The following is a 57,671-nucleotide window of genomic DNA, read 5'->3' on the forward strand; positions in this document are numbered from 1 at the left end:
CGGTACGAACGCGGGCACGAACGCGGGCACGCGCATCGTGATCGCCGAGGACGACGCCCTGCTGCGCGAGGGCCTGGCCCTCCTGCTGCGCGCCGAGGGCCTCGACGTCGTCGCCACCGCGGGCAACCCCGACGAGGCGCTCGCCGCGATCGACGAACACAAGCCGGACGTCGCGATCCTCGACGTACGGATGCCGCCGACGCACACCGACGAGGGCATCGTCGCGGCGGTCGAGGCCCGGCGCCGACGGCCCGACCTGGCCGTCCTCGTGCTCTCCGCCTACGTCGAACAGAGCTTCGCCACCGAGCTGTTGGGCGGCGGGGTGGGCGGGCTCGGCTATCTCCTCAAGGAACGCGTGGGCAGGGTCGAGGAGTTCCTCGACGCCCTGCACCGCGTGGCATCCGGCGGCACCGCCATCGACCCCGAGGTCGTGGCCCAACTCTTCACCCGTTCCCGCCAGGACAGCCGCCTGGAACGGCTCAGCCCGCGCGAACGGGACGTACTCGCCCTGATGGCCGAAGGCCTCGGCAACACGGCCATCGCGGAACGCCTCGTCGTCACCGAGGGCGCCGTCCACAAGCACATCCGCAGCATCTTCGCGAAGCTGGACCTCGCTCCGACGGACCGGGTGGACCGGCGGGTGGCGGCGGTTCTGCGGTATCTGGAGGATCTACGGCGGCTGGGGTAGGGGGAGTTGCATGCGTTGAGGTGCGTTGAGGTGAGCTGGGGTGGGGTGACGTGCGGTGGGGTGGGGTGGGGTGAATCGGGGGAGGTGAACTGGGGTGGGGCGCCGGGATCCGGCTTCCTGCGGGGGCAGTTGTCCTCACGGTCGGCCGCCCCCTCCCCCGCCGCCGAAGCCGCCGCCCTCGGGTGCGTCGCCCGCCGTGACCGTCGTGGCCTTCTCCGCTGAGCCCAGTTCGCCCGACTCGGCCAGGCCGCCGGTGTCGGTGCCCGAGACGGTGCCGCCGGTGTAGATCGTGTACTCCTCGCCGTCCTTGATGGCCTTGCCGGAGTAGACGATGTTCTGGGCCGCCTTCGAAGTCACGTACGACGCAACGACCTTGCCGTCGGAGTCGGCGATGTGGACGGTCGTGCCCGCCGCGAGCGTCGAGTCGAGGGTGGCCGAGAGCCAGCCCTGTCCGGACTCCTCGTCGGGGGCGACGACCATGCCCGCGCTGCCCGCCGCGAGCAGGGTGCCGCCGCTGACGGTGAAGCTGCCGTTGACGTCGAGCGCGCCGTTGCCGTTGCGCTCAGGTCCGTTGACGACGACCGTGCCGCCGGTGATCTCGGCGGTGCCGTTGGAGTCGAAGCCGTCGCCCTCGGAGTCGATGACCAGGGTGCCGCCGGTCACCTCGACGGTGTAGTCGCCGACGCCCTCGCCACCACCGCCCCCGCCGGGACCGCCGCCGAAGCCGCCCTGTTGCTGACCCTCGCTCGAACTGGCCTCGCTGCCCGACGCGTTGATGCCGTCGTCGGCGGACACGACGTCCGTCCTGCCGCCGCTGACGAGGATGCCCTTGCCCTCCAGGCCCTCGTTGGCCCGGGTGATCCGTACCGTGCCCGCGCTGATGACGAGGTCGCCCTCCGCGTGGACGCCGTCGTCGCCTGCGGCAAGGGTCGTGGTGGCGCCGCCGAGGTGGACGGCGCCGTCGCCGTGCAGGGCGTCGGCGGAGGCGGTGACGTCGACGGTGCCGGCCTCAAGGACCGTGATGACACCGGACTTCAGCCCGTGGGCGGAGGAACCGTCGGAGGAGCCGTCGGAGGACTCGCTCGTGACGGTCACCTTGCCGCCGGTGGCGACCAGGTCGGTGGCCGCGTCGACCCCGTCCCCCGCGCTGGTCACCTTGACCGTGCCGCCGTCGACGGCGATGTAACCCCGGTCGGTGTCCTCGGTGTTGTCGGCCTTGAGGCCGTCGCCCCCGGCGGTGACGGTGACCGTGCCGCCGGTCACCACCACATAGTCCTTGCCCCGGATGCCGTCGTCGGCGGCGTCCACGGTGATGGTGCCGCCCTGGATCACCAGCCCGTCAGTGCTGGTGATGCCGTCGTTGCCGTTGCCCTTGACGGTGAGCGAGCCGCCGCCCCCGATCGTCAGGTCGGCGGCACTGTGCAGGGCCGCGTTCGCGGTCGCGTCCTCGGCGTACGAGTCGGCGTCGCCGAGGGTGTTCGCGGTGCCGTCGGCGAGGACGACCACGACCTCGTCGGCCGCGGTGACATCGATCGCGGCGCCCTTGGAGTTGGCGACCTTCACCCCGTCGAGGATCAACGTCACTTTGGCGTCAGGGGCGTTGACGACGACCTGTCCGTCGTCGAGGGTGCCGCTGATCCGGTAGACGCCCGCCGCACTGACCGTGACGGTAGCCCCGTCGGCCTTGACGCCGTCCCCGTCGGAGGTGGCGGAGTCCCCCTTCAACTCGACGCCGACGACCTCCGAACCATCGGCGTCCACATCCGTGTCGCCGTCCTCCGCGTGCGCGTCCTGGTTGTCGGCGAGCACGGCGGCGGCCTTCTGGGATCCGTCGACAGCGGCGGCGGCCGAGGAGGCCGAGCCCGAACCGGCCTCGGCGGAACCGGAGTTGTCGCCGGAGGACGACGAACACCCGACGAGCGCGGCGGCGGCAAGTCCCACCGAGGCGAGCACACCCGCCAGTCTGTACGTCCTCGTCCTCGTCCTCGTCCTCATGCTGCGCTCCCGTGAAGTGCGTGCGGATCGTTCGGTGTGTGCGGATCGGTCGAGACGTGCGGACCGGTCGGTGTGAGCGGATCGGTCGGTACGTGGGGCGGGTTGGGAAAGTGGCGCCGCAGTACGGGCAGCCACCGGTGTGCGGGCAGTCCGGGCCGCAGCGCGGCGAGGCCGGTGCCGTACTTGGAGAGCGGGACGGGCCGGTGCTTCAGCGACCACAGCAGCCGGTCCGCCTCGGACCCGGCCCGCCCCGACTTGGTCTCGACGACGGCCCGGTCCGGAGTGCCGAGGCCGGTGCCGTCGGGCAGCGCCCAGGTCAGCCCGGTGTCGACGGTCACCCTGCTGTCGCTCGCGGGCAGGAACAGGGTCGTACGCCGGTACGAGGTGATCAGCGTCGGCACGAACCGGAACCCGGCGGAGTCGATCCCGGCCCCGGCGAGCACGTCGTCGGCGAACGCCCGCGCCTCGGGGGTCAGACGGCGCGAGTCACCGTCGTACGGGATGCGCTGCTTGACCGTCGTACCGCGCGGGCCGGGTGTCTTGACCTCGAAGTAGTGGTCGCCGGAGTCGAGATAGGTGCGGACGCGCAGCTTGAAGCGGCGTCGGCGGCGACGGGCGGTGCGCAGATAGCCGTCCAGCTCGGGGGTGTCGAAGTAGACGGACCGGTACCCGAAGTCCCGCTCGCCGCCCATCTCCAGAACCCGCGCCCCGACCCCCGCCCCCAACCCACCGACCACCAGGGGGAGTTCGCGAACCGGCAGCATGTATTTGCGGTCCAGCCGGGTCAACAGCGAGGCACGGTCGACGAGTTCGTCGAGCGAGATCGGCCGCAGGGCGCCGACGACCGGCCCGAGGGAGAGGGAGGCGGGTGCGGTCACGCGCCAACCCCCTGCCGTGCGGCGGAGGTTCCGGCCTCCCGGGGCACCTGAGTACCCCCGGTGACGACGTAACGGACGTCGACCTGGGTGGTGTCGTTGACGAGGTCGACGCCCTTGACGGACATGTTCACCACGCGCCCGCCGAGCAGCACCTCCAGGTGCGCCCGAAGGGCCTCGTCGTCGGTGTAGGCGGAGTCGAGCCGGAGGCTGAGCTGCCGGTGCCGGCCGAAGAGACGGGGGTGGTCGCCGACGTACATCGTGAGGACGATCAGGCCCATCAGGGCGGCCGTCAGCGCGTTGACGCTCGCGGGGAGGCCGGCGAGGAGGCCGAGGGCGAGAGCGGAGAAGTAGTACGCGATCTCGTGCTGGGCGATCTCGTACGACCGCAGACGGATGATCGACAGGACCCCGAACAGCCCCATGCCCAGGCCGATCCCGACCGATGCCGAGCTGAGCGTCATCGCGACGGAGAGAACCCCGACGTTCACACCGAGGAAGGCGGCGATCAGGTCCCTGCGGTGGTGACGGGGGAAGTACACCCCGAAGGCGAGGACGGCGATAGCGACGAGGTCGACGGCGACGAGCAGCGACTGGTTCACGACATATACCCAGTCTTTGCGGTTACTTGGCTCATTGTTCAACCATGGGCAACCGGTCTGTGAATCAACTGGGCCGTTTCTTAAGGAACTCTGAGAATCGCAGGGGACACGACAGGGCCCGGCAGTCCCGCCAACAGGCCCACCGCGGGGCCGCCGCAGGCCTGTTGGCGGGCGCACTGCATCTGCACACGGCGTACCTACGCTCCCGTGGCATCCATCGTCCACGCGCGCAGGGAGTCGTCCGTGTCACTGGTCATCGCCACCGCAACACCCTTCCACGGTCATGTGCAGCCCGTCCTCACCGTCGCCGCCGACCTGGTGCGGCGGGGGCACGAGGTCGTCGTACTGACGGGGAGCCGGTTCGCCGATCAGGTCAGGGCCGTAGGGGCCATTCATGTGTCGCTGCCGTCGGCCGCGGACTTCGACGACCGGAAACTGGAGCTGTACTTCCCCGAACGCGCCGCCCTCCCCGCCGGACCGGCGCAGCTCGACTACGACATGAAGTACATCTTCGGCGACCCGACCGCGGCCCAGTACGGCGCCCTGCGCAACCTCCTGGACCGCCGCTTCCCGGCGTCCGTCGTGATCAGCGACCCGCTGTTCCTCGGCACGACTGCGCTGACCCTCTCCGCGCCGCCGGGCCGCAGACCGGTCACCGTCAGTCTGGGCATCACGATGCCGACCCTGCTCAGCGACGACGCCCCACCGGTGGGCCTGGGCATGCCACCGTTCAGGGGCGAGGGCGCGACCGAACGCCACCGCCAGCTGAACGCGCAGGTGCAGCAGATCATGGCAAGCGCCCAATGCCACATGGAGGAGAACTTCGGCGAGAGCGGCACCGAACTCCCCGGCTTCATCCTCGACTGCCTGGTGACGGTCCCGGACCACTACCTCCAACTGACCGTCCCCGGCTTCGAGTACGCCCGCGGCGACGCCCCGCAGTCCTTCCGCTTCGTCGGCCCCCTGGCCGGCGGCCCGCGCGCCGACGCGGAGGAACGCCCGGAGGAACTCCCGGAGTGGTGGGCCGACGTACGCGACACGGACCGCCCGGTCGTCGTGGTCACGCAGGGCACGTTCGACAACCGCGACCTGGGCCGCCTCGTACGCCCCACCCTGGACGCCCTGGCCGACGAGGACGTCCTGGTGGTCGCGACGACAGGCCGCCCGGAGGGCCCCGCCGAGATAGAGGCAGCGGGCCCGGTCCCCGCCAACGCCCGCCTGGCGGGCTACGTCCCCTTCGAACTCCTCCTCCCCCACACCGCCGCGATGGTCACCAACGGCGGCTACGGCGGAGTCCACCAGGCCCTCCAGCACGGCGTCCCCCTCGTGGTGGGCGGCGACGGCGAGGACAAACCGGAGATCGCGGCAAGGGTGGAATGGAGCGGCGTGGGCATCGACCTGCACACCGGCGAACCGTCCCCGGCGGACATCCGCAAGGCGGTGCTCACGGTGCTGGGCGAGCCGGGGTATCTGAAGCGGGCGGGGGAGTTGCGGACGGAGTTCGAGGGGTATGACGCGTTGGGGGCGATTGCGGGGGTGGTGGAGGCGGCCGGCGCGGCCTGAGCTGATGTGGGCCGCAGGTGAGGCCTTCGGCCAGGAAGAGGTGGATCAATTCGGTGGCCAGGACGGCGACCGTGCCGTCCTGGCCGCGGGCCACGAGCGCTGAGGCGTCGCACGCGGCCTCCGGCCGGGATGTGCCGGTCACGGCCCGGGAGCGCAGCCGCCCGCTCCGACAGCCAGGCGACGAACGGGAGTCGGGAGTTACCGCCAGCCGTGCTCATCAAGGCGGTTGGTGCCGTTCAGGTAGCCGAGGAGGCCGACTTCGGGGTACTCGATGATGTCGTCGGGCAGTTCGTCCACGCGGAACCATTCGAGTGCGAGGCACTTCTCGGGTTCCTGATTGCGTGGCACTCCTTCCCACTCGGTGGCCTCGAAGAAGAAGCCGATCCGGTCGACCTCCTCGTCCTGCTGGTGGTGCACGACGTGTACGAGGCGGAGGTGGGCGGGGTCGACGGTGACGTCCGTCTCCTCCAGCAACTCCCGTGCCGCGCCGACACTCAAGGGTTCGCCCTTGTCGAGCTTGCCCGAGGGCATGTGCCATCGGTAGCGGCCGTAGGGGCCCGCGCGCTGCGACATGAGGATTCTGTCGCCGTCGCGGAGGATGACGTGGGTGTCGATGATGGGCTGTGCAAGTTGCTCGCTCATGGGTCCTGGGGGGGGCTGGATCGTCGGACGGTGCGACCGACGCCGACGCTAGCGGCAGAGGCGGGATGACACCGTCGATTCGGCGCGCTACGTCCGTTGGTGTGATTACGGAGACTTCGCAGCCCTTCTCAAGGAAGCGCTCGGCGCCCTCGCCATCGAGATCGCCCGTACCGCCGGCTGAAGCGCATCGGCAGCCCGGGCGTGGCTCGACCTCGCCGCGCAGGTCAGGAGCAATTGCAGGACGTCCACGCATAGGCGGCGAACAGCGCGGCCACCGTGAATGTCGCGGTCGCCGCGCGGGCCAGTCGTCCGGGTCGGCCCGGCTTCGCCGGACGGAGCAGCTCCCAGCCGCCGTAGGCGAGGAAGACCAGCACCGCACCGCCTACGCCCCCTGCGGCGAGCGGGCTGTACCCCCATCCCCAGACGAACGCCAGGGCCAGGACAAGGAGCAGGGACAGCGCGAGAAAGCAGACGAGCAGCGTCACTACCGCCTCGCCCAACAGCTCCTCCAGGAGTTCCTTCAAGAACGAGCCGATGCTCCGTATGAAGCGAGCAGCACGGCTCCGCGCCGCAGGAACAGTCACCTGTCCTCCTCCCTCAGCGTCTGTCCCGAATGATCGGACCTACGGAGGCGCAATTTGTCGGGGAAGAGCAGGCAACGCCGTGCAGTTGGGGCCTGCCGAACTCTCGAAGTATGACCACCGGACGGGGGCCCCGTGCGATGTACCGGCCGAGTGACAAAACCCCGCCGCGCCCTAAATGTCCCACCCCGTGAGTCCCCTCCCCGCCCGTACCTAGCATGAGGGCCCGGTCCGGGGTGGAGGTGGAGGGTGTCGGAAGAGGCCGTTCCTCTGCGGTTCAGGGTTCTGGGGTGAAGTGCGGGTCCGGCGGGGTGGGGTCGAGGTCGATCCCGGGCCCCTGGGCGGCGGACCCTTCTCGTGCTGTTGCTGGCGCGGGCCGGTTCGCCCGCCGCGCCCCCGACCACTCTCCCGACCGCTCTCCCGGTCACAAGCCAGGCACACTTCGTCCACTCCCCCCTGCCTACGCTCCCGCCATCATCGCCAACACCCGTACACGGGGAGCAAGTTCAATGACGTACAGCATGATCAACGGAAACCGGCTGTTCCACACCGACGAGGGGCCCGCCGCCGACAGCCGGGGCGAGACGCTGCTGCTGGTGCACGGCGCCACCTGCGACTCCCACGACTGGTCCGCGCAGATCGACGCGTTCGCCACGAAGCACCGGGTGATCGTGCCCGACCTGCGGGGGCACGGCCGTTCCTCCGGGCTCACCGGTGGTCAGCGTCCGCGGGACTTCGCCGGTGACCTCGCTGAGCTGCTCGACAGCATCGACTCCGGGCCGGTGGTCGTGGTCGGGCACTCGCTGGGTGCCGTCGTCGCCTCCGTCCTCGCGGTCGAACACCCTTCGCTGGTACGGGCCGTGGTAGCCGTCGACCCCGGCTACGGCTTCGAGGAGGGGTTCGCCCCGCAGGTCGCCGCCGCCTTCCGCGTCCCCGACCCGGTCGGCACCGCCGCCGCGGTCATCGGCGGCCTGGAGAACAACGCGACCTCCGGCCCCGAGGCCGAAGCGCTGCGATCCTGGCACCGTCGGCGGATACTCGGCATGGACCCGATGACCGTACGGGACGTCTTCCACGGGCTGTTCGACGAGGCGGCCACGCCGCTGACCTCGCGACCCGGCGTCGAGACGTTCCTGTCGCGCCGGGCCTGCCCGGTGCTGTCGGTGTCGGCCGCGGCCTCGCTCAAGGCCAAGGGCATCGACGGGGACTGGGAGGAGGGGCTGAGCGGACACCCGTACAGCGCCTCGCTGGTGCTGGAGGGGGTCGGCCACTGGCTCTTCCAGGAGCGGCCGGCCGAGTTCAACTCGCTGGTGCTGAACTGGCTGGAGGGACTGCCCGCCGTCTGACGGAGAGTACGGACGGCGGGGCAAATCGGGGGCGTACGTGCGGGGCTATAGCGGGAGTTACGACGGTGACGATGCGGTTCTCGGTACTGGGACCGGTACGGGTGTGGCGCGACAGCGGGGAGGTGCGGCTGGGGGCCGCGCAGCAACGGCTGTTGCTGGCACTGCTGATGGCGCACGCGGGTCAGCCCGTGACCATGGAGGAGACGGTGCGGGCGCTGTGGGGCGAGTCGCCCCCGGGCCGGCCCGCCAACGCCGTGTACCGGCACATCGGGGTGCTGCGCCGGTTGCTGGAACCGGAGTTGGCGATGCGTGCGACCGGCGGCTGGCTGGTGCGGGACATCGGCGGGTACCGGCTCAACGCCTCGCCCGACAGCCTGGACCTGCTGCGTTTCCGGGAGTTGGTGCGCCGGGCGCGCACCGCTCGTGGCTCCGGCGGCATGGGTGGCACGGGTGGCGACAGCGGTGGTTCGGCAACCGCCGCCGTACCGCTCTTTCTTGAGGCCCTCGCCCTGCGAACCGGCGCCGTCGCCACGGGAATTCCGGCCGAGGCCCGCTCGCATCCCGCCATCGAGGCGCTCGAACGCGAGTATCTGACGGTGGTGAAGGAGGCCGCCGACGTGCCGATGACCCCCGCCGCCGCCGGTCAGCTGCTTGCCGTCCTGCACCGCACCGCCGCCGACCACCCGCTCGACGAGCCCCTCCAGGCCCGGCTCGTCCGCACCCTCGCGGCCACCGGGCAGCGCGCGGAGGCCCTCGACACCTGGCATCGGGTACGGCTGCTGCTCGACGCCGAGCTGGGCGTGGCACCCGGCGCCGAACTGCGGGCCGCCCAGCGGGACGTACTCCGCCAGGACGAGCCCGTCGCCACCAGGCTCGCGGCCGGCCCCACCCGCACGAACAGTACGAGCAGTGCGAACGGCAATAGTCCCAACCGTACGAACGGCACGAGCGGCACGAACTCGACAGGGAGCAAGGGCTCGCCCGGTGTCGCCCGCCTCAACGGCACCACCCGCACCGGTGGTTCGGACGGCGCGAACGGCAAGTCCCGTTCCATACGCCCCTTGCGCACCGAGCGCCCGAAGACCGTGCCGGCCGGTCGACTCGCCGTCGTCCCCGCACTTGAGGACGCCCAGGCCCGGCACGGGCGGGACACGGCCGGGACGGGCGGCGCCGGGCCCTTCGTACGGGCCGTGCCCGATCCCTTCGTGCGGCCCGCCCAACTCCCGGCGGACCTGGTCACGTTCGCCGGGCGGCGGGCCGAACTCGCCCAGGTGACCGGGCTGTCGGCGGACCCGGCACCCGGGCTGCGGATCGCCGCCATCAGCGGCATGGGCGGCATCGGCAAGACCACACTCGCCGTCCGCTGGGCCCACCGCATCGCCCACCGCTTCCCGGACGGACAGCTGTACGTCAATCTGCGCGGCTTCGACCCGGGCGGCGCGGCCACCGACCCCGGGCAGGCGCTGCGCGGGTTCCTGGAGGCCCTCGGCGTGCCCGGGCAGCGCATACCGGCCGGGGCCAACGCCCAAACCGGCCTGTACCGCACCCTGTTGGCGCGGCGCCGGGTGCTGATCCTGCTGGACAACGCGCGCGACGCCGAACAGGTCCGCCCGCTGCTCCCCGGCAGCCCCGGCTGTCTGGTCGTCGTCACCAGCCGCGACCGGCTGCTCGGCCTGGTCACCGCCGAGGCCGCCCGCCCGCTGGCCCTGGACCGGCTGCCCGCCGCCGAGGCCCGCGAGTCCCTGGCCCGGCGGCTGGGCGCCGACCGGCTGCTGGCCGACCCCGCCGCCGTCGACGAGATCGTCGCCCGCTGCGCGGGACTCCCGCTGGCCCTCGCGGTGGTCGCCACCCGCGCCGCCGCCAACCCGGACTTCCCGCTCACCGCCGTCGCCGACGAACTCCGCACCGCCCACGGCAGTTTGGACGCCTTCACGGACACGGACCCGGCCGGGGACGTACGCGCGGTGTTCTCCTGGTCCTACCGCGCGCTCAGCCCCGGCGCCGCCCGGCTGCTGCGGCTGCTGTCCCTGCACCCGGGCCCGGACGTCACCGTGTCCGCCGCCGCGGCCGTCGCCGACGTCGAACCGGACGCCGCGCGCCTGCTGCTGGCCGAACTCACCCGCTCCCACCTGCTCACCGAGCACGCGCCCGGCCGCTACAACTGCCACGACCTGCTGCGCACCTACGCCATGGAACGCGCGGGCCGCGACGAGACGACGGAGGCCCGCGAGGCCGCCGTACACCGCCTCCTGGACCACTACCTGCACACCGCGCACGCCGCCGGACTCCTCTACTCCCCGCTGTGGCGGACCAGTCCGCTGACCGCCGCCACAGCGGGCGCCCGCCCCGAGGCCCTCGCCGACGACAAGCGGGCGCTGCGCTGGTACACGGCCGAACGCCAGGTGCTGCCCGCCGTCGCCGGGCTCGCCGCCGAGCAGGGGTACGACGGCCATGTCTGGTCCCTGGCCTGGACGTTGGAGCGGTTCATGGACCGGCAGGGGCACTGGCACGAATCCGTGGCCCTGCACCGGGCCGGCCTCGACGCGGCCGTCCGGGACGGCGACCGCGTCGCCCAGGCCCATCTGCTGCGCGGACTGGCCCGCGCCTCGGCCCGGCTGGAACGGTACGACGACGCCCGCACCCACATCGGCCGCTCCCTCGCCCTGTGCGCCGAACTCGGCGACCTGCCCGGCCTCGCCCACGCCCACCGCAGCCACGCCTGGCTCCTGGACCGGCTCGCCGACTACGACGGCGCCCTCGACGCGGCCGGCCGCGCGCTCGCCCTGTACCGGACCATCGGCGACCACGGCGCGGCCACCAGCGCGCAGCACGCCCTGGGCTGGACCCACGTACTGCGCGGCGACCACCGCCAGGCCACCGTGCACCTGGAGGAGGCCCTGGCCGGGCTCGACGGCCTCTACGGCACCCGCTACGGCAAGGCCGGCACCTGGGACAGCCTCGGCATCGCCCGCCACCACCTGGGCGAACACCAGCGGGCCATCGCCGCCTTCCAGTGCGCGCTGCGGCTGTACCGCGAGGTCGGCGACACCTACAGCGAGGCCGGTACGCTCCGCCACCTCGGCGACACCTACCTCGCCGTCGGCGACCCCGGCTCGGCCCGCACGGTCTGGGAACACGCCCTGCGCCTGCTCACCCCGGCCGACCCGACGGCGGCCTCGGAACTCCGTACGAGGCTCCAGGCTCTGGGCGACGCGGTCCCGGCGCCGAGGATCAGCGCGGTCACGGCGAGCCCCTGAGAGACGGTTCCGGGTGGGGTGCCGTGGGCGGCATCACCAGGAGAGGGCGTCGGCCATCTCCTGCTGCCAGTACGTGACGCGGATCGAGTCGTCGACGTACACGCCCTTCGCGGGCAGCGACGGGCGGGCCGGGCTCGTGGCGGCCGAGTTGAAGAAGACCTTCAGGGTCCTGGCCGTGTAGCCGTTGGACCCGCTGCCGTCGGCGGCCGAGACCAGGACACCCGCGTACCCCGACTCGCCCGGCGCCAGCGTGACCACGGCCTGCGGCTGGGAGTCCTCGATGACCGGCGGCACGGACTGCGCCTCCCCGAACCGCACGGCCGGGTAGTAGGCGAGGTCGCAGTTCCCGGAGCCGGTGTTGGTGACGGTGAGGAGTACGTGGTTCAGGGGGCGGGAGACGACCGTGGCGGTGGTCCTGGTGGTGGCGGGAGAGCAGGGGGCGAGGGCGGAGTCGAAGTCGGCGTCCGAGTCGGAGTCGGCGTCCGCCTCCGCGTCCGAGTTCGAGCCACTGGTGCCGGTCGAGCCCGTGGTGCCGGTCGAGCCCGTGGAGCCCGTGGTTCCCGTCGTGCCCGTCGTGCCGGTCGCTCCCGTAGTGCCGGTGCTCCCCGTCGTGCCCTTGTCGCTCGCCTGGCCCGCCCCCGTGGACGTACCTCCGCTCTTCGCGGGCGACGAGGCGGGCGACGAGGCCGACGCATCGGACGAGGCGCCCTCGTCGCGGGTGCCCTCCGCGTTGCCGCACGCCGTCATCGTCAGGGTGGCGACCGTGAGCGCGGCGGCGGCGAGGAGATGGGTACGGGCGGTGCGGGCCGTACGGGCCGTACGGGCCGTACGGGCAGCGCGGATGGTACGTGCGGACATGTGATTCCCCGATTTCGCTACAAGAAGGGTTCGTGCGCAGGCCGCCCGGCCGGGTGGCGGGAGCGGCGTGCTTGGATGACCAGAGCTTGTGCGGTGATCCGTCCCAGCCGCCACAGTTGACGGGGCATCCGGAACGCTGGAACGTTCGCACGGCTCTGACCTGGGGGAATGTCCGCCGCCTGGAACGGTGGTCCGGGACGCGGAGAGAGGGAGGAACGGTGACGGGGGATGAGTTCCCGGAGCTGCTCGGCCGGTTGAAGGAGCGGTCCGGGCTCAGCTACGGAAGCCTCGGGAAGCGGCTGCACATGAGTGCGTCCACGCTTCACCGGTACGTCAACGGGGACGCCGTACCGACGGACTACGCACCGGTGGAACGGTTCGCCCGGCTGTGCAGGGCGACTCCCGAGGAGCTGGTGGAGCTGCACCGCCGGTGGATCCTCGCGGACGCCATGCGGGGCCAGCCGAAGTCGACCCCGACGGCCCCAGCAGCCCCGACGGCCCCTGCCGTTCCGGCGACCCAGGCGGCTCCGGATGCTCCTGCCGTTCCGGCAACCCCGGCCGCTCCTGCCGCCCCGCCGGAGGAATCCGTTCCCCCGGCCCGGCGCCGCCGTACCGTCGTGCTCGCCGGGGCCGCCGTGGTCGCCGCCGCCGTCGCCGCCGCGCTGGTGGTGAACCTCGTACCCGGCGAGGGGGCCGACGACCGGAGCGGGCAGCGGCCCGTGGGAGCCGTCGCCTCCGGTTCCCCGGGCGCCGGGCCCGCCGCCTCCGCCGTACCGACCGCGTCGAAGAGCGGATCGGCGACGCCGTCCGCGTCTCCCAGCAGCAGTTCTACGGTGTCCTCCTCGCCCGGTGTCTCCGCCTCCCGGAGCGCTGCCGCCGGGGTCGCGCAGGGCGGCGCCGGGGTCGAGGACGGGGCGACCGCGCCGACCGTCACCGTCAATCCGTACAAGTGGGAAGACCCGTGCGGCCCGCACGTCCTGATCGACCGGGAGCCCGACCAGGTGCCCCCGCCGCCCAACGAGCCGGACGCGCGCGGCTGGCTCACCGCGCTCGGCGGGGTCACCGCCGGTCAGCAGCTGGTCGCGCTGACCGTGCAGGGCACCGGTCAGGCCACCGTCGTCCTGGAGGACCTGCACGTACGGGTGGTGGCGAGGAACGAGCCGCTGGCCTGGAACGACTACCAGATGCACGACGGCTGCGGCGGCGGCGTGGACACGAAGGCCTTCGACGTGGACCTCGACGACGGGCGGCCCCTGGTCGCGCCCAGGTCGGGGCAGCGCGGCTTCCCGTACAAGGTGAGCGAGTCGGATCCCGAGGTCTTCTACGTGTTCGCGGACGCGCGGGCGTACGACGTGGGCTGGTATCTGGAGCTGGAGTGGTCCAGCGGGAAGCGGCACGGAATCCTGCGTGTCGACGACAACGGCAGCCCCTTCCGCACGAGCGGCAACGGCGGCCGGCCCTCGTACATCCACCGGAACGGTTCCTCCGAGTGGACGCGCGACGAGTACGCGCCCAACATTCCCGGCTGACCGCACTGACCGCACTGACCGTACTGAGGACGGTGGAGTCACCTACACCGGCGGCCGGGGAGGGTGCTCCCTCGTGCCGTCCGCCCGTCCGCGGAATCGTGGGTTCCCGTGAACCCGAACCGTCCCGGCCCCGCCGACGTCGCCGTCGCCGGCGCCGTCTTCGCCTGTGCCTTCCCCGGCAGTGTCTTCACCCTCCCCGGTGGGCCCGAACTCCCCTGGGAGCCGGGCGCGTTGCTGACCGGCGTCTCCTGCGTGGCGCTGCTCTGGTACCGCTGCCTGCCCCGGACGACCGTGGTGGTGACCGCCCTGAGCGCCACCGCCATGGTCGGTATCGGCCATGTCCTGTCGGTGCTGCTGCTCGGGCCGCTCATGGTCGCGCTCTACTCGCTGGCCCTGCGCACCGACCGCAGGACCGCCAACTCCTTCACCCTCGGCGGTATCGCCCTGCTGGTCGGCACGGCGTTCCTGGTCGGCCCCGCCGGTGAACCCCTGGTCCTCAAGCTGGGCGGGCCCGCCGCCTGGCTGCTGCTCCCGACCTCCCTCGGTACGGCGAACCGGCTGCGTGGCGCCTATCTGGAGGCGGTGCGGGCGCGCGCCGAGCACGCGGAGCGCACCCGGGAGGAGGAGGCGCTGCGGCGGGTCGCCGAGGAGCGGATACGGATCGCGCGCGACCTGCACGACGTCGTGGCCCACCATCTGGTCCTGGCCAACCTCCAGGCGGGCGCGGTGGCCCGGCAGCTGCCCGAGCGGCCCGTCGAGGCGGCCCGGATCGTCGCCGAGCTGACCGGCACCACCGCCGCGGCCCTTCGTGAACTCAAGTCTACCGTCGGCCTGTTGAGGCACTCTGACGACCGGGACCGGCCTACGGAACCCACCCCCGGCCTGGCCCGGCTGCCGGAGCTGGCGGCCTCCTTCGAGCACGCGGGGCTCAAGGTCGCCGTCCGTGTCGAGGGCGAGCCCCGGCCGCTGTCGGCGGGCGCGGACGTCACGGCGTACCGGATAGCGCAGGAGGCGCTGACCAACGTCACCAAGCACGCCGACGCCCGCTCGGCGGAGGTGCGGCTCGTGTACTCCGCGGTGGCCCTCGTGCTGACGGTCAGGGACGACGGGCCGGGGCCGGGGACGCGGACGCGCGCCGCGCCGGGCGGGGGGTACGGGCTCATCGGGATGCGGGAACGGGCCCATTCGGTGGGTGGGCGGTTCCGGGCGGAGCGCCGGCGCGAGGGCGGGTTCGAGGTGGTCGCCGAGCTGCCGCTCCAGACCTGAGCCCCCTGCTGCCGCTCATTGTGATCCACGCCACCATCCCACCTCCTGAATTAACTTGCGTAAGTCAAGCAATCCTGATTATGGTTGCGTAAGTCAAGTAACTGACTGCCTCCCCTCGCTGATCCCCCTCCTGGAAGGCCCGAAGCCATGTCCGACGCCCTTACCCGTCCCGCCGGAGCGGGGACAACCGCCCCGCCGCGGCCGAACGCCGTGGTGGCGGTGCTGGCCCTGGCCGGGATCGTCGTCTCGCTGATGCAGACGCTGGTCATCCCGATCGTGCCCGAGCTGCCGAAGCTCCTGGACGCCCCCGCGTCCGACACCGCCTGGGCGGTCACCGCCACCCTGCTCGCGGCCTCCGTGGCCACGCCGGTGGTCGGCAGGCTCGGCGACATGTTCGGCAAGCGCCGGATGCTGCTGGTCAGCATCGTGCTGCTGGTCTCCGGCTCGCTGGTCTGCGCGATGGCCGACTCCCTCGTACCGATGATCGTCGGGCGTGCACTGCAGGGCCTGTCCGCCGCGGTCGTCCCGCTCGGCATCAGCATCATGCGGGACGCGCTGCCCGCCGACCGGCTGGCCGGCTCCACCGCGCTGATGAGCGCCTCGCTCGGTGTCGGCGGCGCCCTCGGTCTGCCCACGGCCGCGTTCATCGCGGACCGCTGGGACTGGCACCTCCTCTTCTGGGTCTCCGCCGCGCTCGGCGCCGTCGCCCTCGTGCTGGTCCTGCTGATCGTGCCGGAGTCGAAGGTGCGTACCGGCGGCCGGTTCGACCTGGTCGGCACGGTGGGCCTCTCGGCCGGACTGATCTCCCTGCTGCTGGCCGTCTCCAAGGGCGGCGACTGGGGCTGGACCAGCGCCACCACGCTCGGCCTGGGCACCGCCTCCGTCGTGATCCTGCTGAGCTGGGGCTGGTGGGAGCTGCGCAGCCCGCAGCCGCTGGTCGACCTGCGTACGACCGTCCGCCCGCAGGTGCTGTTCACCAACCTCGCCTCGATCGCGCTCGGCTTCTCGATGTTCGCGATGTCCCTGGTCCTGCCGCAGCTGCTCCAGCTGCCTGAGCAGACCGGCTACGGCCTCGGCAAGTCCATGCTGACCGTCGGCCTGGTGCTGGCTCCGCAGGGCCTGGTGATGATGGTGATGTCGGCGGTCTCCGCGAAGGTCACCAAGGCCAAGGGCCCGAAGGTCACGCTGATGATCGGCGCGCTGATCGTGGCCGGCGGCTACGGCCTGAACCTCCTCCTGATGTCCGAGGTCTGGCACCTGGTCCTGGTCTCCTGCGTCATCGGCGCCGGTATCGGCTTCACCTACGGCGCGCTGCCCGCCCTGATCATGGGCGCCGTCGACCCGACCCAGACGGGCGCGGCGAACAGCCTCAACACCCTGATGCGGTCCCTGGGCACGTCCTTCGCCAGCGCCCTCGCCGGCGTGATCCTGGCCCAGATGACCACCGACTTCGGCGGTACGGCCCTGCCCTCCGAGAGCGGCTTCAAGGTCGTCATGGCCATCGGCGCGGGCGCCGCCCTGCTCGCCTTCTTCCTCGCCTCCTTCATCCCGCGCCACCGGGAGCCGGCGCGGGGCGCGGTGGCGGACAGCCCGGCGGGTACGCCGGAGGCGGAGACCGCGACGGTGAAGGCACAGGCGTAGGCGCTACGTCCACACAGGCGCCGTCCGCGCGAGAGGCCGCCGTCCGCACCAGCGGGCGGCGGCCTCGGCGTCGTTCCGGCCCGCCCTGGACCGGACCCGGACCGGTCAGCGCCAGGCCCCGGACAGGTCCCGGGCGACGACGGCGGTGAGGACCCGTACGCCGTGCGTCGAGGCCGGGTCGATGTCGGTGAGTTCGCGTACCCGGCGGAGGCGGTAGTCGAGGGTGCGGGGGTGGATGTTGAGGGCAGCGGCGGCGGGGCCGCGGTTCATGTCGTGGCGGTAGTAGGCGTCGAGGGTGACGAACAGGTCCGGGCCGGGTTCGAGGCGCCGGGCGGTCGTACGGAGCCAGTCGTCGACGAACGGCACCTCGGCGACGGCGAGTTCGACGAGTACGTCCGCCAGGGTGTGCGGTCTCAGTCGCGCGGACGCCCGCCGCAGCGGGGCCGCCCTGCTGATCCGCCGGGCCCGTTCGAAGGCACCGGCGAGACCGGTGAGCGGGGCGGTGGCGGTGCCGGCGGCGCAGGGGCGGGCGACGACGTCGGCGCAGTCGCGTAAGAGGTCGGGGACGGGGTCCTCCGGGGCGAGGGCGGGGGCGGGTGTCGTCGCGTGGCCCGGTGCCGTGCCGGAGACGGGTTCCGGTACCAGGGCGACCAGTTCACCCGCTCCGTACGCACCCGTGCCCGTACCGCTGCCCGTGCCTCTGTTTGTACCGCTGCCCGTACCACTACCCGGGTCCTCGCCCTCCGGGTACCAGGTGATCGGCACCTGGTGAGCCTTCACCAGTGCCTCGATATCGTTGTCCAGGTCGCCGGGGCCGACCGGGGCGACCGGGACGCGGATCACCAACACCGTGTACGCCTCGGCCAGTCGCAGGTCGGCGAGCTGGGCGAGTTCCGCCGCCGAGCCGTCCTCCGACAGCAACGCCCTTGCCAACAGGGAGACTTGTTCGACGTACGGCATCCGGCCGCGCAGCACCGACACGAAGCCCCTCCGGTAGGCGCCGATGCCGCGCTCGCCCTGGGGGGCGAACCAGCCCATGATGCGCATGAGTTCGTCGAGGTCGCCGCCGCGCCGGGCCTCCGTGGCCTCGTTGATCTCGCGCAGCATCAGCTCGGTGTGCACCCGCAGGATCTGCTGCCGCGCGGCCGGCGACATGCCCGCGTCGGCGCGCGCCTCGCCCATCGACGCGATGTAGGCGAGGTCGTCGTCGGTCAGCATGCCGTTGTCCGGGGCCAGTTCGACCGTACGGCGGCGGAACCAGACCGAGTACTCCAGGGTCTGCGCCCTGGTGCGGGAACTCGTGGCCAGGGACCCGAGTTCCGGTATCTCGCGCTCGTATGTCTCGACCTCGCGGCGGGCGTTGGTCGTCGCCCGGCGGGCCAGCTCGGCGAAAAGGCTCCCCATATGCGTGAGCATGGCAGCCGGGGTGAGGCGCCGACAGACGAAAACCGGACGGGCATTTATCAATCCGGGTGAAAGCGTGAAGGGTGTGCTGGTGGCGCGTTTGTCACAGTGCGCAAAGTTCCCGTACCAGGGCGTTCTTGTCGTCCGATCCGCTTGTGGGGGTGGTCCGGCCTGGGCTTAATGAGAACCGGGACGCGGCCCAGAGGGACCGATTCGAAAAGGACCAGATCGAATTCGCGGGGTCCGCCGACCGACGGTCTTCATTCAAACGGGAGGGTAACAATGCTGAAAGCACTGAATTCCGGGACCAGAAAGAGAATCGCGACGACGGTCGCCGTCATGGCCGCGGCGACCGCGCTCACGGTGAGCGCGCCGGGCGCCAGCTCCGCCGCGCCGGCCGCCGTGCCGAGCCTGCGGGCGTTCGGGATCACCGGTGACGGCACGATCATGGTGACGTTCACCACCGACAACCCGCAGGTGCTCAACTGGGTCCGGGCCGTCACCGGGCTCAGCGGCGACACCAAGCTGGTCGGGATCGACCACCGGGTGCAGAACGGTCTGCTGTACGGGCTCGGCGAGAAGGGCGGCATCTACACGATCACGACCCCGTCGCCCGGCGGCAGCGGCAACGTGGTCGTCACCAAGGTCTCCCAGCTCCAGGTCGCGCTCTACGGCACGGCCTTCGACATCGACTTCAACCCGGCGGCCGACCGGCTGCGGGTGATCAGCAACAACGGCCAGAACCTGCGGCACAACCTGAACGACGGTACGACGGTCGCCGACTCCGCCCTGAACATCCCGCCGTCGACGTCGGCGGCCGTGGGCGTGACCGGGGCCGCGTACACGAACAACGACCTGGTCGGCTCCACCGGGACCACGCTGACCGACGTGGACACCTACAACGACCAGATCGTCATCCAGTCGCCGCCGAACGCCGGCAACCTCGTGGCGACCGGGGGGCTCGGCTTCGACGCCAACCTCGACGCCGGGTACGACATCTTCAGCACCACCGTGGGCGGCAAGACCACCGCCAACACCGCCTTCGCCTCGCTGACTCCGTACGGGGCGAGCACGCCGTCCCTCTACGGCATCGACATCCTCACCGGCACGCCGACGGTCATCGGCCAGTTCCCGCTGAACATCACGGACATCACGATCACCATCAGCGGCAGCTGACGCTCGGCCTCCGCGCGCTGCTCTCGCTCCGCGCGCTCCTCGTGCTCCGCGTGCTCAACCGCTCGCCGCGGCCCCGCTGTTCGGGGTCGCGGCGGGTGCGGTTCCGCCGTCACCCGGCGGTGGCGGCGACCCGGAAGCCGACGGTCGGGTAGCGGCCCGACGGGTCGCGGCCCTCGCCCCGGTAGACGGCGGTGCAGCTGTTGAGGTTGGCGTACCAGGAGCCGCCACGGATGGCGTTGACCTGCCGGCCCATCTCGCCGCCGTGGGTCGCGGTGATGACGGAGGTGGTCCACTCCCAGCAGTTGCCGCACAGGTCGAGGAGACCGGCCGCGCTCGCCCCGCCCGGGTAGGCGGTGACGGGGGTGGTGTAGCCGCCGGTGTCGGTGAGGGCGTCGTAGACGTCGGTGTAGACGAAGCCGGTTCGGCTGGCGGTGACGTTCCAGCCGGCGACGGTTCCGGTGGCGCCGATGGAGAGGATCTCGGAGATCGGGAGGCTCTGCCCGTAGAGGGCGGACCCGCTGTCGGTGTAGGTGGCCAACTCGCCTCCGTGCTCGGCGAGTTCGTAGGCCGCGCAGACCGCCATGTAGTTGTAGTCGCTGGTCAGCACGAGGTCCGCGTAGGTGGTGCCCGCCGTGTCGCCCCAGGGGTAGGTGAGGGCGTCGGGGCCGGAGGCGGCGTACTCCCACTCGGCCTCGCTGGGCAGCCGGAAGGTCCAACCCTCCGCGTCCGCCTGTCCGTTGAGCCAGGCGCAGTAGGCGGTGGCGGAGTCGAGGGAGACCGTCAGCACGGGGTGGTCGGCCTTGCCGTCGGGATAGGTGCCGCCGTCCCAGTAGGGCGGGGCCGCCTGGCCGGTGTCGGTGACGAAGTCCAGGTACTGGGCGTTGGTGACCTCGTGGACGCCGAGCCAGTAGTCGGCGCCGATGGGTGAGGCCTCGCCCGAACCGGCGGTGCCGGCGAGGTCGGTGGCGAAGACGAAGTCCGGGTTCGCGGAGATCCCGGCCAGCTCCTGACCGGCGGCGGTGGTGGTCTCGGCGGCGGTCTCGGCGGTGCTTGTCCGGGTGGCCGCGGTGGAGGGCCGTACGAGCGCTGCCGCGCCCGCGAGGGTGAGAAGGGCGAGGAGAGGCCTTCTGCCGATACCGGGGGAAGTCGGGCGCATGGCAAACAACTCCTGACGGCTCCTGGGGTGATGGTGTCGCGCGTCGCGCGCAGCCCTGATGCTCCATCAACTCCCATGAGCTGTCGACACTTTGGGCTGTAACAGTCCCCTGAGAGGAGCCTGTGAGCGCAAAGCGTCGACAGCACGCGGCTCAGCGTGAAGGTAGGCCTGGAGGGTCAGGCGCCCAGCGTCCCCCGTACCGTCGTCGCGAGTTCGCCGACCGCGACGACCAGCGGGGTCACCGGCTGGACGAACTCGGTCAGCCGGTCCAGGGCGCGGCGCAGCACCGTCGGCTGCGGCTCCTCCTCGTCGAGTTCCTCGCGCAGGCGCCGCAGTTCGCGGTCGGTCGCCTCGGGGTCGGCCAGCGCGGCCCGATGCTCGGACAGCAACTGCTGGACGTGCACGAGGAGTTCGGCCGTACGGGCGGCGGCCTGCGCCGGGTCCTGGGGCTGGAAGGCGACCGAGCCGGAGAAGGCCTGGGCCTGGTGGCCGATGGCCTGGTTGCCGACGTAGTGGGTACCGCCGTTGATCACCAGGCCGTTGTTGACGGGCGGTTGGGCCACATGAGGCCCGAGGTCACCACGGCCACTGTCACCGCTACTGCTGCTGACCACGAAGTTCCCCTCCCCTCTCTACTGTTGATCTCTACTTCTGGGCGGTGGTGCTGGCGGCGGCCGGCCCGGGCTGCTGCGGAAGGTTCTGGGTGGCCTTGGCGCCCGCGCCGATCGCCTGGTTGCCGACGATGCTGGTGCCGCCCTGCTGGATGACGCCCTGGTTGAGGATGGTCTGCTGCTGGGCGCGGAAGTCGGTGGTGTCGTAGCCGCGCGCGTCGAGGAACTCCCGGATCGCGACGAGGGTGTGGCGCTGCACCGCCGAGGTGATGCGTTCGGCGTCCACGACCTGGAAGTAGTTGTGGTAGGTCGGGCTGAGCGCCATCTCCCGTACGCTCAGCCGGGCGCCGTAGTCGAAGGCCGGGTCCTGCTCCATGGCGGTGAGTTCGTCGACCAGCCGTCTGCCGCGCCGGGACTCGAAGAGGGCCTGGTCCATCGCGCGGGAGGGCGCCCCGAGGAACGCCGTGGCGGTACGGCCGACGGCCTCGGCCACCAGCCCGCGCTCCCGTTCCGGGGTGAGCGGGTCCCGCAGCCGGTCGACGGCGTGGTAGGCGGCGGCCACCGGGCCGAGGACGTGGTTGCTGCAGTGCACGTGCAGGGTCCGGCCCTCGACGGAGAAGTGCAGGAACACGCTCGGCACGACGTCCCCGCCCCACAACGGCACATGGACCGCGAGGTGGTGGCGGACCGTGCCGGTCGGGCGCAGCACGATCTCCTCGACGGCCTCGGCGGACAGCCGTACGGTCGGGGTGAGTTCGGCGGGCGCGATGAACCGGCCGTCGTCGCCGATGGTGGCGCCGTTCACGAAGACGCGGTCCTCGACGGTGAGGGACCGAAGGGTCTCAGGCACGGCGTCCGCGACCCCACCCCCGTTGCCGTTGCCATTGCCGTTCGCACCGCTCTCGGTGCCCGCGCGGGCGGCGACCTCGCGCAGCTGTTCCCGTACGTGGTCGACGAGTTGGACGGCGGTGAAGGCCTCGGGCCCGCCCGGCCGGGAAGCGACGCGCGGTCCCGCGCCGACGGGGTCCTCGGCGGGCAGCAGCGGCACGGCGAGCGGCCAGTCGGAGGCGGCCCCGGCGTAGCCGATGAACGGCGCGAACCCGCTGTACACGGTGACGTTCCCGTTCTGCGCGGCCCTGACGACCGCGAGCCGCTTGGCGATCCAGGACTTGGACGGTACGGGCGGCAGGGGCCCGCGGCCGAACTTCTCGCGGGTCATGCTGGAGCGCAGCAGCCGGTCGGTGCCGAGGTCGTGGCGTACGACGGTCGCGTAGGCGAACAGCACCGCGCCGACGGACGCGAACACGGCCGGGATCCCGGCGAGATAGGCGCCGAGCAGCCAGGCGGCGAAGCCGGGCAGGTCCTGTGCGGCGAGGCTGGAGGCGAGGTAGAAGGCGTACACGGTCAGCACGGCGGCGGCGATCCCGGCGCGCACGAGGGAGCCGCTGCCGGTCTGCTGCCGACCGCGGGAGGCGAGACCGGGCCGGGCGCGTCCGGCCAGCGCCGCCAGCCAGAGGAACACTCCGCTGAACACGAGCCACAGCGGCGCGAACACCGCGACGACCCCGAACGCCCCGGCCAGCCGCAGATCGCGTTCGCGCCTGATCTCCTGTGCGGCCAGGCAGTGGTGGGCCACGGCCACCAGGTCGACACCGGGCGAGGGAGCCACCGCACCGGCCTCGTCGGACAGGACGTCCTCCACCACCCGGCCGGCGAACCCCTCGTCGACGTAGGCCGCGGCGCACAGATACCGGGTGACGTCACCCGGCGCACTCCCGACCGGCATGTACGTCTGCGGGGTCGTCGTCATGGTGGCAGCTCCCTTTCTCCGACGGGGCGTTGGACGGGACAGTGCACGGAACGGCGTATGCAGGCCGGACAGCCCGACGGTGAGCAGGGCGACCAGAACGCCGACGACCAGCCCGAACGCGAGGGGCGCGTGCAGGAGTTCGGTACGCAGCCAGCCGTCGGGCAGCTCAAGCCCGTCGACGAACGTCTCCAACATCCACCACCGCACCAGAGCCACGGCTTCGGAGACGAGCACGACGACGAGCAGGCACCGCCCCCACCCGGCGGTGCCACGCGCCCGCAGCCTCTTCATCGCCAGGGCGAGCCCCAGCAGCAGCAGTACGACGCTGATGTTCTGCACGACGACCATGGAGGAGCCGAGGTAGTCGATGTACTCGTCGGCGGAGAAGTCCCACCGGGGGACGAACGCCCCCTCGACGAACCAGCGCGTGACCTCGTCGTCGTAGTGGTCCACGTAGTAGTCGCCCACCTGCCGCTGCCCCCAGGGGCTGCCCACGACAAGCAGGAACAGACACAGCAGGCCGATGCGCCCGCGTAAGGAGGTTCCGGATCTGGACACGGTCCATCGAGGCATCAACACGTGGCGTTCCCCCTGTCGCCGTCCCCCGCGGCCCGTGGCCGCACCCTATGGCTATCCCCGCTCCCGACGATCGGGAATCCGGGAACTGACGTGCTCCAAGGGTCAGTTGTGGCCACGGACCGCCGCCCCCTACTGCTACTGCTGCGTAGTGAGGTAGGCCCGCTCGATCGTCTGGACCAGCGTGTTGCCGGACCGGTCGGTCAGCTTGGCGCGCAGGGAGACCGAGCCCGGTGCGGCCGGGTGGGTCAGTGCCAGGTGTGTGCCGCCGACGGACCTGGCGTGCTGCCATGTCGCGCCGTCGTCGTAGCTGACCTCGAAGGCCAGCTTCGCGGGCCGTTGGCCGGCCGCCGCGCCCTCGACCGTGAAGGGCACCGAGAACCGCTTGCCCGCCTTGGCCGCCGCCGTGCTGGACAGGCTCAGGTCGGGCGAGAAGCGGACCACCGACAGCGGCAGCCTGGTCGTCCCGTCCTCCGGTGTGGTGGCGGAGCGGAAGGTCCACTCCGCGCGCACGCGCGTGGAGACCGGATACACCGCCGGATCACGGGAGTCGTCGACCGTCAGCTTGTAGGTCGTGTCCGCTGCCGGGACCGTGTACTCGGTGATGCCCTCGCTCGGCAGGATGCCGTAGTCGTCCTTGATCTCCTTGCCGTCGGCCTCCAGGGTGCCGGTGATCGCGGTGGTGTCGCTGATGCCCCAGTGCCCGGCGCCGTCGCCGAACAGCGGCAGGTAGGCGCGGATGACGTTGCCGTACCGCACGACCCCGGGGAATCCCCGTTCCGGGCCGAGGTCGCCTGCGGCGGGCAGGGCCGGGCCGAAGACGCCGACGTTGAAGCGCTCGCTGTAGGTACGGCCGGCCTGCCAGTTCCTCGGCATCCGCATCAGGAAGTTCTCCCAGACGGTGTCGTGGCCCTCGCCGCTGGTCTGCCAGCTGCGGAAGGACCACTTGACGTCGCCCGCGAGGACGTAGTCGGTCGTGCTCAGCGGCAGGGTGCCGCGCAGGTCGTGGTCGGTGAAGATCAGCTCCCCGTCGGGGGTGTGCGGCGACACCTCGACCTGGACGCGCCTGCCCTCGACGGGCACGCCCACTTGCAGGTCGACCTTCGCGAGCTGCTCGCGCCGGACGTCGGCGGTGAAGCCGTCCAGTCGGCCGGCGCGGTTCCAGCCCAGGTGGTAGGTGACGGGCCGGCCCGCGTCGTCCGCACGGGTCCAGTCACCGGCGAACACCGCGGACATGCCGTCCGCGCCGGTGTCCTCGCCGAGCTGCCCGAACCGCGAGCCCTGGAAGGTCGGCAGGATGTACTGGTAGCTGCCCGGGCTCAGGTCCCCGCCCCGGTCGTAGCTGAAGAAGACGGTGGCCTCGGTGTTCTCGGCCGCCGCGTCGGGCACGGTGACCTCCACCGGCCGCGCCTTGCGCCCGTCGACGACGACGGTGGTGTCCTCGTCCAGGCTCAGCCTCGGCTGCACCAGCATCGCGTGGGTCGCGGACTCGTACGACGGATGGATCACCCCGCCGAGCGTGTACTCGCCCTTCGGTAGCCGCACGGTCAGCTCGCCGTCCCGCTCGTCGGCGTAGCTCTCGTAGAAGTCGCCGTCGAGATCCGCGACGGAGGTGACGGCGTCGCCGGTCGGCGCACCGTTCTCGTCGAGATGCCTGAGGGTCAGGCTGTACGACTCCACCTCGCGCTCCACGCCCACAGCGGTACGCACCTGTGTCGTGCCGTCGGCGGAAGTGGCCTGAACCGAACCGCCGAAGGAGCCGTCGGCCGTACCGGCCCGGCTGTCGGCGGTGACGGAGGCGCTCGCCTCGCCACCCGCAGGGACGGTGATCCGCCCCGGCGACACCGCGAACATGCCCTCGGCGGCGGGCTTGCCGTCCACCGCGAGCGCGTCGACGGCCAGATCGAGGGTGACCGGTTCCGTACCGAGATTCCGGTACGTCACCTGCTTGGTCACCGGGGTGTCGTCGCCGTGCGGCCACTGCTGGAGCCCGAAGTCGAGCGGCTGCTGCTGCTCGGTGACGACGCCCTGCTCCAGCGCCCGCACCAGATCCGTACGCCCGGTGCCCTGCTGGAAGGAGCTGTACGAGCCCGGCGCGGCCGACCCGGTCAGCACCGCCTTGATGCGCTCGCCGGTCCAGTCGGGGTGCTGCTGGGCGAGGATCGCGGCGGCGCCCGCGACATGCGGGGTCGCCATGGAGGTGCCGTCGAGGGTGAGGTAACCGGGTATGTCGGAGGGGTACCACTCCTCCAGCACGCTGCCGGAGGCCGCGGCGGCGGTGATGGCGACGCCGGGTGCGGTCAGGTCGGGCTTGACCCCGCCGTCCCCGACCCGGGGGCCGCGGCTGGAGAAGTCGGCAAGCGCGTCGGCGTCGTCGACCGCGCCCACGGTGAGCGCGGCGGCGGCGCTGCCCGGCGAGCCGACGGTGCTCTCGCCGAACTCGCCCTCGTTGCCTGCCGCGATGACGAAGAGCGAGTCGGACTCGGCGGAGAGCCGGTTGACCGCCTCCTCCATCGGGTCGATGCCGGGCAGGTCCGTGCCGCCGAGGCTGAGGTTGACGACATCGGCGCCCTGCGCCACCGCCCACTCCATGCCCGCGATGATCCCGGAGTCGTAGCCGCCGCCCTCGTCGTCGAGCACCTTGCCGTTGAGGATCCTCGCGCCCGGCGCGACACCCTTGTACTTGCCGCCGGACCCGGCGGGAGTGGCGGCACCGGTCCCGGCGGTGATCGACGCCACGTGCGTGCCGTGGCCGAACCTGTCGGCGGTGCCGGACGCGGAACCGGTGAAGTCCTGCTCGGCGACCACCTGACCGGTGAGATCGGCGTGCGCCTTGTCGACACCGGTGTCCAGCACGGCGACCTTGACGCCGGTGCCGTCGTACCCGGCGGCCCAGGCCGTCGGCGCCCCGATCTGCGGCACGCTCTTGTCGAGGCTCGCCTTGCGCCGCCCGTCGAGCCACACCTTCTCGACGGCGGTGGCCGCGGTGAACCCCGTCGCCGTCCCGTCGGTCACGGCGTCCCAGAAGTCGGCGGCGCGCTTCTTCACGGGCCGCATCGCCTTCCCGTTGACCACCGGAAGCGCCCGCCCGAGCTTCGCCCCGGCCCCGGTGAACGGGGTCATCGAGGGCGCCTTCTTCCCCCGGAAGGTGACGATCAGCGGTACGTCGGTACGGCCCGCGTCGTCGTACCCGTCGGCGACGAGCTGCGTGACGTCGAACAGCCGGGCGTCCAACCTGCCCTGCGCCAGCAGCAGTTCGGCGTCCCCGGGGACGACCCGGGTGTGCCCGTCGACCACCCGGACGGTGAACGGCACCCGTTCCCTGCCCGCCGCCCGCACCACACCGGTGGCCTGTCCGGCACCGTCGACCAGGACCTGGTCACCGGTGACCAGCGTCACCGTCTTCACCGCCCTGGCCGTACCGGCCGCGGTGACACGGCTCGCGTCCTGCGCCTCGGCACCCGGCATCCCGGCCAGCAGCAGGGCCGTGGAAGCCACCCCCGCCGCCACGACCGCACGCTTCGATCTCGCGTGTAACTCCATCTGAACTCCTGACACTTGGGAATCGAAAGGCTTCGCGCCAAGAGACGGACGGGGGTGGCACCGGGTTGGAAAAAGATCCGGCGTGTATCTGACGGAAGATCACCGGATGATCGCCCGCGGGACGCCCTCCTCAGCCATTCGGCCAGTACAGAGGCGGTAACGGTCCACAGGTTCCGGCCGTTAGGCCGAGGCGGGGGTGCCCTCGGGGGCAGCAGATTGGGCTACCGGGCCCCACGGGGGTGCACGGGGTGACACGAGCCGCAGAGGAGTCGGACATGACGAGGACACCACCGCACGGCGCACGGCCGAGGCGGCATCTGGCGCGGGTCACCACGCTGGCCGTGGCCGCGCTGATCGCCACGCAGTGGCTCGCCTCGGCGGCGGGTCTCCCCGCCCACTGACCGGAACGCAACTCAGGAGAGCAGGGCGGCATGACGAACGGGACGGCAATTCGGGTGGTCGTCGTCGACGACCAGGACATGGTGCGCTCGGGATTCGCCGCGCTGCTGTCCGCGCAGAGCGACATCGACATCGTGGGCGAGGCGCCCAACGGCAGACTCGGGGTCGAGGTCAGTCGGCACACCCACCCCGACCTCGTGCTGATGGACGTACGGATGCCGGAGATGGACGGCCTGGAGGCGACCCGGCAGCTGCTGGCCCCGCCGCGCGGTGTCGTCCACCGGCCGAAGGTGCTCATGCTGACCACCTTCGACATCGACGACTACATCTACGAGGCGCTGCAGGCCGGCGCCAGCGGCTTCCTGCTCAAGGACGCGCCGGTCGCCCAGCTGGTGCAGGCGGTTCGGGTGATCGCCGCCGGTGACGCGCTGCTCGCGCCGTCCATCACCCGGCGCCTCATCGAGGACGTGGTCCGGCGCCGCGCCACCCCGCCCCGGACCGCCCGGCTGCGCCTGAACGGCCTCACGCCCCGGGAGCGGGAGGTGCTGACGCTGGTGGCGCGGGGCCTGTCGAACACGGAGATCGCGCAGCGGCTGGTGGTCGCCGAGCAGACCGTCAAGACCCACATGACCCGGCTGCTCACCAAGCTCGGCGCCCGCGACCGGGCGCAGCTGGTCGTCCTCGCCTACGAGTCGGGGCTCATCGTGCCGGGCGCCTCGCCGACCTGACCCTCATCTCGCGTTGTCATACCCAGGTGTGAGGTCCGAATTGGCACCTGGGTGTGATGTGCGGCCCGGTACCCGCGCTCCAGCATCACCGAGTCCCGACCACGGATCGGTTTCGCAGGAGCGTGACGCATGCACCACCAGCCCATCGACCCCCGCAGCACGGACGCGCGGCCGGCCGCCGGCCCGGCCATCGACCTCGACCACATCAGCCGCCTCTACCGCACCTTCGCCGAGGACCTGGACCGGGCCCGCGAGCGCCAGCGCGCCCTGCTCGCCCCGCCCGCCTCGATGAAGGCCCAACTGGACGACATAGAGGCGGAGATCACCTATCTCCTGCTGCGCGAGGCCCGCCCGGAGACGGTCGTGGAGATAGGCACCTTCCACGGCTGGTCGACCACCTGGATCCTGCGCGCCCTGCGTGACAACGGCACGGGCCACCTCCACTCGTACGACATCGTCGACCACGTCGTACGAGAGGTGCCGGACGCCCTCGCGACGGGCCGCTGGACGTTCACGCAGGGGGACGCGCGGAAGAACGCGGAGCGGATACCGGCGACCGCCGACTTCCTGTTCATCGACGCGGCGCACTCCGCGAGCTTCGCCCGCTGGTACGTCCGCGAGCTGTTCCCGCGCCTGCGCCCGGGCATACCGGTGTGCGTCCACGACGTCTTCCACGGGCGCAGGGCGCTGCCGTTCACCGAGGGTGCGGTCGTGCTGCGCTGGCTGGCGGAGCGGGAGAACACCTGCTTCACCGCCTCCCGGGCGCGCGCCCCCGAGATCCACGACCGGCTCAAGGACGTCAAGCGGTCCCTCGCCCTGGGCCATCCCGTCCGCGAGAGCACCGACAATCCGATGATCTTCTTCACCCTGCGCTGAGGTCCGTCCACCGCCCCCTACCAGGGTGCTACGCCGAGGTTGGCTCCCCGGTGTGACGCGGGCCGGCCTCCCCACTCCCTACCTTCCGCACATCGACGAAATCTCGGGAAGCACGGGAATCACGGGATGCACGGGATGCACGGGAAACGGGGAGGCACATGATGAAGCGTCTGCGGCGCAGGCTGGTCGTCTGCGCGCTGGTGCTGGCCACGATCGCGGGGACGGCGGGCTGGGCGGCGGGCGATGTACAGACCGCCGTCACGGGCCCACCCCCGGGCACGGCGGCCTGGGCGGCCGACCGAACCCTGGGCAGCCGGCTGCCGGACCCGCAGTCGACCCCTCCGGCGCGGATCGCCCGCTTCTTCACCACCCTGACGCCGGCCCGCCGGACAACCCTGGCCGCACACCACCCCCTGATCGTGGGCGACCTGGACGGCGCCCCACCCGAACTGCGGTACGAGGCGAACGCCCGCGCCCTGACCATCGAACGCGCCCGCGAACTGACCAGCGCCACGGCCCGGTCCCGGGCAAGAGCGGCGGCATACGCCGAACTCCTCGCCCCCGGCCGCCAGATCCTCGCCTTCGACCCCCGGGGCCGCGGACAGCTCGCCGAGGTGTACGGCGACCTGCGCACCGCCCGCCGGATCGCGGTCCTCGTACCGGGCTCCGACACCGACCTGGCCTCGTACGACGCGGCGGCCCGGATGGCCCGGAACCTCCGCGCCGAGATGACCCGGCTCGCGCCCGCGGACCACCCGGCGGTGATCGCGTGGGTCGGCTACACGACCCCGGTGGGCGTCGGCTGGGACGCGGCGACCGGACACCTGGCGGAGGAGGGCGCCCCGCGCCTGCTCCGCTTCCTGGACGGCCTGGCGGCGACGACCCGCCCGGCCACCCCACCCGCCCTCTTCTGCCACAGCTACGGCTCGGTGCTGTGCGGCATCGCCGCCCAGCGGCTGACCGACCGCCAGGTGTCCGACCTGGTGGTCGCGGCCTCCCCCGGCATGCGCCTGGCCCACGCCGGCCAGGTCCCGGTCGGCGCCCGGTCCCACCTCTGGGCGACGGCCCGGAACACGACGGACTGGATCCGCTGGGTCCCCCCGGTCGAGCTGTTCGGTCTCGGTCACGGCGCCGACCCGGCGGACCCGGACTTCGGCGCCCGAGTCGTGTCCTCGACCGGCGCGAAGGGCCACACCGGCTACTTCGACCCGGGCACGGCCTCACTGCGCAACTACGCGGACATAGCGGTCGGCGCCTACGCCTCGATCACCTGCGCCCCGACGACCACGTCCGACCAGGAGAACTGCCGCCATGGGCTCACCTGACACCCGCAACCCACCACCCACGACTCGCCACACCCCCCTGTCCCCGGCCACCGCACGGCGACACCCCGCGACCGCCACCACAACCATCGCGGTGGCCGCCGCAGCAGCCGCCGCCCGCATAGAGCGCCACACCCCCGCCCACCGGGACCGCGCCCTCGACGGCCTACGGGCCCTCGCCCTGGTCTCCGTCCCCCTGGGCCACTGGCTGCTGGGCGGCCTCACCCTCGGCCCCGGGGGCGAGCTGCACAACTCCAGCCCACTGACCGCGTTCGGCTTCCTGGCCCCGGTGAGCTGGGTACTGCAGACGCTCGGCATCTTCTTCCTCGTCGGCGGCTGCGCCTCGGCCCTGTCGCTGCGCCGCTCGGCCGGACGCGGAGTGCCGACGGACGTCTGGCTGCGCGGCCGGCTGGCCCGGCTCGGGCGCCCCGTCCTGGGGGTCGCGGCGGTGTGGGCCGTACTCCTGCCGGTGCTGTACGCGGCCGGGGTACCGGCCGGGACCCTGCGCACCGGGGTGGTGCTGGTGGTCCAGCCGCTGTGGTTCGTCGGCATATACGTGCTGGTGACGGCCCTGACACCGTGGTGCGTGCGCGCGGCGCGGAGATACGGCGCGTGGTCCGCCGTACCGCTGCTCGCTTCGGTCGCCGTGATCGACCTGCTGCGCTACGGCCCCTGGACGCAGGCCGTGCCGTCCTGGCTGGGCCTGCTCAACCTCGGCCCGGGCTGGCTGTTCGCCTACCAACTGGGCGTCTGCTGGGGCGAGGGACGACTCGCGATGCGCGGGGCGTGGCGGCTGCTGCTCGGCGGTGGGGCGCTGTTCGCCGTACTGCTCCTGGCCTTCCACTATCCGGCGAGCATGGTCGGCGTACCGGGCACGGCCCGCACCAACTCCCACCCGCCCTCGCTGCTCGTGCCGGCGCTGGCCTGTGCGCAGTGCGGCGCGGCGATCCTGCTGCGGGACCGGCTCGACGCGCTGCTGCGCCGAAGGCGCGGCCTGTGGGCGGTGGTCGTGACGGTCAACCTGGCCGCGATGACGATCCTCTGCTGGCACCAGACGGCCCTGCTCACCCTGGCGATACCGGGCTCGTACACCGGCATCCCGATACCGGGCCTCACGACTCCCCCGGACACCACCACCTGGATACTCGCCCGACTGGCCTGGCTGCCGCTCGTCGCCGCCACCCTGCTCGGCCTGGTCCGCCTGACCCACCGCTTCGAAGCGCCCTGGACCGGGATACGGGGGCCATGGCGGGTGGCGGTCGCGGGGCTGGCGGGGGCGTTCGCCTGGTACGCGCTGACGGTCGTCTGACCAGGCCGGACCGCCCGCAGTACCCGATGCGAGCCCGATACGAGTCCGGTGTGCACCCGGTGTGCGCCACGTCTCACCGCCGCGCTGTTACGCCAGGAGCGCCTGCGGTGTCTCCATGCCGAGTCCACAGCACTAGGGAGACATCATGAGCGGGAACCGGAACGGGACTGTCGAGGTGGTCGTCGTCGGTGGCGGGTACGGGGGTGTGACCGCCGCCAATCGGCTGGCCCGGCGGGACGGGGTCTCCGTGACGCTGGTCAATCCGCGGGCCGAGTTCGTCGAGCGGATCCGGCTGCACCAGCTCGTGACCGGCTCCGACGACGCGGTTCAGGGGTTCGGCCATGTGCTGGGGGCCGGTGTCCGACTGGTGGTCGACACCGCGACCCGGATCGATGCCGCCGAGCGACGGGTGGTGCTGGCGGGCGGTGACCCGGTCCCGTACGACTATCTCGTCTACGCCGTCGGCAGCGGGGCCGCCGATCCCGGGGTGCCCGGAGCGGCGGAGTTCGCCCACTGGGTGTCCGACCTGGAGGGGGCCGAGCGGCTGCGGGCGACGCTGGAGGAGGCGCCCGAATCGGCGGCGGTGATCGTCGTCGGGGCCGGGCCGACCGGGCTGGAGACCGCCGCCGAGCTGGCGGAGACCGGGCGCAAGGTGACGTTGGTGTGCGGTGCGGTGCTCGGTCCCTCGCTGCATGCCCGGGTCCGCCGGCCGGTCGCGCGTCGGCTCGCGCGGCTCGGCGTGACCGTCCTCGAAGGTGCCGGTGCGCAGGTGACGGAGGTTACGGCCGGTGGCGTGCGGCTCGGTGACGGGCGGGAGGTGGCCGGTGCGGTGACCGTCTGGACGGCGGGGTTCCGGGTGCCCGACCTGGCCGCCCACAGCGGGCTGCGTACCGACAGCGCGGGGCGGCTGCTCACCGACGCGACGCTGACCAGCGTGGACGACGTGCGGATCGTCGCCGCCGGGGACGCGGGGGTGATGCCGGAACACCCGTTCCGGATGAGCTGCCAGGCCGCCGTGCAGCTGGGCCCGGCCGCCGCCGACACGATCCTGCGCCGGATCGCGGGGAAGTCGCCCGCTCCGGTCCGGATGTTCTTCGCCGGGCAGTGCCTCAGCCTCGGCCGGAAGGAGGGCGTCACCCAGTTCTCCTACCCGAACGACAAGGTGAACGCGCTCAGCATCAGCGGGCGGACCGGGGCCGGCGTCAAGGAGGTCGCCTGCCGGTTCACCCTCAACAAGCTGGTGTCCGGGGCACGCAAGGCCGGCCGCAACGCCGGTCAGCAGGCCGGTTCGCGCCCGGACCGCGACGACACCACCGACCGCCCGACACCGTCGGACGCCCGGCCCGCCGCCTAGGGTCGGAGCAACCGGCATGGGGGACCTGGACCTACCGCGAGAGAGTGACACCCACGACATGGACGCCGACGACCACGTCACCGACCCTGCCCCCGACCTCAACCCCGACTCCGTCACCGACCCGGCCACCGACGTCTTCGTCGAGCACCGCGACCTCCTCTTCACCGTCGCCTACGAGATGCTCGGCTCGGCGGCCGATGCCGAGGACGTCCTTCAGGAGGCCTGGCTGCGGTGGGCGGAGGTCGAGCTGGCTCAGGTGCGGGACCCGCGGGCGTATCTGGTGCGGATCACGACTCGGCAGGCGCTCAATCGGCTGCGCACGCTGAAGCGGCGCAAGGAGGCCTACGTCGGGCCCTGGCTGCCGGAGCCGTTGCTCACCGCGCCGGACGTGGCCGAGGACGTCGTACTGGCGGAGAGTCTGTCGCTGGCGCTCATGTTCGTGCTCGAAACCCTCTCGCCGACCGAGCGGGCCGTCTTCGTACTGCACGAGGTCTTCGACTTCGGGTACGACGACATCGCGGCGGCGATCGGCAAGAGTCCGTCCGCCGCACGTCAGACGGCCTACCGGGCCCGGCGGCACGTCGACGCCCGACGGCCGCGGACGCCGGTGTCGGCGGCGGAGACGCGGGCGGCGCTGGAGTCGTTCCGGCTGGCGCTCGCGACCGGGGATCTGCAGGGGCTGCTCGATGTGCTCGCCCCGGACGTCGTCTTCGTCAGCGACGGCGGCGGGCTGAGGCTTGCGGCGCTGAAGCCGGTCGTCGGCGTCGACAAGGTGCTCCGTTACATGGCGGGCAGCGCGGGCAAGGCCGGTGGCGTCCTCACCGGTGAGCCGACGACGGTCAACGGCAACCCGGGGCTCGTCCTGCGGGTGGACGGCGTGATCGACGGCGTACTGGCCGCTCGGGTGGAGAACGCCCGCGTCACCGCCCTCTACTACGTCCGCAACCCCGAGAAGCTCACCCGTGTCGAGTCCGAGACCGCTCTGACCTCCCGTTGACGGGGAGGTGGGCGGGGCCGGGCAGTGGCGGGCCGTGGCCCGTCCCCGCCCGGCCCCTGTCGGGAACCGCGTCCGGCGCCGGTCTCAGACGTCGAAGTCGCGTTCCCGGGTCTCCGGCAGCGCCAGCAGGCACAGCAGGCTGACCAGGCAGAGGCCGCCGGTGTAGAAGCCGAGGACCAGTGGCGATCCCCAGTGGCTGTTCAGCCAGGTCGCGACCGACGGGGCGAAGCCGCCGCCGAGGGTGTTGGCCAGGATGAAGGCGGCGGAGGCGCCGGTGTAGCGCAGCCGGGCCGGGAACAGTTCCGGGAGGAAGGCCGCCACCGGGGAGAACATCAGGGCGAGGAACATCAGGCCGACCGTGTAGGCGCCGGTGATCACCAGGCCGTTGCGGGAGCTGAGCGAGGCGTACATGGGTATCGCCCAGACCACGCAGCCGACCGCCCCGGCCAGCATCAGCGGGCGGCGGCCGATCCGGTCGGACAGTCTGGCCACCGGGAGGGTGATGGCGATGCCGGCCGCCGCGCCGATGCTCGCCGCCGTCAGCATCGTGTTGCGGGGGATGCCGAGTTCCTGTGGGCCGTAGGACAGGCTGTAGACGATCGTCAGGTAGTAGACGGCCGAGCCGCCGATCGCCGCGCCGGTGCCGAGGAGCAGCCGGCCGGGGTACTGCCTGACGAGCGTGCCCAGGGGGAAGCGGGGCTCGGACCTGGACTCCGGCCGGGGCGCCTGCGCGTTCTTCGTCGCCTGCGCCTTGAAGACCGGAGACTCGGACACCGTCGCCCGCACCCACAGGCCGACCGCGACCAGCACCGTGCTGAGCAGGAACGGGATGCGCCAGGCCCAGTCGGTGAAGGCCTCCATGCCCACGATGTTCATCGTCGGCAGGATCACCGCGGTGGAGAGCAGGAAGCCGAGCGAGGGGCCGATGTTCGGAATGGACGCGTAGAGCGCGCGGCGGCCGGGTGGTGCGTGTTCGGCGGCGAGGAGCACCGCCCCGCCCCACTCGCCGCCCATGCTGACGCCCTGGAGCAGACGGAGTGTCACCAGCAGTACGGGGGCGAGGAGTCCGGCGGTCTCGTACGTGGGGAGCAGGCCCACGCCGACCGTGGCCACGCCCATCAGCAGCAGCGAGACCACCAGCGCCTGTCTTCGGCCCAGCCGGTCGCCGATCGTGCCGAACAGGACGACGCCGAGGGGGCGGGAGAGGAAGGCCGCGGAGAAGGTGAGGAACGCGGCCAGGGACGAGAGGGTCGCGTTGCCCGAGGGGAAGAAGGCGGGGCCGAGGACGAGTGCGGAGGCGGTGCCGTACACGGCGAAGTCGTAGTACTCGATCGTCGTGCCGACCAGACTCGCCACGGCGACCTTCGGCGCCTCGGTCTTTTCCGACCGTTGTGGGGAAACGGTCATTGTCGGTAATTCAGGCATGGGGGGTCACTTCCAGGTCCTGAGAGGGGTCCTGATTGGGGAGGGGAGTCACCCTAATCATCGAAATTCAATTTCGACAAGAAACGATTCCTGTCAGTTGGCTGTCAATGTTTAGCTGGATATTCATGCCGCCAGCCGTATAAAAATTTACCGACGGTTACACCTTGCCAACCGCCAGTCACACGAGAATGCTCGTGATCGCTTAACTTGAAAGTTCTACAACCATCGATTTTCGGACACGGAGAATCACAATTCCCATGCTGAAAACGGGCAAGCAATTACGCTTGAGAAGACTTTCGCTCGCGGGTGACGACCGACATCTGCTCGTACCGCTCGACCACAGCGTTTCGGACGGTCCAATCGTTCCCGCCGACAAATGGGACGACCTGCTGCGGGCCCTGGTGGCCGGCGGTGCCGACGGGATCATCGTCCACAAGGGACGCGCCCGCTCCTTCGCGCCGGACATCCTGAAGAGCTGCGCGCTGGTGGTGCATCTCAGCGCCAGTACGTCCTGTTCCGCCGACGTCCACGCCAAGGTGCTGGTCTCCGACGTCGAGGAGGCACTGACGCTCGGCGCCGACGCGGTCAGCGTCCATGTGAACATCGGCTCGGACACCGAGGCCCAGCAGCTGGCCGATCTGGGGGCGGTGGCCCGGTCCTGCGACGCGTGGGGCATGCCGCTGATCGCCATGGTCTATCCGCGCGGCCCGCGCATCGAGGACCCGCGCGACCCCGCCCTCCTCTCCCACCTGGCCAACGTCGCCGCCGACCTGGGCGCGGACATGGTGAAGACGTCCGTCGCGCTGCCGGTGGAGCGGATGGCCGAGGTCGTCGCCAACAGTCCGATTCCCGTCCTCGCGGCGGGCGGCCCACCGGACGGCTCCGATCTGGTCGAGTACGGCACCGCCGTGATGGCCGCCGGGTGCCGGGGGCTGGCGATCGGCCGCCGGATCTTCTCCCACCCGGCGCCCGCAGCGCTGGTGTCCCGGCTGTCCGCGGTCGTGCACGGCGACGGGCTCTCTACTGACATGCGCATGACTGATTACTCGACGATCGTGGCAGGAGTGGCATGAGGTTCGCATGGATCGACCTGCGTGAGGTTCCCCGTCCGCAGCTCCAGGCGGTGGTGGACACGGCAATCCACGCCCGGATGGCGGGAGTTGTCGCCTCCGACGCCGAGTTGCTGGGGACCCTGCCGCCCACTGTCACCCGGGTGCTGGTCTCCGAGGGCGGAGTCCCGGTCCCCGCCGCCGCCGTGAAGAAGTCCGGCGACAAGGAGGCGAAGCCTGGCGACAAGGACTCCAAAGCTCCTTCCGGCGCCGGGATCGACGTACTCCTGCGGAAGTTCTCCACCCAGGACGAACTGGACGCCCTCGCCGCCGAACACCGTGCCAGCCCCGCGAAGAGCGGTGGTGACCGGCAGATCTCCGGGTTCATCGACGTACGGGACGACCGCACCCTCCAACTGTCCTGCGCCGGCGCCATGGTGCTGCCGTACACGGTGATCCACTTCGCCGACCCGACGAAGATCCCGCTGGAGATCGTGCTCGCGGCGGCCGAGTCCGCCGAGGGCAAGCTGGTGACGGTGGTCGACGGTCTCGAGGAGGCGGCGATCGTCTTCGACGTCCTCGAACGCGGCTCGGACGGCATCCTCTTCACCCCCCGCAGCGCCGACGAAGTCTTCGCGCTGGCCCGCCTGTTGGAGGCGACGACGCCCCAACTGGAGCTGTCCACACTGACCGTGGAGAGCATCCGGCACGTCGGGCTCGGCGACCGGGTCTGTGTCGACACCTGCTCGCACTTCGAGGAGGACGAGGGCATCCTCGTCGGCTCCTACTCCTCCGGGTTCGTGCTGTGCTGCAGCGAGACACACCCGCTGCCGTACATGCCGACCAGGCCGTTCCGGGTCAACGCCGGTGCCCTGCACTCGTACACGCTCGGCCCCGACAACCGCACCAACTACCTCAGCGAGGTCGGCTCGGGCAGCGCGCTGCTCGCCGTCGGCGCCGACGGGCGGACCCGGCGGGTCGTCGTCGGGCGCGCGAAGCTCGAATCCCGGCCGCTCCTTGAGATCCGTACGCACGCCGAGGACGGCCGACTGGTCAGCCTGACCGTTCAGGACGACTGGCACGTACGGGTGCTCGGCCCGGGCGGCAAGGTCCTCAACGTCACCGAACTGCGCACGGGCGACGAGTTGCTCGGGTACCTGGCCGCCGACAAGCGCCATGTCGGGCTGCCCATCGGCGAGTTCTGCAAGGAGGTCTGAGGTTCGATGGGCGAACTAGAGGGCGCGGACGCGGGGTCAGGGGTAGGAGCAGGAACAGGGGCAGGAGCTGCGGCCGAGCGACCAGGATCGGGTTCAGGATCGGGTTCGGGATCGGACCTCGCCGATCTCGTGGGGCAGCTGTTCGACGCTCACGACGACCGGTTGCCCTATCTGACACACCAACAGGAGACGGTCACCCGCGGCGAGTTACGGCAGCGGGTGGTCAAGCAGGCCGCGGTCTTCGCCGGGTACGGCATCGGGCCCGGCTCCACCGTGGGGCTGCGGACTCCGCCCAGTTTCACGCAGATCGAGGTGCTGCTGGCCCTGTGGCAGCTCGGTGCACAGGTGCTGCTCTTCGACTTCCGGCTCAAGCCGCCCGAGGTGGCCGCGCTGTGCGGCTCGTGCCGGCCGCAGTTCATGGTCAGCGCCGGGTCCAACGTCCGGGCCACGTTCGGTTTCCGGTCCGAGTACGAGGTCCTCACCGAGCGGCGCCGGAGCGGACTCCCCGCGACCACCGGGCACCGGCTCGTCCAGTTCAGCTCGGGCTCCACCGGGCGGCCGAAAGTCATCGGCAGGACGGCCCGTTCGCTCGCCACCGAGGTGGACCGGTTCGCCGGGGTGCCTGGCATGCCGGGCAAGGGCGACCGGCTGCTGCTGCTCAGTTCGACCGCGCACAGCTTCGGGCTGATCGGCGGCCTGCTGTACTCCCTGGCCGCCGGCGTCTCCGTCGTCTTCGCGCCCCGCGTCTCCGCCCGCGACATCCTGCGCACCGCGCGCGAACACCGGATCACCGCCGTGTTCGGCGTCCCCGCGCACTACGAACTCCTCACCGCCGCACCCGAGTCCGGCCCCACCGAACCAGAACTGCCCGACCTGCCCGAACTGCCGGACCTGCGGGTCGCGATGTCGGGCGGCGAGATCATGCCCCCGCGGGTCGCGGCGGGGTTCGCACGGCGGTACGGCGTCGGGGTCGGCGAGGCCTACGGGACGACCGAGACCGGCATCGTCGCCATCGACGTCGGCGGCACACTCCGTCCGTCCGTCGGGCGGGCGGCGCCCGGTGTGGTGGTCCGCGTCGAGCGGGGCGAACTGGACGTCGCCCTCGACGAGTCCCCGTATCTCTTCGACTCCGGCGGCACCCAGTACGCCGACGGCTGGCTGCACACCCGCGACCGCGCCGAACTGGACGCCACCGGTGCGGTGTTCGTACGCGGGCGGGCCGACTCCCTCGTCGTCATCGGCGGACTCAAGGTGGATCTGACCGAGGTGGAGAACGTACTTCGCGAGCATCCGGCCGTCGAACAGGCGGTGTTGGTCCACGAGGACGTGACCGAGGCGTATGTCGCGGTGCGGGCGGGGGTGGAGCGGCCCTCCGCCGAGGAATTGGTGCGGTGGTGTCGGGAACGGGTGGCTGATTACAAGGTGCCTCGGGTTGTGCGGGTTTTGGATGCGTTGCCTCGTACGCCCAATGGGAAGTTGGTTCGGCAGGCTGCGTTGTTGCGCTCCGCCGGGTAACGCGCTTCCGCAGGATGTCTGTTGTCCGCGGGTTCGTTGTGGCTTGTCGCGCAGTTCCCCGCGCCCCTGAAGGGGCGCTCCATTCCCCCATTCTTTTGGAGATAGCGAGTATGAGCACGTCCATCCTGGAAGACGAGATCCGCGAGTTCGTTCTGACCGCGGTCATTGACGAGATGAACATCCTGACGAGCCGCGACGGCATCACGGACGACAGTCCGGTGACCGTCGGCGGGCTGGACGTCGACTCCCTGAGCCTGATCGAACTCACCCTGCGGCTGGAGTCGCGGTTCGGTGTCGAGATCCCCGACACCGACATCGAACCCCTGGCCACCCTCACCCTCGGCGGGCTCGTCACCGAGGTCGTACGACGCGGTGCGAAGGCATGAGCACGAGCACGGGGGCCGCCGGTACCGGCACCGGCATCACCCCTGATTCCGTACGGGAGTTGCTGTCCGACCGGAAGGTCTTCCCCGGGCTGCCGGACGACCTGGGCGAGGACGCCGAACTCGTCCTGGACTCCCTCGGGTTGGTGTGGCTGCTGCATGTCGTCGAGGAGCGGTACGGGCTGGTCGTCGAGCCCAGCGACGAGGACATCGCCGGACTGACCTCGCTGCGGCGGCTCACCGGGTTTCTGCGGAGCGCCCAGGAAGGGGGAGTTGGGGGTGAGTCGTGAGGTGACGGTCACCGGGTACGGCGTACGGACCGCTTTCGGTGCGGGCGTTGATGCCCTGCGGCGCGGGGTGTTCGCGGGGGTGCCGGCGTTCCGGGCGACCACTCGGTTCGACACCGGGCCGTACCGTACGGCGTTCGCGGCGGCAGCGCCCGAGGGTGGGGCGGATGCGGTTGAGGGGTGGGCGTTGCGGGAGGCGCTCGGGCAGTGCGGCGACGAGGCGTTGCTCATGGCCGGGCTTGGGGTGGGTTCTGAGGCTGCGGTGCTGCTTGGGGTTGCCGGGGATCATCAGAGTGTTACCCGGTACTGGCGGGGAGGTGAGGGGTCGGGTGTCGGGCGCGGGTCGGATGTGGCTGGTCGCGCCCACGCGGCGGAGCCGCAAATGTCACAGCCTCGCGCCCCTGAGGGGGCGCTCCCCTCGCCGGAGTTGAACAATGTCGCCGATGCCGTGCCCGCGCTGCTCGCCTCGCTGCTTGCCGGGCGGCTTCGTCTCGTCGGGCCCCAACTCACCTTCACCAACGCCTGTGTTGCCTCCGCCGCCGCGCTCATTCATGGCTGTCGGCTGATCTCCTCCGGGCGGGTCGACGTGGCCGTCTGTGCCGGTGGGTATCTCGTCGAGGAGGAGACCTTCGCGAAGTTCAACTCCGGGCGGGCCTTGTCGGGGGACGGGACGGTACGTCCCTTCAGTGCCGATCGCAGTGGGCTGCTCCTCGGTGACGGCGTCGCCGCCGTCGTGCTGGAGTCCGCCGAGCACGCCAGGCGGCGCGGGGCCAGGTCGCTCGCGTCCGTCGTCGGGTGGGGTGCCGCCACCGACGCGCACCACATCGCGCAGCCCCACCCGGAGGGTGTCGGTCTCGCGCGGGCCGCCCGGCAGGCGTTGCGGCTGGCCGGGGACCCGGACGGGGCGTCGCTCGACTACATCAACGCCCATGGCACCGGCACCAAGTACAACGACGGCGCCGAGACCCGGGGGCTGCACGCGGCCCTCGGCAAGCGGGCCGAGTCGATACCGGTCAGCTCCACCAAGAGCACCACCGGGCACCTCCTGGAGGCCGCGGGCGTCGTGGAGTTCGTCATCACGATGCTCACCCTGCTGGACGGCGTCCTCCCGCCGACCGCCGGATACCGCACCCCCGACCCGGAGTGCGACCTCGACTACGTCCCCAACACCCCACGCCCCGCCGACCCGCGCCGCGCGCTCACCATCAACGCCGCCTTCGGGGGCGCCAACACCGCACTCGTCCTGGAGCGGCCATGACGACCACGACCGACTCCCCGGACGTGCGTGCTTCCCTCTCCGTCCTCGCCGCCGCCACCGCCACTCACGGCACCGGCCGGGACGACGACATCACGCTGCCGAAACTGCCGGGCTTCATCGAGTCGGCGTTCAGCCCACTGGCCTACGAGGTCGCCGCGAGGTGTCTGACCCAGTGCCCGGGGGACGGTGACCGTACCGCCGTCGCGCTGGTCAGTCTGATGGGTGACACCACCACCGCCGACCTGGCCAGCCTGCGCATCGTGTCCGGACGCGTCCTCAGTCCCCTGCTGTTCATGCAGGCCACCGCCAACTCCGTGCTGGGGCACCTGAGTCGGGAGTTCGGGATCACCGGCCAGATGTTCAGCCTCTCCACCCTCGCCGACCCGCTCACCGAACTCCTGGACATGGCCGTCCTGTTGCTGGCGGAGGACCCCGAGCTGGACCGAATCCTGGTGCTCGGCGTGGAGCTGGGCGGCGGCGAGCGCGTGGCCGCCGTGCACCGCGAACTGGCCGCGGCCCACGGGGGTCCGGTTCCCTCGGTCTCCTCCGCCATGCCCGCGTCTGCCCTCCCCCCTGCCCCCGCCGGAGTCGCCGCCGCGCTGCTGCTCGGCCGGTCCGCCGGCACCGGCCGCCCGGTCGAGCAACCGGACGCCGCACAGGGCCTGTTCGAGCTGACCACCGCACATGCCGCCGCCCTCCCCGGACAAGGCACTACCGAGACGGAGACCCCCACCCATGCTCATCAGTAGGCAGGAGCGGGCCCGGATCTGCTCCGACACCGAACTGGGCGCCGGCAACGTCCTGGCCCGGCTCACCGCGTACGACCGGCCACGCGACGAGGTCGTCCTGCGGACCGACGGCAACTGGCAGGCCCCCGACGGGAGTCGGCCCACGCAGCTCACCCTCGGGGAGCTGTGCGAGGTCGTCGAGACCTACGCGGGCTGGTACGCCGCCCAGGGTGTCCGGCCCCGTGACCCCGTCGCCCTGCACTCCTACTCCAGCGCCGAGTTCGCGGTGAACTTCCTCGCGCTGACCTCCCTCGGCGCGATCCCGTCCTTCGTCAACGGCAACCTCCCGCCGGACATCGCGCGGGAGTACGTACGCAGGCAGGGTGCCGTGGGCGCCTTCACGGACCGGGAGCATCACGACGTCCTCTCGGCCGCCCCCGGCCTCGGCTTCTGCGCGACCGCCGCCGACATCCGCCCCGAGCACCGCGCCTCGCTCCCGCCCGCCCCGTCCTACCCCTACCGGCACGACCCCACCGACCCGGTGCTGATCTCGCACTCGTCCGGAACCACCGGTATGCCCAAGGGAGTTCCGCACACCCACCGCACGCTGATGTACGCGCAGCTGCACCGGCTGCGCTACTCCACCGGCACCGACATGGAACGCACCCTCGTCGGACTCCCCGGCGCGCACAACGCGATGGTGGCGACCCTGCTGTACTGCCTCCTCCTGCGCACCGACATCAAACTCCTCTCCAGCCAGCGCGGCGGCGAAGTCCTGGACGCCATAGAGGAGTTCAGGCCCACCACCGTGCTGGCCTTCGCCGGGACCTTCGGCGAGATGGCCGCCGAGGACCTCACCGCCCGCGATCTGTCCAGCGTGCAGGTGTGGTTCAACACCGGGGACGCGGCCCACGAAGCCCACATCCGGGCCCTCGTGCGGCACGGCAGCCACCAGACGATCGGCAAGGATCTGCGGCGGGTACGGGTCGACGGTTCCGTCTTCGTGGACGGGCTCGGCTCCTCCGAGGCCGGTTACTCCGTCTTCCACAACCGGCACACCAAGGACACCTCGGCGTACTCGCGCTGCGTCGGCCGGCCGATCAGCTTCGCGGAGGCCGCCGTACTCGCCGAGGACGGCACCCCGCTGCCACCCGGCGAGATCGGCCGCCTCGGCCTCAAGTCCCCCACGCTCACACCCGGTTACTGGAACGACTCGCTGACCTGGAACCGGATGCGCCTCGGCGGCTACTGGCTCACCGGCGACCTCGCCCACCAGGACGAGGACGGCAACTTCTACCACCTCGACCGCGCCCCGGACGCCATCCGCACCCGCGCGGGCGTGGTCTTCAGCACCCGTACCGAGGAACTCCTCCTCCGTGAACTGCCCGAACTGGCGGACTGCACGGTCGTCGGCGTCGCCGAGGACGGCGTACGGGCGGACTGGGACGGCGACGGGGTGGCGGACGCGTACGCGCTGCTCCAACTCGCGGACGAGACGAGACCAGAAGTCGGGGACGGTGACGAGGAGTTGACTCTCCGCGTGAACGCGGTCCTCAAGGCCGCAGGCCATCCGCCCATGACCCGCGCCCTGCGCATGAAGCCCGACGACGTCGCCAAGGGCGCCACCGGCAAGGTCCTCAAGCGGGTCATGCGCGACCGTTTCACCGCCTCCCTCGTTGCCGAGGAGCGCCGATGAGCACCGGAACAGAAGGGGTCAACTACCGTGCCCGGGCCAGTGAGGCGTACCGCCTCTGGTGGCAGCACGACGCCAACTGGTATCAGGCGGTGGCCGGTCGGTTCGGGCAGGAGGCCGCGAACGAGCTGAACGCCGAGGCGCTGCGCAAGGTCGCGACGCATGTCGGACAGCGCGTCGGCCGTCTCTCCGGCCCGCTTCCCGACACCGGCGACACCCGCAAGGACCTGGAGGAACTGCGCCGCCGGTACGACGACTGCGGCGACCGCATGTTCCCGCCCGAACTGCGCAACGCCGCCACGGAAGTCGAGGAGGACGACCTGATCGTCCTCACGCTGCGCCGCAGCTTCGCCGTCACCATGGTCCGGATGGCCGGCTCCCTGGACGGCTACCGCTGCCCCTGCACCGACATCCACGCGGGCTGGTCCGAGGGCCTCGGCGTGACCCTCGCCGAGAACCGCGCCGAGTCCTGTCTGCGCGACGGCGACAAGGCGTGCCGCCTGCTGATGCGCGTACGCACCCCCCTCAATCAAGCAACTGACGACGGTACGGAGGACTGAGCACCGTGCGGATACTTGTCGCCGGAGCCACCGGAGTGGTCGGACATCCGCTGGTCGGCGCGTTACGGGCGCGCGGGCACCAAGTGGGCGCGCTGGTAAGGGAGGAGTCCCGAGCCCGCGCTCCGGAGGCCGACTCGGTCGTGGTCGCCGACGCCCTCGACCGGGACGCGCTGTCGGCCGCCGTGTCGGACGTACGCCCCGACGTGGTCGTCCATCAGCTGTCGGCGCTGCGGCTGTTGCGCGACGACCCGCCGGAAGCCTTCGCGCGGACCGCCCGATTGCGTACCGAGGGCACCGCCAACCTCATCGCGGCGGCCCGTGCGGCCGGTGCCCGGCGGCTGGTCGCGCAGAGCATCGCCTTCGCCGCCGCGCCGACCGGAGACGCCGTCGTCGACGAGAGCGTGCCGCTGTACGTGGACGCCCCGGACCCGGGTTGGGCAGCGACCGTACGGGCCGTCGCCGACCTGGAGTCGCAAGTGCTCGACGGCGGAGGGGAGTTGAGCGGACTCGTGCTGCGGTACGGCACCCTCTACGGCCCCGGCACCGCCTACTCCCGTACCGAAGGGGGCACCGCCGGGCGGGTGTCGGCCGGGAAGCTGCCGCTGCCCGAGGGCGGGGCCGGGATCACCTCCTTCCTGCATGTGGAGGATGCCGTGGGGGCGGCGGTCGCGGCCGTCGAGTCGGCGGTGACCGGTGTCTTCCACATCACGGACGACGAACCGGCCCCGGCCGCCCAGTGGTTGCCCCACTTCGCGGACGCGCTCGGCGCCCCCGCCCCCCGGACGATCCCGGTGACGATGGCGCCCCGGCTGCTCGGCTGGTTCATGGCCCACCAGCTCACCACGGCGGCCGGCGCGTCAAATGCGCATGCACGTACGGAACTTGGCTGGAAGCCGCTGCGGCCGAGCTGGCGCGACGGGCTGGGCCAGGAATGACCGAACCCGCGCCAGGCTCTCGCCAGGCCGGTTCGCGCGAGGCCGTCGTCGTGTGTGTGATCGGCGCCGGTCCGCGCGGGCTCTCGGTCCTGGAGCGGCTCTGCGCCAACGCGGGCCGGGCCGGCCACCCGGTCGTCGTCCACCTCGTCGACCCGTACCCGCCGGGGCCGGGCGCGGTGTGGCGCACCGATCAGCCGCCCGAACTGCTGATGAACACGGTCGCCTCCCAGGTCACCCTGTTCACCGACGACAGCGTGCCGTGCGCGGGCCCGACGGTGGCGGGCCCGAGCCTGTACGAGTGGGCGCGCGCCCTGGACCCGGGGGCGTACCCGGCGCGGGTCCGCGCGGAGGCCCGGCGCATCGGCCCGGACACCTACCCGACCCGCGCCTTCCACGGCCACTACCTGGAGTGGGTCTTCCGGCACCTGCTGCGCACCGCCCCCGCCCAGGTCACGGTCCACACCCACCGCACGACGGCGACCGCGCTGACCGAAGCCCCCGCACGGGACAGGCGCCAGACGGTGACCCTGGCGGACGGCACGCGACTGACCGGCCTCGACGCGGTCGTACTCGCCCTGGGGCACGGCCAGTTGACCCCTGCCGGGGAGGAACTCGCCCTGCGCTCCTTCGCCGACCGGCACGCGGGGGCAGGCGTGGCCTACGTCGGGCCCGCCAACCCCGCCGACGCCGATCTGAGCGGCCTCCTGCCGGGCACGCCGGTCGCCCTGCGCGGGCTCGGGCTGAACTTCTTCGACCAGCTCGCGCTGCTCACCGAGGGCCGGGGCGGCACTTTCAAGCAGGGCGGCCGGGGAGCGGGCCTCGTCTACATCCCGAGCGGCAACGAGCCTGTGCTGTACGCCGGTTCGCGGCGCGGGGTGCCGTATCACGCGCGCGGCGAGAACGAGAAGGGCGCGCTCGGCCGCCACCACCCCCGCTTCCTGACCCCGGAGGTCATCGCCGGGCTGCGCCGACGCCCGGTCGGTTTCCGGGCGGACGTCTGGCCGCTGATCGACCGCGAGGTACGGACCGTCTACTACGAGGCGTTGATCCGGTCCGCCCAAGGCCCCTGGGCGGCGGCGGAGTTCGTACGGTCCTGCTTCGCGGGGCGCGATCCCGAGCCGGTGCTCCTCGACCGGTACGACGTACCGCCGGACGAACGCTGGGACTGGCGGCGCGTGGAACGGCCGTACGGCGAGCGGCACTTCGCGGACCGGGCCGCCTTCCGGCACTGGCTCCTCGCCCATCTGCGCCGGGATGTCGCCGCCGCCCGGCTCGGCAATGTGAACGGGCCGCTGAAGGCGGCACTGGACGCGCTGCGGGATCTGCGCAACGAGGTCCGGCTGGTGGTCGACCACGGCGGGGTGTCCGGGGAGTCGTACCGGGCCGAACTGGACGGCTGGTACACGCCGTTGAACGCGTTCACGTCGATCGGGCCGCCCGCGTTCCGGATCGAGCAGCTGATCGCGCTGATCGAGGCCGAGGTGGTGCGGGTGGTCGGTCCGGGGATGCGGGTCCGGGCGACGGAAGGCGCGGGGCAGGGGTTCCGTGGGGCCGGGTTCCTCGTCGACGCCGAAGGGGTGTCCGAGGCGCCGGTCGCGGTGAAGGCGCTGGTCGAGGCGCGGCTGCCCGACATCGACGTGCGGCGCAGCGCCGATCCGCTGCTGCGGGGGCTGCTGGCGGCAGGCGCGTGCGTCCCGTACCAGCCCGACCGGCGGCACGAGTTGGGCGGGGTCGCGGTGACCGACGGTGCGCCCCGCCTGCTGGACGCGTCGGGGCGGCCTCATCCGCGCCGGTTCGCCTTCGGGGTGCCGACGGAGGGGGTGCGCTGGGTGACGGCGGTCGGCATCCGGCCGGGAGTGGGCTCGGTGACCTTGGAGGACTCGGACGCGATTGCGCGGGCGGTGCTGCGGCTGGATGATCCCGAAGAAGCTGCACAGGATGGCGAACTGACCGTCCGTCAGGTGTCGAGCACAGGGAGCCGATGAGCATGAACGGGAGACAGGGGCCCGCTTCCGTGGGCACCGACGCGGGTCTGCTCGCCCCGACCTGGGCGGGTACGCCGGCGGCGGCCGAGGTGACCGACGAAGCGTGGCTGCAGGCCATGCTGGACGTCGAAGTGGCCCTGGCCCGGGCCCAGTCGGCGGTGGGGCTGACTCCGGCGGCGGCTGTCACGGTGATCGCGGCCGAGGCGCACGCCGACCGGCTCGACCTTGTCGCCCTGGCGCACGAGGCCCGGGCCGCCGCCAATCCGGTCGTCGCGCTCGTCACCGCCCTGACCGAGGTGGTCGCCGCGCAGGACCCGGCCGCCGCCGAGTACGTGCACCGGGGCTCCACCAGCCAGGACATCCTGGACTCGGCGGCGATGCTGATCGCCCGCCGCGTCCTGGACCTGATCGCCGCCGACCTCGAACGCACCGCCGCCGCCCTGGCCACCCTGGCCGACACCCACCGCCACACCGTCCTGGCCGGCCGCACACTGGCCCAGCACGCGGTGCCCACGACCCTCGGCCTGAAGGCGGCGGCCTGGCTGCGGCTGGTGCTCGACGCCCTGGCCCGGGTACGGACGGTAGGGTCCGCGCTCCCCGCCCAACTCGGTGGCGCGGCAGGCACGTTGGCCGCGTACCGCGAGTACGCGGCCCTCGACGGCGGCGCGGAGCGGGCGGCCGAGAGTACGGGCGGGATCGAACTGCTGGCCCCCTTCGCACAGGCCCTCGGGCTGGCCGAGCCGACGCTGCCCTGGCACACCGTACGGACGCCGATCGCCGAACTGGGCGCGGTGCTTCAGCTGGTCACCGGGGCGCTCGGCAAGTTCGCGCTGGACGTGCAGACGCTGTCCCGTACGGAGATCGGCGAGGTCTCCGAACCGGCGGCGGCCGGACGCGGGGCGTCGTCGGCGATGCCACAGAAACGCAACCCGGCGCTGGCCACGCTGATCGTGTCGGCGGCCCGCCAAGTCCCGGCGTACGCACTGGTGTTGGCGCAGTGCCTGCTGGCCGAGGACGAACGCCCCGCCGGGGCCTGGCACGCCGAGTGGCAGCCGTTGCGGGAGGCCCTGCGCCTCACGGGCGGCGCTGCGCACACGGCGGTGGAACTGGCGGAGGGCCTGATCGTCCACCCGAACCGCATGCTCGCCAACCTCCGACTGACGGGCGGAGCGGTCGTCACCGAGCGGCTGGCGGTGGCGCTGGCCCCGGTGCTCGGCAAGGCGAAGGCGAAGAAGCTGCTGTCGACGGCGTCGGCGGAGTCGGCGAACACGGGCCGCTCCCTGACCGAACTCCTGGCGGAGAGCGCGGAGTTGACGGCAGCCCTGCCCCCCGCCCGCCTCCAGGACCTGCTGGACCCGACCCGCTACACGGGCGCGGCGGACGCACTGGTCGACAGAGCACTGCGCGCGTACGAGAACGAGAACGAGGCCGAGCACGAGACCACGGCCAAGGCCAAGGCCAAGGCCAACGGAGGGGCGCGGTGAGCGAGTTAAGGCCGGACGGCACAGGGAAGCCCAAACCATCGGCATCCCCGTCACCTTCACCCCCATCCCCATCCCCGTCCCCGTCCCGGTCGTGGCCGATTCTGCTGGTCGTGGTCTGCGCCCAGATGCTGATCTGGCTGGACACGTCGGTCCTGAACGTCGCCGTCACCACCCTGGCCGACCCGGCGGACGGTCTGGGCGCGACCCCGGCGGAACTGGAGTGGGTGGCGAGCGCGTACACGCTCGTCTTCGCGGGCGCGCTCTTCGCGGGCGGTGCGCTGGCCGACCGTTTCGGCCCCCGGACCACGCTCCTTGCGGGCCTGGCGCTGTTCGGCGCGGCCTCGGGAGCGGGCGCGTTCGTGTCCTCCCCCGGCTGGCTGATCGTGGCGCGGGCCGTGATGGGCGCGGGCAGCGCGCTGCTGATGCCGGCGACGCTGTCGGTGATCGTGCAGAGCACCCCGGCGGAGAAGCGCACCCGGGCGATCGCGATCTGGAGTTCGTCGAGCGGCCTGGGCGTGGCCGTCGGTCCGGTGGTCGGCGGGGCGCTGCTCAGCAACTTCTGGTGGGGCTCGGTGTTCCTGGTCAACGTGCCGATCGTGGCGCTGTGCATGGCCGGAGTGGCAGCGGTCGTACCGGAGTTGAAGGGCCCGGCACGCCGACGGCTGGATCTGCCGGGCCTGGCGCTGTCGGTCGTGGGCCTCGGCGGAGTGGTCTACGGGATCATCGAGCTGGGCAACGGCCGTACCTGGTACGGCATCCACGTCCTTGTCCCGCTCCTCCTGGGCGGCGGTCTGCTGGCCGCGTTCGTGGCGGGTCAGCGCAGGTCGGCGGCGCCCAGCCTGGACGTACGGCTGTTCCGGCAGCCCGGATTCGCGGCCGGGAGCGTGGTGTTGCTGATCGCGTTCATGGCGCTGGCCGGTCACCTCTTCTACGCGGCCTTCTACCTCCAGGGCCCGCGCGGCCTCTCCCCCGCCGACGCCGGGACGGTGATGATCGCCGCGGCGATCGGCATCGTCCTGGGCAGCCAGGCGTCCCCCGCCATGAGCCGCTGGTTCACGGCCCGTTGGACGGTGGCGGCGGGCGTACTGGCGACGGCGGTCACGTACATCGCGTACGCCTGGCTGGACGGCGGCACCCCGATCTGGTTCATCGCGACACTGCTGTGGGTCCAGGGCTTCGGCATGGGCCTGGTCGGTACGCCGGTGACGGCCGTGATGATGAGCGGGGTGCCGCCGCAACTGGCGGGCGCGGGATCAGCGTTGAACAGCGTGACGCGGCAGGTGGGCGGAACGCTCGGGGTGGCGATGGCGGGCTCGATCCTGTCGGGGGTGTACCGGGCACGCATGTCGGACGCCTCCGAACTGCCTTCGGAGGTAAGGGAATTGCCTGCACCCACCCTGGAACGGGCCCGCACGTCCGCGGAGTCGGCCCGCGCCCTGGCCGACACCCTCCACCTCCCCGAACTGACGAAGGCGGCGGACCGGGCGTTCCTGGACGCGATGTACGCGGCCACCCTGTCGATCGCGGCCCTGGCGCTCATCGGCTTCGCGGTGTCGGTGGCGGGCCTGCGCACAAGAGCACCGAACCAGAACCTGAACGAGAACACGAACCCGCACTCCCCGACCCCGAACCCGAACCCGAACCCAAGGGTGGAATCCCCATGACGGAGGAGAGGAACTTGGAGAGCGAGGCCATGATGGCGCAGGCGACGCCCCGTTCGGTCTTCGTCACCGGCGGGAACAGGGGGATCGGGCTGGCCATAGCCCGCCGCTTCGCGACGGCGGGCGACCGGGTCGCGGTGACGTACCGGGACGGGAAACCCCCGGAGTCGGCCGGATTCCTGGCCGTACGCTGCGATGTGACGGACAGTCAGCAAGTGGACGAGGCCCTCGCCGAGGCCGAGGCGGCCCACGGCCCGGTGACGGTCCTGGTGGCCAACGCGGGCACGTCGAACGACCGTCTGCTGGTGCGGATGACGGAGTCGGACTTCACGTCGGTCATCGACACCAACCTCACCGGCGCCTTCCGGGTCACCCAGCGCGCGGTGCGCGGAATGCTCCGCGAGGGCCATGGCCGTATCGTCCTGATCTCCTCCACAGCCGCCCTGCACGGCTCGGCGGGCCAGACCAACTACGCGGCGGCGAAAGCCGGGTTGATCGGCTTCGCCCGCTCCCTCACCCGCGAGCTGGGCCCCAGGGACATCACCTGCAACGTGATCGCACCGGGCCTCACGGAGACGGACATGAGCGACGCCCTCACCCCCGACCAACGCCGAACCCTCCTCCGCCAGACCCCGGCCGGCCGCCTGGCCCGCCCCGAGGAGATCGCCGACGCGGTGACCTTCGTGGCGGGGAGAGGGGCGGGGTATGTGCGGGGAGCAGTGATTCCGGTGGACGGGGGCGCGGGGCTCGGGCACTGAGCCCGGACCTAGCATTCGCCCATGCGTCTATGGCGGAGTCATGACACGGTCGCGGCGATGAGTTCCCTCCCCCGCGATCCCCGGGCCGACGAGTATCCGATGCCCTTCGTCCCTTACGGGTGGTACGGGGTGCTGCGCAGTGGGGAGTTGCGGGCCGGGAAGGTCGTGAGTCTGCATCGGTTCGGGCGGGCGCTCATCGCCTTTCGGGGAGCCGACGGGCGGGCGACCGTGCGGGACGCGCACTGTCCGCACTACGGGGCGCATCTCGGCGCCGGGGGGAAGGTCGTGGACGGCACGGTCGTGTGTCCGTTCCACGGGTGGCGGTTCGGGGTGGACGGGGCCTGCGTGGAGGCGCCGTTCGCGGTCCGTACGCCCAAGGTGGCCCTCGGCGGGTTTCCCGTGCGGGAGCACAGCGGGCTCGTCTTCGTGTACGTCGGGCCCGGTGAGCCCTCCTGGGAGGTGCCGGAGATTCCCGAGACGGGGTCGCGGGACTTCGCCGCGCCGATCGACGACGTCTGCCGGGCTCGGGTCCATGTCCAGGAGATGCGCGAGAACATCGTCGACGAGTCCCACTTCCACTTCATCCACGGCCAGAGCGAGCCGCCCGTGCAGGAGTGGCGGGAGGACGGTCCGTACGCCGAGGCCCGTGGGCGGATCTCCCGGCGGGTGCTCGCCTGGGACATCAACAACACCTTCGACGCGTTCATGTACGGGCCCGGTGTGATGGTCGTCCGAGTCCACGGGCCGGTGCTGTCGGTGACCGCCGTCGCCCTCACCACCCCCCTCGACGACCGCACCAGCGAACTCCGCATGCTGTACTACCTGCGCAAACCCGCCCCCTTCCCCCTCCGGTTCCTGACGCCCGTCCTCAAGCTCGTCTTCCGCGCGGAGGCCCTCGACGAGGTACGGGAGGAGGTCGCGATCTGGGACCACAAGATCCACCAGGCCCGGCCGGTACTGCTCCCCCACGAGAAGGGGATACGGGCGCTGCGGCGGTGGTACGCGCAGTTCTACCCGGAGCAGTAGTCCGGCGTCGGCCGGTCGTTCATGAGTGACCGGATCGGTCCGGTCCCGGACCCGATGCGGCCTGTCCACCTCCCCGTCCTACGGCGGACCCTGGACGTATGACCCGAGCACTGATCGTCATCGATGTCCAGGAGTCCTTCCGCGCGCACCCCCTGTGGGAGACGATCTCCGAACCGAAGATCGCCGACAAGGTGAACCGGCTGGTCCGGCACGCCCGCCGGGCCGGGGACCTGGTGGTGTGGGTACTGCACTCCGAGCCCGGCTCCGGCGACGTCTTCGATCCTGCCCTCGGCCACGTCCGGCCGCTGGCGGAGCTGGAGCCGCCGGAGGACGGCGAACCCCTCGTCCACAAGACCTCGCACAACGCCTTCACCACCACCAACCTGCAGCAACTCCTCACCGAGCGCGGCGTCCGCGAACTCGCCGTCTGCGGTATCCGCACCGAGCAGTGCGTGGAGACCACCGCCCGCGTCGCGAGCGACCTCGGCTACCAGGTCACCTTCGTCGTCGACGCGACCGCCACCAACCCGGTCGCGCACCGCGACGCCCCCGCCGACCTGACGGTCGCCGAACTCCTCGCCGACCCCCGCACCCTGCCCGCCGACGAGATCATCCGGCGTACCGAGTACGCCCTCGCCGGCCGCTTCGCCACCATCGCCACGGTCGACGAGGTGGAGGCGGCGGCAGCCCCTCGGGCATAATGACCGAATCGTGAGCCACGTCGTCTTCTTCCTGGTACCCGGAGTCCATCTGCTGGACCTGGCAGGCCCCGCGCAGGTCTTCTCCACCGCGGCCGACTTCGGGCACCCCTACACCCTCGCCTACGTCGCCGAACGGCCCGAGGTCCCCACCGCACAGGGCCTGCCCCTGGTCGCCGCGCTCGACTGGCCCGAACTCGGCCCCGACGATCTGATCGTCGTACCCGGCTGGCGGGCCCGCACCCTCGCCGACTCGCCCCCCATCGCCGACGCCCACCTCAAGGTCCTACGGGACCACCACGCCCGGGGCGGCAGCGTGGCCAGCGTCTGCGCGGGCGCGGAGGCGCTCGGGCGGGCCGGGCTGCTCGGGGGCCGCCGCTGCACCACCCACCACGACGTGCAGGACGAACTGGCCCGGCGCCATCCCGGGACGGTCGTCGTCCGCGACGTCCTGTTCACCACCGACGACCGGGTGATCACCTCGGCCGGTATCGCCAGCGGCATCGACCTGGCCCTCCACCTCGTCGCCGGCCGCCACGGACCCGCCGTCGCCGCCCAGGTCGCCCGGGACATGGTCGTCTACGCCCGCCGCAACGGCCACGAACCCCAGTCCAGCGCGATGTTCCGGCACCGCTCCCACCTCGACGACACCGTGCACCGCGTCCAGGACCTCATCGACACCCGCTTCGCCGAGCCGCTCCCGCTGCCCGGCCTAGCCTCGGCGGCCGACGTCAGCGAACGCACCCTCACCCGCCTCTTCACCCGCGCCACCGGCCTCACCCCACTCCGCTACCAGCAGACCCTCCGCCTGGAACGCGCCGAACACCTCATCAGCCACGGCACCACGGTCGACGCCGCCGCCCGCTCGGTCGGCTTCGAGGACGCCCGGATGCTGCGACGGTTGCGGGCACGGCCGCCTCTTCCCGGCAGGCGGTAAGGACGAGGCGTCCGTCGGCTCCGCCTTCGTGGCTGTCCATCACCCGAGCATCACCGGGGAGAGGGGACGGGCGGCCAGGCATCAGCAGTGCGCCGTCCGACCAGTCATACGACGATGCAAGTCATCGCCGCCCACAGCAGCGGCGAGTGCTCGATCCGGCCCCCCGCCCGCCAGTTGTCCAGCTGCTCGCGCTGCCAGTCGCCCAACCTGCCCACCGGGTCCGGGTGTTCGTGTGCCGCGTCGATCGCGGTGATCGCCGCCGACAGGGGTCGTACGGACTCCGGGAGGGACGCCAGACGGTGGAAGGCGAAGCTTGTCGGGAGGGGCCAGCGGGTGGCTGTCACCAGGTCGGCGCCGTTGTGGAGCATGGCCGTCGCCAGGCCGAAGGACTCGGCGAAGCGCAGGTCGCCGCCGCTCTCGCAGGCGATCAGGGCCACCCGGGGCGGGGCCGGCCAGATGCGGGAGCCCGGTTCGCCGTCGGCGCGCAGTGGCAGGGTGCCGAGGAGCAGGTCCTTCGCCGACAGCGGGCGGTGGGTACGGATCGGGTCGGTCAGGCCGGTGGTGTCCGGGCCGCAGGACAGATGGAGCGTGCCGTCCTCGCTCTGGCCGCCCGCCACCGGGGCGCCGCTCACATGGCCGACGTAGAGAAGCCTGCGCGGGCCCTTGCGGAGGGCCTCGCTCAGCCAGTCCCGGTCCAGGTCGGTGCGGCGGAACGCCTCCGCCGGGGTGGTGACGGACGGTACTGCCGTGCCCGCGTCGAGGTGCTTCCGGACGAGGGAGAGCAGGTCCGGGTCCGAGCCAGGGGGGCCGAGGACCGAGCCGAGCGGGGAGTCGGCCCGGAATCCCGGGATTCGGGGGTCCAGGACGAGGACGACCCCGTCGGACTTCGCTTCGGACTTCGCTTCGGACTTCGCTTCGGGTTGCGCGTCCGGTGTCGGAGTCGGGCGGCGTAGTGATGTCGGTGCTGTCGTCGCGACGTCCGCGAGGTCTATCAGTCTTACGTTCGTATCCGTATCCGTGTCCGCGTCCAACGCTAGTAGTTCCCAGGGAACTTGGGCCACCCTCGGGGACGGCTGGACGCGGATCAGCGGGCGGTGGCCCGTGTGTGCCGCCACCTGGCGTATCTGCGCTGTCAGGCCCTCCGGCCACAGGGCTTCCGCCAGTCGGCGGGCCAGGCGGCGCTCGGCGGCGGGGTTCGCCAGTGCGCCCGAGGTGAGTGCCCGCGCCATTCCCGCCGCGCCCTTGCCCGACTCGGGCAACGCGGCTGCCAACTCCCGCACCGCTTCGTCGACTTCGTCGGCGGGGGCGTGTCCCGTGCCGAAGCCCTTCGCGCCGCCCGCCCAGGTCCAGGTCATGAACAGGTCGCCGGCGTCGGCCAGTCGGATCTGGACGACCGGCCGGTTCGTGAGGTCGTCGGTGATCCAGAAGGGGACCTCGTCGTCGTCCACGATCCGGCGGTGATAGCGGAACTCGGCCGCCGCGATGTACTCCTGGAGCGCGACCCGGCCGGGGCCCTGGGCGGCCATCCGCACCTTCGGCGGCGGCGCGACCCGCAGGCCCGCCGATGCCGCCGCCTCCGCCGCCACTCCCCCGAGCGCCAACGGGCCGTCGGCTCGCCCGTACGCCCTGTCCGCCTTCATGGCCGCGTTCGGGAACAGTCCCGGACCTGCCTCGCTGGGCGGCGTCAGTGCCAGGGACGCGCCCGCGCTGCGGTGTTCCACCAGCTCGAAGAGCAGGCCCTGGTCCTGTCGGCGGATCGCCAGCCGGAAGGCCAACTCCATTCCCTCGTCGGCGAGTTGGAGCCATTGTGCGCGGGCGTGGGCGGTGGCGAAGTCGTAGCGGGCCGCCTGGAGGGCCAGGGCGGCGGGGAGGGCGAGGGAGAGCGCGTCGGCGATCGAGCGCCGCTCGTGGTCGCCGTGGTCCGTCCGGACGAGGTTGTCCTCCAGGGTGGTCGCCAGCATGAGGTCGACCTGGGCGCAGCGCTCGTACACCTCCCGCTCCTGGTAGACGTCACGGGCCGTCTGGGCCAGGCGTTTCATCTCCTCGATGTCGCCACGGTCGTACGCGTGCCGGGCACCCAGCAGCATCGTGTCGGCGGCGGCGATCGAGGCGCCCAGTTCCTCGAAGCGGGCCAGGCTCGCCGTCGTCAGGTCGGCCGCGCCTGCCAAGTCGCCACGCAGGCCCGCGAGATGGGCCCGGGCCTGTTCGCAGACCGCCAGGTCCCCGTACAGCCCCTGCTGCTCGAAGTACGCGGACGCCTCCCCGAACAGCCGCTCCGCCAGGGCGTGTTCGCCCCGCTCCAGCGCTACCCACGCCCGGTGCGCGAGCATCGTCCGCTGCTCGCCGAGGTCACCCAGGGCGCGGTAGTGCTCCTCCGCGCGGGTCAGGTGGTCCTCGGCCGCGTCGAACCGGCCCGTCGAGGAGCAGATCAGGGCCAGGGTGGTCAGCAGCCTCGGTACCGTCTCCAACTCCGTTGCCCCGGCCGCCTGGAGGGCGGCGAGGAGTGCCGTCGCTTGGTCCTCCGCCGGGCCCCACTCGCCCCGGTCCATCAGCAACAGCACACGGCTAAGGGCCAGTTCGGATCCGCGCAGGCCCTCGGGGTCGTCGAACTCCGGGAGTCTGAGCGTCGCTTCGTCGAGGGCGGCCAGCGCCTCGTCCAGGCGGCCGGTCCTGCGCAGCAGGTCGGTTCTGCCGATCAGCGTGCGGAGCAGCATCTCCAGCCACAGCTGACGGCCGCGCGGGCCCATCGGATGCGACGCGATGCTGTCCAGCAGGGCGCGGGCGCGTCCGCCCGCCTCCTCCGCACCGGCCAGGTCCGTCGCGGTGAGCCGGACGCTCGCGAGGTTGGACAGCAGGTGTGCCCGCAGGAAACGTACGTCGGGCGAGTCCTCGATGGACTCCGCCAGCGTGAGCAACTCCGCGTACACGGCGCACGCTGCGGCGAGGTCGCCCGCCAGCTGGTGCTCCTCGGCCAGGGCGAAGGCACTGTCGAACGGCTCCCCGTACAGCTGCGGCACGCCCGCGCCCGCCTCTTGCGGCTCCCGCTCGTTCTCCTCGTTCGGCATGTGTCAGCAGTCCTCAGTAGTCCTCGTCCGTGACGGCGGCTGCGGTCTCGGCGAGGAACGGTGCCGAGGGGGTGTCGTGCGGCGACCCGTCGTGCGCCGAGTGCTCCGTCGCCGCAGTTGTCAGCCGACGCCGGACCAGCGCCCGTACGGCTTCACGGGCCGCGCGGGTCCCGGCCGCGTCCTCCGGTGTACCGGGGGCCGGGTCGAAGCCCGGCAGCAGGACGCCGACCTCGATATGTGGCGTCGGCACCCCGGCCAGCAGCTCCGGGGCCAGCTCGCGGCGGCCCGTCCACAGGTCGTTCTGCCTGGTGAGGGGCACGCGGTGCGGGTCGCCGCCGTTCACGTGGACCTCCGCGACGAGCTGTGCCCCCGCCAGCGGTGCCGTGCTGTGGGCGACCACCTCGACCTCGATCCGCCGCCGGGCGCCGAGTGCCCGCGCCGTCCAGGCCACCGCGTCCTCGGCCGCGTCGACGAAGCCGGGCGGGTAGCGGCGCCAGTCGTTGGTGCCGTGGCCCCTGGCGATCAACCGGCCGCCCGCGCCCAGCTGTTCGCCCGCTGCGAGGGCGTAGGCGCGGTCGGGATGTGTGAAGAGCGTGGCAGGGGCTGTCGGCGGACCACCGGTCGGGCCCTGCCGGTACAGGGAGGTACGGAGTTCACGCAGGGCCGGGCCGTCCAGGCCCGCCGTGTCCGCCGCGTCGTCGATCAGGCGCAGGACGCTCTCCAAATGGCGTGCTGTGTGCGTCTGTTGAGCCTCTCCACGCCACCACCTGATCAGCGGGTCCAGGGCTTCCTGGTGCTCCACGATCAGTTCGGACGCGCGGTCGTCGCCCTCGTCACCGTCGAACAGCTGCTGGCAGTGGTGGGTGAGCGCGGCCAACTCCAGTCCCAGCAAGGCCGGTTCGA

Annotated in this window: 46 protein-coding genes (1 of these 46 only partly in view); 32 read left to right on the forward strand and 14 right to left on the reverse strand. The window is 71.9% G+C overall.

From position 1 onward, the window contains the following. The first annotated feature begins 37 nt into the window (after nucleotides 1–37). The gene (locus tag CW359_RS21200; protein ID WP_105971748.1) at nucleotides 38–688 is read left to right on the forward strand and encodes a response regulator transcription factor; all 651 of its coding nucleotides are present in this window, start codon (nucleotides 38–40) and stop codon (nucleotides 686–688) included. Between the two features lie 135 nt (nucleotides 689–823). Here CW359_RS21200 and CW359_RS21205 read toward each other — a convergent pair whose 3' ends face one another. From CW359_RS21205 to CW359_RS21215, 3 genes are read right to left on the reverse strand one after another with little or no spacing between them, the layout of a single operon-like run. Beyond that, the gene (locus CW359_RS21205; protein WP_105971646.1) at nucleotides 824–2,683 is read right to left on the reverse strand and encodes a carbohydrate-binding domain-containing protein; all 1,860 of its coding nucleotides are present in this window, start codon (nucleotides 2,681–2,683) and stop codon (nucleotides 824–826) included. Beyond that, nucleotides 2,680–3,561, reverse strand: coding sequence for a polyphosphate polymerase domain-containing protein (locus tag CW359_RS21210; protein WP_105971647.1), 882 nt, complete (start codon nucleotides 3,559–3,561; stop codon nucleotides 2,680–2,682). The genes CW359_RS21205 and CW359_RS21210 overlap by 4 nt, the downstream gene beginning before the upstream one ends. Continuing rightward, nucleotides 3,558–4,160 (reverse strand): DUF4956 domain-containing protein, encoded by a 603-nt coding sequence (locus CW359_RS21215; RefSeq protein WP_105971648.1) that lies wholly within the window; start codon nucleotides 4,158–4,160, stop codon nucleotides 3,558–3,560. Before CW359_RS21215 ends, CW359_RS21210 begins: the two co-directional genes overlap by 4 nt. A 207-nt stretch (nucleotides 4,161–4,367) precedes the next feature. On the opposite strand from CW359_RS21215, the gene CW359_RS21220 reads away from it, so the two are divergent. Then, the gene (locus CW359_RS21220) at nucleotides 4,368–5,723 is read left to right on the forward strand and encodes a glycosyltransferase (protein WP_198655317.1); all 1,356 of its coding nucleotides are present in this window, start codon (nucleotides 4,368–4,370) and stop codon (nucleotides 5,721–5,723) included. A gap of 198 nt (nucleotides 5,724–5,921) precedes the next feature. Here the strand turns inward: CW359_RS21220 and CW359_RS21225 are convergent, their stop codons facing one another. Both CW359_RS21225 and CW359_RS21230 read right to left on the reverse strand, forming a co-directional pair. Then, nucleotides 5,922–6,365, reverse strand: coding sequence for an NUDIX hydrolase (locus CW359_RS21225; protein ID WP_105971650.1), 444 nt, complete (start codon nucleotides 6,363–6,365; stop codon nucleotides 5,922–5,924). 224 nt (nucleotides 6,366–6,589) lie between these two features. Continuing rightward, a complete protein-coding gene (locus CW359_RS21230) occupies nucleotides 6,590–6,889 on the reverse strand; it encodes a hypothetical protein (protein ID WP_105971651.1) in 300 nt (99 codons plus the stop codon). Nucleotides 6,890–7,455: 566 nt separating this feature from the next. On the opposite strand from CW359_RS21230, the gene CW359_RS21235 reads away from it, so the two are divergent. Together CW359_RS21235 and CW359_RS21240 are read left to right on the forward strand one after the other, a co-directional pair. After that, nucleotides 7,456–8,292 (forward strand): alpha/beta fold hydrolase, encoded by an 837-nt coding sequence (locus CW359_RS21235; RefSeq protein ID WP_157968606.1) that lies wholly within the window; start codon nucleotides 7,456–7,458, stop codon nucleotides 8,290–8,292. A 71-nt stretch (nucleotides 8,293–8,363) separates the two neighbouring features. Beyond that, nucleotides 8,364–11,549, forward strand: coding sequence for an AfsR/SARP family transcriptional regulator (locus CW359_RS21240; protein WP_157968607.1), 3,186 nt, complete (start codon nucleotides 8,364–8,366; stop codon nucleotides 11,547–11,549). Nucleotides 11,550–11,582: 33 nt separating this feature from the next. On the opposite strand, the gene CW359_RS21245 is transcribed toward CW359_RS21240, so the two are convergent. After that, nucleotides 11,583–12,407, reverse strand: coding sequence for a DUF4232 domain-containing protein (locus tag CW359_RS21245; protein ID WP_198655318.1), 825 nt, complete (start codon nucleotides 12,405–12,407; stop codon nucleotides 11,583–11,585). Between the two features lie 218 nt (nucleotides 12,408–12,625). Here CW359_RS21245 and CW359_RS21250 point away from each other — a divergent pair, with 218 nt between their 5' ends. The 3 genes from CW359_RS21250 (at nucleotide 12,626) to CW359_RS21260 (ending at nucleotide 16,843) form a co-directional block, all read left to right on the forward strand. After that, nucleotides 12,626–13,936 (forward strand): helix-turn-helix domain-containing protein, encoded by a 1,311-nt coding sequence (locus CW359_RS21250; RefSeq protein ID WP_105971654.1) that lies wholly within the window; start codon nucleotides 12,626–12,628, stop codon nucleotides 13,934–13,936. 108 nt (nucleotides 13,937–14,044) lie between these two features. Further along, nucleotides 14,045–15,202 (forward strand): sensor histidine kinase, encoded by a 1,158-nt coding sequence (locus CW359_RS21255; RefSeq protein WP_105971655.1) that lies wholly within the window; start codon nucleotides 14,045–14,047, stop codon nucleotides 15,200–15,202. Between the two features lie 147 nt (nucleotides 15,203–15,349). Then, nucleotides 15,350–16,843: an MFS transporter gene (locus CW359_RS21260; protein WP_105971656.1), complete on the forward strand. Its 1,494-nt coding sequence runs from the start codon at nucleotides 15,350–15,352 to the stop codon at nucleotides 16,841–16,843. A 105-nt stretch (nucleotides 16,844–16,948) separates the two neighbouring features. Here the strand turns inward: CW359_RS21260 and CW359_RS21265 are convergent, their stop codons facing one another. Further along, nucleotides 16,949–18,247: a PucR family transcriptional regulator gene (locus tag CW359_RS21265; protein WP_105971657.1), complete on the reverse strand. Its 1,299-nt coding sequence runs from the start codon at nucleotides 18,245–18,247 to the stop codon at nucleotides 16,949–16,951. A 339-nt stretch (nucleotides 18,248–18,586) separates the two neighbouring features. On the opposite strand from CW359_RS21265, the gene CW359_RS21270 reads away from it, so the two are divergent. Further along, nucleotides 18,587–19,423 carry a DUF4394 domain-containing protein gene (locus CW359_RS21270; protein WP_198655319.1) on the forward strand — a complete coding sequence of 279 codons (837 nt, stop codon included), beginning with the start codon at nucleotides 18,587–18,589 and terminating at the stop codon, nucleotides 19,421–19,423. A 109-nt stretch (nucleotides 19,424–19,532) separates the two neighbouring features. Here CW359_RS21270 and CW359_RS21275 read toward each other — a convergent pair whose 3' ends face one another. The 4 genes from CW359_RS21275 to CW359_RS21290 all read right to left on the reverse strand — a co-directional run bounded on the left by CW359_RS21275 (nucleotide 19,533) and on the right by CW359_RS21290 (nucleotide 27,119). Beyond that, on the reverse strand, nucleotides 19,533–20,579 hold the full coding sequence (locus CW359_RS21275) for a formylglycine-generating enzyme family protein (RefSeq protein WP_105971659.1): 1,047 nt from the start codon (nucleotides 20,577–20,579) through the stop codon (nucleotides 19,533–19,535). A 176-nt stretch (nucleotides 20,580–20,755) separates the two neighbouring features. Continuing rightward, nucleotides 20,756–21,193, reverse strand: coding sequence for a DUF5955 family protein (locus CW359_RS21280; RefSeq protein WP_232838500.1), 438 nt, complete (start codon nucleotides 21,191–21,193; stop codon nucleotides 20,756–20,758). A gap of 31 nt (nucleotides 21,194–21,224) precedes the next feature. Further along, the gene (locus tag CW359_RS21285) at nucleotides 21,225–23,558 is read right to left on the reverse strand and encodes a hypothetical protein (protein ID WP_332874988.1); all 2,334 of its coding nucleotides are present in this window, start codon (nucleotides 23,556–23,558) and stop codon (nucleotides 21,225–21,227) included. Between the two features lie 156 nt (nucleotides 23,559–23,714). Then, nucleotides 23,715–27,119 carry a S8 family serine peptidase gene (locus CW359_RS21290; RefSeq protein ID WP_105971662.1) on the reverse strand — a complete coding sequence of 1,135 codons (3,405 nt, stop codon included), beginning with the start codon at nucleotides 27,117–27,119 and terminating at the stop codon, nucleotides 23,715–23,717. A gap of 275 nt (nucleotides 27,120–27,394) precedes the next feature. Here CW359_RS21290 and CW359_RS47140 point away from each other — a divergent pair, with 275 nt between their 5' ends. The 7 genes from CW359_RS47140 to CW359_RS21320 all read left to right on the forward strand — a co-directional run bounded on the left by CW359_RS47140 (nucleotide 27,395) and on the right by CW359_RS21320 (nucleotide 34,104). After that, nucleotides 27,395–27,520, forward strand: a complete 126-nt coding sequence (locus CW359_RS47140; protein ID WP_269805604.1) for a hypothetical protein — start codon at nucleotides 27,395–27,397, stop codon at nucleotides 27,518–27,520. 30 nt (nucleotides 27,521–27,550) lie between these two features. Then, nucleotides 27,551–28,246 carry a response regulator gene (locus CW359_RS21295; protein WP_105971663.1) on the forward strand — a complete coding sequence of 232 codons (696 nt, stop codon included), beginning with the start codon at nucleotides 27,551–27,553 and terminating at the stop codon, nucleotides 28,244–28,246. Nucleotides 28,247–28,375: 129 nt separating this feature from the next. Continuing rightward, nucleotides 28,376–29,122, forward strand: a complete 747-nt coding sequence (locus tag CW359_RS21300) for a class I SAM-dependent methyltransferase (RefSeq protein ID WP_105971664.1) — start codon at nucleotides 28,376–28,378, stop codon at nucleotides 29,120–29,122. A 158-nt stretch (nucleotides 29,123–29,280) separates the two neighbouring features. Further along, nucleotides 29,281–30,447, forward strand: coding sequence for an alpha/beta hydrolase (locus tag CW359_RS21305; protein WP_408647503.1), 1,167 nt, complete (start codon nucleotides 29,281–29,283; stop codon nucleotides 30,445–30,447). Further along, a complete protein-coding gene (locus CW359_RS21310) occupies nucleotides 30,434–31,753 on the forward strand; it encodes an acyltransferase family protein (protein WP_232838501.1) in 1,320 nt (439 codons plus the stop codon). Before CW359_RS21305 ends, CW359_RS21310 begins: the two co-directional genes overlap by 14 nt. 145 nt (nucleotides 31,754–31,898) lie before the next feature. Beyond that, nucleotides 31,899–33,107: an NAD(P)/FAD-dependent oxidoreductase gene (locus CW359_RS21315; protein ID WP_105971665.1), complete on the forward strand. Its 1,209-nt coding sequence runs from the start codon at nucleotides 31,899–31,901 to the stop codon at nucleotides 33,105–33,107. A 58-nt stretch (nucleotides 33,108–33,165) separates the two neighbouring features. Continuing rightward, entirely contained in the window at nucleotides 33,166–34,104 is a 939-nt protein-coding gene (locus CW359_RS21320) for an RNA polymerase sigma-70 factor (protein ID WP_105971752.1), read from the forward strand. A gap of 84 nt (nucleotides 34,105–34,188) precedes the next feature. Here the strand turns inward: CW359_RS21320 and CW359_RS21325 are convergent, their stop codons facing one another. After that, a complete protein-coding gene (locus CW359_RS21325; RefSeq protein ID WP_105971666.1) occupies nucleotides 34,189–35,529 on the reverse strand; it encodes an MFS transporter in 1,341 nt (446 codons plus the stop codon). A 257-nt stretch (nucleotides 35,530–35,786) separates the two neighbouring features. Between CW359_RS21325 and CW359_RS21330 the strand changes: the two genes are divergently transcribed. From CW359_RS21330 to CW359_RS21410, 17 genes are all read left to right on the forward strand, one after another. Next, complete coding sequence (locus CW359_RS21330; RefSeq protein WP_105971667.1) at nucleotides 35,787–36,602, forward strand: 2-amino-3,7-dideoxy-D-threo-hept-6-ulosonate synthase; 816 nt, start codon at nucleotides 35,787–35,789, stop codon at nucleotides 36,600–36,602. Further along, nucleotides 36,599–37,795 (forward strand): 3-dehydroquinate synthase II family protein, encoded by a 1,197-nt coding sequence (locus tag CW359_RS21335; RefSeq protein WP_105971668.1) that lies wholly within the window; start codon nucleotides 36,599–36,601, stop codon nucleotides 37,793–37,795. The genes CW359_RS21330 and CW359_RS21335 overlap by 4 nt, the downstream gene beginning before the upstream one ends. A 162-nt stretch (nucleotides 37,796–37,957) precedes the next feature. Then, nucleotides 37,958–39,310: a class I adenylate-forming enzyme family protein gene (locus CW359_RS21340; protein ID WP_232838503.1), complete on the forward strand. Its 1,353-nt coding sequence runs from the start codon at nucleotides 37,958–37,960 to the stop codon at nucleotides 39,308–39,310. A gap of 110 nt (nucleotides 39,311–39,420) precedes the next feature. After that, nucleotides 39,421–39,696 (forward strand): acyl carrier protein, encoded by a 276-nt coding sequence (locus tag CW359_RS21345; RefSeq protein WP_198655320.1) that lies wholly within the window; start codon nucleotides 39,421–39,423, stop codon nucleotides 39,694–39,696. Further along, nucleotides 39,693–39,983: a hypothetical protein gene (locus tag CW359_RS21350; protein ID WP_105971671.1), complete on the forward strand. Its 291-nt coding sequence runs from the start codon at nucleotides 39,693–39,695 to the stop codon at nucleotides 39,981–39,983. The genes CW359_RS21345 and CW359_RS21350 overlap by 4 nt, the downstream gene beginning before the upstream one ends. Further along, complete coding sequence (locus CW359_RS21355) at nucleotides 39,973–41,238, forward strand: beta-ketoacyl-[acyl-carrier-protein] synthase family protein (protein ID WP_105971672.1); 1,266 nt, start codon at nucleotides 39,973–39,975, stop codon at nucleotides 41,236–41,238. The genes CW359_RS21350 and CW359_RS21355 overlap by 11 nt, the downstream gene beginning before the upstream one ends. Continuing rightward, nucleotides 41,235–41,987, forward strand: a complete 753-nt coding sequence (locus CW359_RS21360) for a hypothetical protein (protein WP_105971673.1) — start codon at nucleotides 41,235–41,237, stop codon at nucleotides 41,985–41,987. The genes CW359_RS21355 and CW359_RS21360 overlap by 4 nt, the downstream gene beginning before the upstream one ends. Next, the gene (locus tag CW359_RS21365) at nucleotides 41,974–43,662 is read left to right on the forward strand and encodes a class I adenylate-forming enzyme family protein (protein WP_105971674.1); all 1,689 of its coding nucleotides are present in this window, start codon (nucleotides 41,974–41,976) and stop codon (nucleotides 43,660–43,662) included. Before CW359_RS21360 ends, CW359_RS21365 begins: the two co-directional genes overlap by 14 nt. Next, entirely contained in the window at nucleotides 43,659–44,219 is a 561-nt protein-coding gene (locus tag CW359_RS21370) for a hypothetical protein (protein WP_105971675.1), read from the forward strand. Before CW359_RS21365 ends, CW359_RS21370 begins: the two co-directional genes overlap by 4 nt. 5 nt (nucleotides 44,220–44,224) lie before the next feature. After that, entirely contained in the window at nucleotides 44,225–45,154 is a 930-nt protein-coding gene (locus CW359_RS21375) for an NAD-dependent epimerase/dehydratase family protein (RefSeq protein WP_105971676.1), read from the forward strand. Further along, a complete protein-coding gene (locus tag CW359_RS21380) occupies nucleotides 45,151–47,139 on the forward strand; it encodes an FAD/NAD(P)-binding protein (RefSeq protein ID WP_105971677.1) in 1,989 nt (662 codons plus the stop codon). Before CW359_RS21375 ends, CW359_RS21380 begins: the two co-directional genes overlap by 4 nt. Further along, nucleotides 47,136–48,623 carry a nitrosuccinate lyase gene (locus CW359_RS21385; RefSeq protein ID WP_105971678.1) on the forward strand — a complete coding sequence of 496 codons (1,488 nt, stop codon included), beginning with the start codon at nucleotides 47,136–47,138 and terminating at the stop codon, nucleotides 48,621–48,623. The genes CW359_RS21380 and CW359_RS21385 overlap by 4 nt, the downstream gene beginning before the upstream one ends. A 110-nt stretch (nucleotides 48,624–48,733) precedes the next feature. Then, on the forward strand, nucleotides 48,734–50,287 hold the full coding sequence (locus tag CW359_RS21390) for an MFS transporter (protein WP_232838504.1): 1,554 nt from the start codon (nucleotides 48,734–48,736) through the stop codon (nucleotides 50,285–50,287). Between the two features lie 32 nt (nucleotides 50,288–50,319). Then, a complete protein-coding gene (gene fabG / locus CW359_RS21395) occupies nucleotides 50,320–51,042 on the forward strand; it encodes a 3-oxoacyl-ACP reductase FabG (protein ID WP_105971753.1) in 723 nt (240 codons plus the stop codon). 57 nt (nucleotides 51,043–51,099) lie between these two features. Beyond that, nucleotides 51,100–52,068 carry a Rieske 2Fe-2S domain-containing protein gene (locus tag CW359_RS21400; protein WP_232838505.1) on the forward strand — a complete coding sequence of 323 codons (969 nt, stop codon included), beginning with the start codon at nucleotides 51,100–51,102 and terminating at the stop codon, nucleotides 52,066–52,068. A gap of 98 nt (nucleotides 52,069–52,166) precedes the next feature. Further along, a complete protein-coding gene (locus tag CW359_RS21405; protein ID WP_105971680.1) occupies nucleotides 52,167–52,769 on the forward strand; it encodes a cysteine hydrolase family protein in 603 nt (200 codons plus the stop codon). A gap of 10 nt (nucleotides 52,770–52,779) precedes the next feature. Continuing rightward, nucleotides 52,780–53,703 carry a GlxA family transcriptional regulator gene (locus CW359_RS21410; RefSeq protein ID WP_105971681.1) on the forward strand — a complete coding sequence of 308 codons (924 nt, stop codon included), beginning with the start codon at nucleotides 52,780–52,782 and terminating at the stop codon, nucleotides 53,701–53,703. Between the two features lie 104 nt (nucleotides 53,704–53,807). Here CW359_RS21410 and CW359_RS21415 read toward each other — a convergent pair whose 3' ends face one another. Continuing rightward, nucleotides 53,808–56,768 carry a CHAT domain-containing protein gene (locus CW359_RS21415; RefSeq protein WP_105971682.1) on the reverse strand — a complete coding sequence of 987 codons (2,961 nt, stop codon included), beginning with the start codon at nucleotides 56,766–56,768 and terminating at the stop codon, nucleotides 53,808–53,810. A 13-nt stretch (nucleotides 56,769–56,781) separates the two neighbouring features. Further along, nucleotides 56,782–57,671, reverse strand: the 3' portion of a protein-coding gene (locus tag CW359_RS21420) for a hypothetical protein (protein WP_105971683.1). Its footprint extends 397 nt past the window's final position; only the last 890 of its 1,287 coding nucleotides appear in the window; its start codon lies beyond the right edge, outside the window; its stop codon occupies nucleotides 56,782–56,784.

The organism is Streptomyces geranii, assembly GCF_002954775.1.
Taxonomy (GTDB): Bacteria; Actinomycetota; Actinomycetes; order Streptomycetales; family Streptomycetaceae; genus Streptomyces; species Streptomyces geranii.

Bases quoted from the DNA above. Each gene is read 5' to 3' on its own strand.
- CW359_RS21345 (WP_198655320.1), top strand. From the start codon at position 39,421: ATGAGCACGTCCATCCTGGAAGACGAGATCCGCGAGTTCGTTCTGACC.
- CW359_RS21335 (WP_105971668.1), top strand. From the start codon at position 36,599: ATGAGGTTCGCATGGATCGACCTGCGTGAGGTTCCCCGTCCGCAGCTC.
- CW359_RS21350 (WP_105971671.1), top strand. From the start codon at position 39,693: ATGAGCACGAGCACGGGGGCCGCCGGTACCGGCACCGGCATCACCCCT.
- CW359_RS21290 (WP_105971662.1), bottom strand. From the start codon at position 27,119: ATGGAGTTACACGCGAGATCGAAGCGTGCGGTCGTGGCGGCGGGGGTG.
- fabG (WP_105971753.1), top strand. From the start codon at position 50,320: ATGGCGCAGGCGACGCCCCGTTCGGTCTTCGTCACCGGCGGGAACAGG.
- CW359_RS21310 (WP_232838501.1), top strand. From the start codon at position 30,434: ATGGGCTCACCTGACACCCGCAACCCACCACCCACGACTCGCCACACC.
- CW359_RS21265 (WP_105971657.1), bottom strand. From the start codon at position 18,247: ATGGGGAGCCTTTTCGCCGAGCTGGCCCGCCGGGCGACGACCAACGCC.
- CW359_RS21245 (WP_198655318.1), bottom strand. From the start codon at position 12,407: ATGTCCGCACGTACCATCCGCGCTGCCCGTACGGCCCGTACGGCCCGT.
- CW359_RS21325 (WP_105971666.1), bottom strand. From the start codon at position 35,529: ATGCCTGAATTACCGACAATGACCGTTTCCCCACAACGGTCGGAAAAG.
- CW359_RS21405 (WP_105971680.1), top strand. From the start codon at position 52,167: ATGACCCGAGCACTGATCGTCATCGATGTCCAGGAGTCCTTCCGCGCG.
- CW359_RS21415 (WP_105971682.1), bottom strand. From the start codon at position 56,768: ATGCCGAACGAGGAGAACGAGCGGGAGCCGCAAGAGGCGGGCGCGGGC.
- CW359_RS21400 (WP_232838505.1), top strand. From the start codon at position 51,100: ATGAGTTCCCTCCCCCGCGATCCCCGGGCCGACGAGTATCCGATGCCC.
- CW359_RS21370 (WP_105971675.1), top strand. From the start codon at position 43,659: ATGAGCACCGGAACAGAAGGGGTCAACTACCGTGCCCGGGCCAGTGAG.
- CW359_RS21295 (WP_105971663.1), top strand. From the start codon at position 27,551: ATGACGAACGGGACGGCAATTCGGGTGGTCGTCGTCGACGACCAGGAC.
- CW359_RS21365 (WP_105971674.1), top strand. From the start codon at position 41,974: ATGCTCATCAGTAGGCAGGAGCGGGCCCGGATCTGCTCCGACACCGAA.
- CW359_RS21315 (WP_105971665.1), top strand. From the start codon at position 31,899: ATGAGCGGGAACCGGAACGGGACTGTCGAGGTGGTCGTCGTCGGTGGC.
- CW359_RS21300 (WP_105971664.1), top strand. From the start codon at position 28,376: ATGCACCACCAGCCCATCGACCCCCGCAGCACGGACGCGCGGCCGGCC.
- CW359_RS21240 (WP_157968607.1), top strand. From the start codon at position 8,364: ATGCGGTTCTCGGTACTGGGACCGGTACGGGTGTGGCGCGACAGCGGG.
- CW359_RS21320 (WP_105971752.1), top strand. From the start codon at position 33,166: ATGGACGCCGACGACCACGTCACCGACCCTGCCCCCGACCTCAACCCC.
- CW359_RS21235 (WP_157968606.1), top strand. From the start codon at position 7,456: ATGACGTACAGCATGATCAACGGAAACCGGCTGTTCCACACCGACGAG.
- CW359_RS21305 (WP_408647503.1), top strand. From the start codon at position 29,281: ATGATGAAGCGTCTGCGGCGCAGGCTGGTCGTCTGCGCGCTGGTGCTG.
- CW359_RS21385 (WP_105971678.1), top strand. From the start codon at position 47,136: ATGAGCATGAACGGGAGACAGGGGCCCGCTTCCGTGGGCACCGACGCG.
- CW359_RS21380 (WP_105971677.1), top strand. From the start codon at position 45,151: ATGACCGAACCCGCGCCAGGCTCTCGCCAGGCCGGTTCGCGCGAGGCC.
- CW359_RS21260 (WP_105971656.1), top strand. From the start codon at position 15,350: ATGTCCGACGCCCTTACCCGTCCCGCCGGAGCGGGGACAACCGCCCCG.
- CW359_RS21360 (WP_105971673.1), top strand. From the start codon at position 41,235: ATGACGACCACGACCGACTCCCCGGACGTGCGTGCTTCCCTCTCCGTC.
- CW359_RS21330 (WP_105971667.1), top strand. From the start codon at position 35,787: ATGCTGAAAACGGGCAAGCAATTACGCTTGAGAAGACTTTCGCTCGCG.
- CW359_RS21205 (WP_105971646.1), bottom strand. From the start codon at position 2,683: ATGAGGACGAGGACGAGGACGAGGACGTACAGACTGGCGGGTGTGCTC.
- CW359_RS21225 (WP_105971650.1), bottom strand. From the start codon at position 6,365: ATGAGCGAGCAACTTGCACAGCCCATCATCGACACCCACGTCATCCTC.
- CW359_RS21270 (WP_198655319.1), top strand. From the start codon at position 18,587: ATGGCCGCGGCGACCGCGCTCACGGTGAGCGCGCCGGGCGCCAGCTCC.
- CW359_RS47140 (WP_269805604.1), top strand. From the start codon at position 27,395: ATGACGAGGACACCACCGCACGGCGCACGGCCGAGGCGGCATCTGGCG.
- CW359_RS21275 (WP_105971659.1), bottom strand. From the start codon at position 20,579: ATGCGCCCGACTTCCCCCGGTATCGGCAGAAGGCCTCTCCTCGCCCTT.